The 57,671-nt window shown below is 74.2% G+C and carries 43 protein-coding genes, 1 tRNA gene and 1 pseudogene (2 of these 45 cut by a window edge); 19 read left to right on the forward strand and 26 right to left on the reverse strand.

The annotated features are described in order from the left end of the window. Positions 1 to 109: the 3' portion of a hypothetical protein gene (locus AC230_RS00485; RefSeq protein WP_198535361.1), read on the forward strand. 677 nt of this gene lie to the left of the window's left edge; 109 of the gene's 786 nt are visible here — the last part of the coding sequence; its start codon lies off the left edge, out of view; it ends in the stop codon at positions 107 to 109. A 184-nt stretch (positions 110 to 293) separates the two neighbouring features. Beyond that, positions 294 to 1,751, forward strand: a complete 1,458-nt coding sequence (locus tag AC230_RS00490; protein ID WP_049713909.1) for a DUF2079 domain-containing protein — start codon at positions 294 to 296, stop codon at positions 1,749 to 1,751. Positions 1,752 to 1,869: 118 nt separating this feature from the next. Here the strand turns inward: AC230_RS00490 and mfd are convergent, their stop codons facing one another. Then, complete coding sequence (gene mfd / locus AC230_RS00495) at positions 1,870 to 5,403, reverse strand: transcription-repair coupling factor (RefSeq protein WP_049713910.1); 3,534 nt, start codon at positions 5,401 to 5,403, stop codon at positions 1,870 to 1,872. Positions 5,404 to 6,037: 634 nt separating this feature from the next. Between mfd and AC230_RS00500 the strand changes: the two genes are divergently transcribed. Further along, positions 6,038 to 7,843, forward strand: coding sequence for a lytic transglycosylase domain-containing protein (locus AC230_RS00500; RefSeq protein WP_049713911.1), 1,806 nt, complete (start codon positions 6,038 to 6,040; stop codon positions 7,841 to 7,843). Between the two features lie 50 nt (positions 7,844 to 7,893). Here the strand turns inward: AC230_RS00500 and AC230_RS00505 are convergent, their stop codons facing one another. The 3 genes from AC230_RS00505 to AC230_RS00515 all read right to left on the reverse strand — a co-directional run bounded on the left by AC230_RS00505 (position 7,894) and on the right by AC230_RS00515 (position 12,637). Beyond that, positions 7,894 to 8,796, reverse strand: a complete 903-nt coding sequence (locus tag AC230_RS00505; protein ID WP_049713912.1) for a coiled-coil domain-containing protein — start codon at positions 8,794 to 8,796, stop codon at positions 7,894 to 7,896. A 137-nt stretch (positions 8,797 to 8,933) separates the two neighbouring features. Then, positions 8,934 to 11,630 (reverse strand): SUKH-4 family immunity protein, encoded by a 2,697-nt coding sequence (locus AC230_RS00510; RefSeq protein WP_049713978.1) that lies wholly within the window; start codon positions 11,628 to 11,630, stop codon positions 8,934 to 8,936. A 5-nt stretch (positions 11,631 to 11,635) separates the two neighbouring features. Further along, the gene (locus AC230_RS00515) at positions 11,636 to 12,637 is read right to left on the reverse strand and encodes an SMI1/KNR4 family protein (protein WP_049713913.1); all 1,002 of its coding nucleotides are present in this window, start codon (positions 12,635 to 12,637) and stop codon (positions 11,636 to 11,638) included. Positions 12,638 to 13,027: 390 nt separating this feature from the next. On the opposite strand from AC230_RS00515, the gene AC230_RS00520 reads away from it, so the two are divergent. Together AC230_RS00520 and AC230_RS00525 are read left to right on the forward strand one after the other, a co-directional pair. After that, positions 13,028 to 13,573 carry a YwqJ-related putative deaminase gene (locus AC230_RS00520; RefSeq protein ID WP_049713914.1) on the forward strand — a complete coding sequence of 182 codons (546 nt, stop codon included), beginning with the start codon at positions 13,028 to 13,030 and terminating at the stop codon, positions 13,571 to 13,573. Positions 13,574 to 13,578: 5 nt separating this feature from the next. Then, complete coding sequence (locus tag AC230_RS00525; RefSeq protein ID WP_049713915.1) at positions 13,579 to 14,100, forward strand: SUKH-3 domain-containing protein; 522 nt, start codon at positions 13,579 to 13,581, stop codon at positions 14,098 to 14,100. A 74-nt stretch (positions 14,101 to 14,174) separates the two neighbouring features. On the opposite strand, the gene AC230_RS00530 is transcribed toward AC230_RS00525, so the two are convergent. Then, positions 14,175 to 15,569: a sensor histidine kinase gene (locus tag AC230_RS00530; RefSeq protein ID WP_078870842.1), complete on the reverse strand. Its 1,395-nt coding sequence runs from the start codon at positions 15,567 to 15,569 to the stop codon at positions 14,175 to 14,177. A 183-nt stretch (positions 15,570 to 15,752) separates the two neighbouring features. Here AC230_RS00530 and AC230_RS00535 point away from each other — a divergent pair. The 5 genes from AC230_RS00535 (at position 15,753) to pth (ending at position 19,922) form a co-directional block, all read left to right on the forward strand. Next, positions 15,753 to 15,823 (forward strand) — tRNA-Gln (locus tag AC230_RS00535). Positions 15,824 to 15,939: 116 nt separating this feature from the next. Next, positions 15,940 to 17,397 carry a bifunctional UDP-N-acetylglucosamine diphosphorylase/glucosamine-1-phosphate N-acetyltransferase GlmU gene (gene glmU, locus AC230_RS00540; RefSeq protein ID WP_078870843.1) on the forward strand — a complete coding sequence of 486 codons (1,458 nt, stop codon included), beginning with the start codon at positions 15,940 to 15,942 and terminating at the stop codon, positions 17,395 to 17,397. Positions 17,398 to 17,470: 73 nt separating this feature from the next. Then, positions 17,471 to 18,448 carry a ribose-phosphate diphosphokinase gene (locus AC230_RS00545; RefSeq protein ID WP_049713918.1) on the forward strand — a complete coding sequence of 326 codons (978 nt, stop codon included), beginning with the start codon at positions 17,471 to 17,473 and terminating at the stop codon, positions 18,446 to 18,448. Positions 18,449 to 18,637: 189 nt separating this feature from the next. Next, positions 18,638 to 19,216 (forward strand): 50S ribosomal protein L25/general stress protein Ctc, encoded by a 579-nt coding sequence (locus AC230_RS00550; RefSeq protein WP_049713919.1) that lies wholly within the window; start codon positions 18,638 to 18,640, stop codon positions 19,214 to 19,216. Positions 19,217 to 19,304: 88 nt separating this feature from the next. Next, a complete protein-coding gene (pth, locus tag AC230_RS00555; protein WP_049713920.1) occupies positions 19,305 to 19,922 on the forward strand; it encodes an aminoacyl-tRNA hydrolase in 618 nt (205 codons plus the stop codon). 74 nt (positions 19,923 to 19,996) lie between these two features. Here the strand turns inward: pth and ppc are convergent, their stop codons facing one another. Further along, positions 19,997 to 22,738: a phosphoenolpyruvate carboxylase gene (ppc, locus tag AC230_RS00560; RefSeq protein WP_049713921.1), complete on the reverse strand. Its 2,742-nt coding sequence runs from the start codon at positions 22,736 to 22,738 to the stop codon at positions 19,997 to 19,999. A gap of 193 nt (positions 22,739 to 22,931) precedes the next feature. Between ppc and AC230_RS00565 the strand changes: the two genes are divergently transcribed. Further along, positions 22,932 to 23,927, forward strand: a complete 996-nt coding sequence (locus AC230_RS00565) for an acyl-CoA desaturase (protein WP_198535363.1) — start codon at positions 22,932 to 22,934, stop codon at positions 23,925 to 23,927. Beyond that, complete coding sequence (locus tag AC230_RS00570; protein WP_049713923.1) at positions 23,927 to 24,616, forward strand: TetR/AcrR family transcriptional regulator; 690 nt, start codon at positions 23,927 to 23,929, stop codon at positions 24,614 to 24,616. Before AC230_RS00565 ends, AC230_RS00570 begins: the two co-directional genes overlap by 1 nt. Positions 24,617 to 24,768: 152 nt before the next feature. Here the strand turns inward: AC230_RS00570 and AC230_RS00575 are convergent, their stop codons facing one another. After that, positions 24,769 to 25,581 carry a trans-aconitate 2-methyltransferase gene (locus AC230_RS00575; protein ID WP_049713979.1) on the reverse strand — a complete coding sequence of 271 codons (813 nt, stop codon included), beginning with the start codon at positions 25,579 to 25,581 and terminating at the stop codon, positions 24,769 to 24,771. Between the two features lie 100 nt (positions 25,582 to 25,681). On the opposite strand from AC230_RS00575, the gene AC230_RS00580 reads away from it, so the two are divergent. Next, positions 25,682 to 26,179 carry a MarR family winged helix-turn-helix transcriptional regulator gene (locus AC230_RS00580; RefSeq protein WP_049713924.1) on the forward strand — a complete coding sequence of 166 codons (498 nt, stop codon included), beginning with the start codon at positions 25,682 to 25,684 and terminating at the stop codon, positions 26,177 to 26,179. Here the strand turns inward: AC230_RS00580 and AC230_RS00585 are convergent. The 4 genes from AC230_RS00585 to galT all read right to left on the reverse strand — a co-directional run bounded on the left by AC230_RS00585 (position 26,138) and on the right by galT (position 30,427). Then, positions 26,138 to 26,935 (reverse strand): response regulator transcription factor, encoded by a 798-nt coding sequence (locus AC230_RS00585; RefSeq protein ID WP_049713925.1) that lies wholly within the window; start codon positions 26,933 to 26,935, stop codon positions 26,138 to 26,140. The genes AC230_RS00580 and AC230_RS00585 overlap by 42 nt on opposite strands. Before the next feature lie 329 nt (positions 26,936 to 27,264). Further along, a complete protein-coding gene (gene galK / locus AC230_RS00590) occupies positions 27,265 to 28,398 on the reverse strand; it encodes a galactokinase (RefSeq protein ID WP_241833014.1) in 1,134 nt (377 codons plus the stop codon). A 14-nt stretch (positions 28,399 to 28,412) separates the two neighbouring features. Beyond that, a complete protein-coding gene (gene galE, locus AC230_RS00595; RefSeq protein ID WP_049713927.1) occupies positions 28,413 to 29,390 on the reverse strand; it encodes a UDP-glucose 4-epimerase GalE in 978 nt (325 codons plus the stop codon). Next, positions 29,387 to 30,427, reverse strand: a complete 1,041-nt coding sequence (gene galT, locus AC230_RS00600) for a galactose-1-phosphate uridylyltransferase (protein ID WP_049713928.1) — start codon at positions 30,425 to 30,427, stop codon at positions 29,387 to 29,389. The genes galE and galT overlap by 4 nt, the downstream gene beginning before the upstream one ends. A gap of 114 nt (positions 30,428 to 30,541) precedes the next feature. Between galT and AC230_RS00605 the strand changes: the two genes are divergently transcribed. Then, a complete protein-coding gene (locus tag AC230_RS00605) occupies positions 30,542 to 32,209 on the forward strand; it encodes a sodium:solute symporter family protein (protein ID WP_049713929.1) in 1,668 nt (555 codons plus the stop codon). A 59-nt stretch (positions 32,210 to 32,268) separates the two neighbouring features. Continuing rightward, complete coding sequence (locus AC230_RS00610; RefSeq protein ID WP_049713930.1) at positions 32,269 to 32,508, forward strand: hypothetical protein; 240 nt, start codon at positions 32,269 to 32,271, stop codon at positions 32,506 to 32,508. Here the strand turns inward: AC230_RS00610 and AC230_RS00615 are convergent. The 10 genes from AC230_RS00615 to rsmI form a co-directional block, all read right to left on the reverse strand. After that, the gene (locus tag AC230_RS00615) at positions 32,468 to 33,181 is read right to left on the reverse strand and encodes a response regulator transcription factor (RefSeq protein WP_049713931.1); all 714 of its coding nucleotides are present in this window, start codon (positions 33,179 to 33,181) and stop codon (positions 32,468 to 32,470) included. The genes AC230_RS00610 and AC230_RS00615 overlap by 41 nt on opposite strands. Before the next feature lie 301 nt (positions 33,182 to 33,482). Next, the gene (locus tag AC230_RS00620; RefSeq protein ID WP_049713932.1) at positions 33,483 to 35,120 is read right to left on the reverse strand and encodes an outer membrane protein assembly factor BamB family protein; all 1,638 of its coding nucleotides are present in this window, start codon (positions 35,118 to 35,120) and stop codon (positions 33,483 to 33,485) included. 572 nt (positions 35,121 to 35,692) lie between these two features. Continuing rightward, positions 35,693 to 37,492, reverse strand: coding sequence for an ABC-F family ATP-binding cassette domain-containing protein (locus AC230_RS00625; RefSeq protein ID WP_049713933.1), 1,800 nt, complete (start codon positions 37,490 to 37,492; stop codon positions 35,693 to 35,695). A gap of 47 nt (positions 37,493 to 37,539) precedes the next feature. Then, on the reverse strand, positions 37,540 to 40,065 hold the full coding sequence (locus tag AC230_RS00630) for an ABC transporter permease (RefSeq protein WP_049713934.1): 2,526 nt from the start codon (positions 40,063 to 40,065) through the stop codon (positions 37,540 to 37,542). Positions 40,066 to 40,171: 106 nt separating this feature from the next. Next, the gene (locus AC230_RS00635; RefSeq protein ID WP_241833015.1) at positions 40,172 to 41,113 is read right to left on the reverse strand and encodes a 4-(cytidine 5'-diphospho)-2-C-methyl-D-erythritol kinase; all 942 of its coding nucleotides are present in this window, start codon (positions 41,111 to 41,113) and stop codon (positions 40,172 to 40,174) included. 27 nt (positions 41,114 to 41,140) lie between these two features. After that, positions 41,141 to 42,013: a 16S rRNA (adenine(1518)-N(6)/adenine(1519)-N(6))-dimethyltransferase RsmA gene (rsmA, locus tag AC230_RS00640; protein ID WP_049713935.1), complete on the reverse strand. Its 873-nt coding sequence runs from the start codon at positions 42,011 to 42,013 to the stop codon at positions 41,141 to 41,143. After that, positions 42,010 to 43,512, reverse strand: coding sequence for a resuscitation-promoting factor (locus AC230_RS00645; RefSeq protein WP_049713936.1), 1,503 nt, complete (start codon positions 43,510 to 43,512; stop codon positions 42,010 to 42,012). Before AC230_RS00645 ends, rsmA begins: the two co-directional genes overlap by 4 nt. Positions 43,513 to 43,608: 96 nt before the next feature. Continuing rightward, positions 43,609 to 44,529 (reverse strand): TatD family hydrolase, encoded by a 921-nt coding sequence (locus AC230_RS00650; protein WP_049713937.1) that lies wholly within the window; start codon positions 44,527 to 44,529, stop codon positions 43,609 to 43,611. A 43-nt stretch (positions 44,530 to 44,572) separates the two neighbouring features. Continuing rightward, positions 44,573 to 45,052: a hypothetical protein gene (locus AC230_RS00655; protein ID WP_198535365.1), complete on the reverse strand. Its 480-nt coding sequence runs from the start codon at positions 45,050 to 45,052 to the stop codon at positions 44,573 to 44,575. Between the two features lie 253 nt (positions 45,053 to 45,305). Further along, positions 45,306 to 46,175, reverse strand: coding sequence for a 16S rRNA (cytidine(1402)-2'-O)-methyltransferase (gene rsmI, locus AC230_RS00660; RefSeq protein ID WP_049713938.1), 870 nt, complete (start codon positions 46,173 to 46,175; stop codon positions 45,306 to 45,308). Between the two features lie 104 nt (positions 46,176 to 46,279). On the opposite strand from rsmI, the gene AC230_RS00665 reads away from it, so the two are divergent. The 3 genes from AC230_RS00665 to AC230_RS00675 all read left to right on the forward strand — a co-directional run bounded on the left by AC230_RS00665 (position 46,280) and on the right by AC230_RS00675 (position 50,712). Continuing rightward, complete coding sequence (locus AC230_RS00665; RefSeq protein WP_049713939.1) at positions 46,280 to 48,043, forward strand: dolichyl-phosphate-mannose--protein mannosyltransferase; 1,764 nt, start codon at positions 46,280 to 46,282, stop codon at positions 48,041 to 48,043. Positions 48,044 to 48,180: 137 nt separating this feature from the next. Then, positions 48,181 to 49,791: a penicillin-binding transpeptidase domain-containing protein gene (locus AC230_RS00670; RefSeq protein WP_049713982.1), complete on the forward strand. Its 1,611-nt coding sequence runs from the start codon at positions 48,181 to 48,183 to the stop codon at positions 49,789 to 49,791. A 57-nt stretch (positions 49,792 to 49,848) separates the two neighbouring features. After that, entirely contained in the window at positions 49,849 to 50,712 is an 864-nt protein-coding gene (locus tag AC230_RS00675) for an EamA family transporter (protein ID WP_049713940.1), read from the forward strand. A gap of 4 nt (positions 50,713 to 50,716) precedes the next feature. On the opposite strand, the pseudogene AC230_RS00680 reads toward AC230_RS00675, so the two are convergent. The 5 genes and pseudogenes from AC230_RS00680 to AC230_RS00700 all read right to left on the reverse strand — a co-directional run bounded on the left by AC230_RS00680 (position 50,717) and on the right by AC230_RS00700 (position 57,133). Continuing rightward, positions 50,717 to 51,505, reverse strand: a pseudogene (locus tag AC230_RS00680) (SDR family NAD(P)-dependent oxidoreductase). Between the two features lie 35 nt (positions 51,506 to 51,540). Beyond that, positions 51,541 to 52,716 (reverse strand): serine hydrolase domain-containing protein, encoded by a 1,176-nt coding sequence (locus tag AC230_RS00685; RefSeq protein WP_241833023.1) that lies wholly within the window; start codon positions 52,714 to 52,716, stop codon positions 51,541 to 51,543. A 116-nt stretch (positions 52,717 to 52,832) separates the two neighbouring features. Continuing rightward, positions 52,833 to 54,029, reverse strand: a complete 1,197-nt coding sequence (locus tag AC230_RS00690; RefSeq protein ID WP_049713942.1) for a MarP family serine protease — start codon at positions 54,027 to 54,029, stop codon at positions 52,833 to 52,835. Between the two features lie 182 nt (positions 54,030 to 54,211). Continuing rightward, the gene (locus AC230_RS00695; RefSeq protein WP_049713943.1) at positions 54,212 to 56,410 is read right to left on the reverse strand and encodes an MMPL family transporter; all 2,199 of its coding nucleotides are present in this window, start codon (positions 56,408 to 56,410) and stop codon (positions 54,212 to 54,214) included. Positions 56,411 to 56,524: 114 nt separating this feature from the next. Beyond that, positions 56,525 to 57,133 carry a TetR/AcrR family transcriptional regulator gene (locus AC230_RS00700; RefSeq protein WP_049713944.1) on the reverse strand — a complete coding sequence of 203 codons (609 nt, stop codon included), beginning with the start codon at positions 57,131 to 57,133 and terminating at the stop codon, positions 56,525 to 56,527. A 135-nt stretch (positions 57,134 to 57,268) separates the two neighbouring features. Here AC230_RS00700 and AC230_RS00705 point away from each other — a divergent pair, with 135 nt between their 5' ends. Beyond that, a protein-coding gene (locus AC230_RS00705; RefSeq protein WP_049713945.1) for a S41 family peptidase crosses the window boundary here: on the forward strand, positions 57,269 to 57,671 show its start. Its footprint extends 2,867 nt past the window's final position; only the first 403 of its 3,270 coding nucleotides appear in the window; its start codon is at positions 57,269 to 57,271; the stop codon falls past the right edge of the window.

Consider the following 57,671-nt stretch of genomic DNA (forward strand, 5'->3'; position numbering starts at 1 on the left):
CTCGATCGAGGCCAACGAGAACGTCGCCGGGAACGGCCTGGTGACGATCGCCCCGCAGGACGCCTACTTCAAGACCAGCGGCTGCACCGCCTGGAAGAAGACGGGCTGAGCCGGCCCGTCCCAAGGCGCACTCCCAGGCCCGTTCCCAGGCCGGCTCCCACGGCCCCGCGGGCAACGGCGTCACGCCCCTCCGGTGGTTCCGCGTATCTTTTCGACAGTCGCCCACAGGCCGGAAGAAGCCCACAGGCCAGAAGCAACAGACCGGAAGAAACAGCCGGAGGAAAGGACCACTCATGGACTCGGCCGCAGCCGCCGTGTCGGCGCCGGGCCCGAGCACAGCCGACGCACCGGCGGGGAGCCGTACCTGGCGGCAGGCCCTGCGGGCGCCGAGGCTCGATCCCTACTGGCTGGCCGGGACGCTGTTCGTCCTCTATACCGCCCTGTCGGTCACCCGCCATGTGCGGATGCTGACGATCTCCTGGGACCTGGGCATCTTCGAGCAGGCCGTCCGGACCTACGCCCACCTCCAGACACCGGTCGCCGACCTCAAGGGCCCCGGCGCCAACATCCTCGGCGACCACTTCAGCCCCGTCACCGCCCTCCTCGCCCCCTTCTACCGGCTCTTCCCCACCCCGGTCACGCTCCTCGTCGCCCAGGCCGCGCTGTTCGCGCTGTCCGCCGTGCCCGTCACCCGGCTCGCCGCCGGGAAGCTGGGCCGGGCCCGGGGCCTGGCCATAGGCATCGCCTACGGCTTCTCCTGGGGCGTGCAGCGCGCCGTGGACTTCGACTTCCACGAGATAGCCTTCGCGATGCCGCTGCTGGCCTTCTCCCTGGAGGCCGTCGTCGGCCGGCGCTGGCGGGCCGCGGCCCTGTGGGCCCTGCCCCTCGTCCTCGTCAAGGAGGACCTGGGGGTCACGGTCGCCGCGATCGGCGTGGCGATCCTGGTCTCCCTGCGCCGCACCGGCCGCGACCCCCGCGCGGTACGCCTGGCCTGCGGGCTCGTCGTCCTCGGCCTCCTCGCCACCGTGCTGGCCCTGACCGTGGCCATCCCGGCCTTCAACACCACCGGTTCCTACGACTACTGGAAGAAGCTCGACGGCCAGGGCCCCGCACCGGTCATCCCGCCGCTTACGGCGCTGCGCACGCTGCTGTGGATCCTGCTGCCGACCACCGGCCTGCTGGCCCTGCGCTCCCCGGTGCTGATCGCCGCCGTGCCGACCGTCGCCTGGCGCTTCGTCTCCCACGACGACCACTACTGGGGAACGGACTGGCACTACAACGCCGTTCTGATGCCGGTCGTCTTCGTGGCGCTGACCGACGCGCTCGCCCGCACCCGGCACAGCCCTCGCGGCTGGCTGCGGCGGTACGCCCACCAGCTCCCTGCCGCCGTCGCCGGGGCGGCGCTCGCGCTCAGCGCCTCCCTGCCGCTGTACGCCCTGACCGAGCCGGCCACCTATCGAATACCGGAGAACGTCCGGGCCACGGAGCGGCTCCTGGGGCGCATACCCGACGGCGCCACCGTCGAGGCGTCGGACGTGGCGGCCATAAGCCGGCTCACCGGCCGCTGCCGGGTCTTCTGGATCGGCGACACCCGGGGCATACGGCCCGACTACCTGGTCGAACGCGCCGGCGACGGCAAGGCCGCCACCGATCTCGTGGCGGAGGCCGAGCGGATGCACCCGGGCACGCGCTACACGGTGCTCGGCACGGAGGGCATCACCGTGGTGCTCAAGCGGATCGCCCCCGCCTGAGCCCCCGGCACCACGGCGCGGACCCCGGCACGGCGCTGCGGCGCGGGCCACGTCGGTGGCGCCGCGCCCGGCCGGAGCCGGGCACGGCGTCACCGATGTGGTCGCCGGCCGCCGGGCGTCAGCCGCCGAGGATCGTGGTGAGGAACTCGCCCGTCCAGGCGAGCAGTTCACGGCCGACCAGCGGCTTGCCGCCGATGGGGCGGGTCGCGGGGCGGGGCACCAGGATCTGCTGCGTGGCCGGTTTCAGGACCGTCCGCGGGTAGAGCCGCTTGAGCCGCAGCTCCTGCGACTCGCGCAGCTCCACCGGCCCGAAGCGGACGTTGGAGCCCTGGAGGGTGATGTCGGTGACCCCGCAGGCGCGGGCGAGCATGCGCAGCCCGGCGACGAGGAGCAGGTTCTCGACCGGCTCGGGGAGCTTGCCGTAGCGGTCGGTCAGCTCCTCGCGGACGGCCTTGATGTCCTCCTCGCTGTTGGCGGAGGCGATGGCGCGGTACGCCTGGAGGCGCAGCCGCTCGCCCGGCGCGTAGTCGTGCGGGACGTGCGCGTCCACCGGGAGTTCGATCTTGACCTCGAGCGGCGGGGGCTCCTCCGCTCCCCCGGCCTCCAGGGAGGCCCGGTAGTCGGCCACGGCCTCGCCGACCATGCGGATGTAGAGGTCGAAGCCGACGCCCGCGATGTGCCCGGACTGCTCACCGCCCAGGAGGTTGCCCGCGCCGCGGATCTCCAGGTCCTTCATCGCCACGTACATACCGGCGCCCATCTCGGTGTGCTGGGCGATGGTGGCCAGGCGCTCGTGCGCGGTCTCGGTGAGCGGCTTCTCCGGCGGGTAGAGGAAGTAGGCGTAGCCGCGCTCGCGGCTGCGGCCGACCCGGCCGCGCAGCTGGTGCAGCTGTGACAGCCCGAAGTTGTCGCCGCGTTCGACGATGAGGGTGTTGGCGTTGGAGATGTCGATGCCCGACTCGACGATCGTCGTCGAGACCAGCACGTCGAACTTCTTCTCCCAGAAGTCGACGACGACCTGCTCCAGGGCGGACTCCGACATCTGGCCGTGCGCGGTGGCGATCCGGGCCTCGGGCACGATCTCGCGCAGCCGGGCCGCCGCCCGGTCGATGGACTCGACCCGGTTGTGGATGTAGAAGACCTGGCCCTCGCGGAGCAGTTCGCGGCGGATGGCGGCGCCGATCTGCTTCTGGTCGTACGGCCCGACGAAGGTCAGCACCGGGTGCCGCTCCTCCGGCGGGGTGGTGATCGTGGACATCTCGCGGATGCCCGTGACCGCCATCTCCAGCGTCCGCGGGATCGGGGTGGCCGACATGGTGAGCACGTCAACGTTGGCCCGCAGCTTCTTCAGCTGCTCCTTGTGCTCGACGCCGAAGCGCTGCTCCTCGTCGACGATGACCAGGCCCAGGTCCTTGAACTTGGTCTCGGAGGAGAAGAGCCGGTGGGTGCCGATGACGACGTCGACCGAGCCCTCGCGCAGGCCCTCCAGCACGGCCTTGGCCTCGGTGTCGGTCTGGAAGCGCGAGAGCGCCTTGACCACGACGGGGAACTGCGCGTACCGCTCGGAGAAGGTGCCGAAGTGCTGCTGCACCAGCAGTGTGGTGGGCACCAGCACGGCGACCTGCTTGCCGTCCTGCACCGCCTTGAAGGCGGCGCGGACCGCGATCTCCGTCTTGCCGTAGCCGACGTCGCCGCAGATCAGGCGGTCCATGGGGACGGACTTCTCCATGTCCTCCTTGACCTCGGCGATGGTGGTGAGCTGGTCGGGCGTCTCGGCGTACGGGAAGGCGTCCTCCAGCTCGCGCTGCCAGGGCGTGTCCGGGGCGAAGGCGTGCCCCGGGGCGGCCATCCGTGCCGAGTAGAGCTTGATCAGGTCGGCGGCGATCTCCTTGACGGCCTTCTTGGCGCGCGCCTTGGTCTTCGTCCAGTCCGCCCCGCCGAGCCGGTGCAGCGTCGGCGCCTCGCCGCCCACGTACTTGGTGACCTGTTCGAGCTGGTCGGTGGGGATGTAGAGGCGGTCGCCGGGCTGGCCGCGCTTGGCCGGCGCGTACTCGACGAGCAGGTATTCGCGGGTGGCGCCCTGGACGGTGCGCTGGACCATCTCGATGTAGCGGCCCACGCCGTGCTGTTCGTGCACGATGTAGTCGCCGGCCTGGAGGGTCAGCGGGTCGATGGACTTGCGGCGGCGGGCCGGCATCCGGCCCATGTCGCGGCTCGCGGACTTCTGGCCGGAGAGGTCCGTCTCCGTGAGCACGGCGATCTTCAGGCCCGGGTCGACGAAACCGTTGTCCAGGCTCGCGCAGGAGACGTGCACGAGGGACGGGGAGAAGTCCTCCAGTCCGGCGTCGAGCCGGGCGGGGATGCCCTCGCCGCCGAGCACCTCGACCGTGCGGGCGGCCGGTCCGTGCCCCTCGGTGAGGAAGAGCGTCCGCCAGCCGTCCGCCAGCCAGCCCTTGGTGTCGGCCAGGGCGCGGGCGGTGTCGCCGCGGTAGCTCTCGGGGGCGTGCATGCCGAGCTTGAGGGTGTCCGAGTCGCCCTCCTCCTCGGCGGCGAAGGGGCTCACCGACCACCACATCATGCCCAGCTCACGGGCGCGGTCGCGGACGTCGGCGATGCTCCACAGCGAGGCGGCGTCCACGTCGACGGGCGCCTCGCCGCCGCCCGCGCTGGCCGCCCACGACGCCTGGAGGAACTCCTGCGAGGTCGCCACCAGGTCGGCCGCGCGGGTGCGCACCCGCTCCGGGTCGCACACCACGGCCATGCTGCCGGCCGGCAGGACGTCGAGCAGCAGCTCCATGTCGTCCACGAGGACGGGCGCGAGGGATTCCATGCCCTCGACGGCGATGCCCTCGGCGATCTTGCCCAGCAGTTCGCCGAGCTCCGGGTGGTCCTCGGCGAGGGCCGCCGCGCGCCGGCGGACCTCGTCGGTCAGCAGCAGCTCACGGCAGGGCGGGGCCCACAGACCGTGCTCGGCGACCTCCAGGGAGCGCTGGTCGGCGACCTTGAAGTAACGGATCTCCTCGACGTCGTCCCCCCAGAACTCCACGCGCAGCGGGTGCTCCTCGGTGGGCGGGAAGACGTCGAGGATGCCGCCGCGCACGGCGAACTCGCCGCGCTTCTCGACCAGCTCCACGCGGGCGTACGCGGCGGCGGCCAGCGCCTCGGTGACATCGCCGAGGTCGGCGCTCTGCCCGGTGCGCAGGCTGACCGGCTCCAGGTCGCCGAGCCCCTTGACCTGCGGCTGGAGGACCGACCGGATGGGGGCGACGACGACGCCGACCGGCCCGGCCGCCGGGTCGTCCTGGCTCGGGTGGGCCAGGCGGCGCAGCACGGCGAGGCGGCGGCCGACGGTGTCCGAGCGCGGGGACAGCCGCTCGTGGGGCAGGGTCTCCCAGGACGGGTACTCCACGACGCCGTCCGGCGGCAGCAGGTCGCGCAGGGCCGCGGCCAGGTCCTCGGCCTCGCGGCCGGTGGCGGTGACGGCGAGCACGGGCCGGCCGGCGTCGCGGGCGAGGGCCGCGACGGTGAAGGGGCGGGCGGCGGGCGGACCGACCAGGTCGATGTGCGGCCGGTTGCCGTCGGTCGCGGCCTTCACCGCTTCGGCGAGCGCCGGATCGCGGACGACGGCGTCGAGCAGACCGTGCAGGCTCATGGGGTTTCCCGTCCAGGGTGGGCGCAAGTGGACAACGCGAAGGGCCCGACGCGAGGGGTGTGCGGTACGGGCCGGGTGTTCCCAGCGTACGACGGTCCGCGGGGGTGTGCCGGGGCGTTGCGGGCGGGCGGCGACCGCCCCGCCCCTCCTCGGAGGGGCACCCCCTCTCGCTCTTCGTTTCCCCGGGTGCTCCGCCCTGCTGCCCCGGGGGCGCCTCCGCCGACGCGGGCCCGGGGATCCCGGACGCGCACCCCCGTGGCACGTCCGGGTCCTCCGCCGGCCGGGTACCGGCCCGCCGCGCTTTCCAGCCTGCTCGTCGCGCGCGGCCGGCGCGATGGGGTACGGCGGTCTCTCCGGGGTGGGGACGGCACCACCCCGCGGCCTGCGGCTGTCCCCAACGGGCCGTCAGGAGCCGTCCGCTCGTGGGACGTGCGATGCGCCCGGAAACAGGGGGAAAGGAGGGAAATGGCCGAACCGCTCTCCCCTGTGGGGGAACGCGCGGCGAAGAAAGCGTGAAGCGCGTCCCGGGGCAAGACAATTGGGGCTTGAGGGAATTAGTGTTCGGGGTTATGGCCGAGGGGGGCGTCCGACGACCTCCTGCGCACGGCCGCCGGTCTCCCGAGGAAGCAGCCCAGTGAAGATACTTCGTACGCGCGCTGCCAGCGTCTCCCGACAGGGACTGTGCACGGCTCTGCTCGTCGCCAGCCTGACGGCCGCGGTCGGCGCCAGCCCCCCGCACCCCACAGCCAGCTCCGAGGACCCCGCGCCGGGCCCGGGCAACCCGCAGACGCTGCCGCACGGTTCGCCCAACCTGGCCCTGCCCGACCTCGTCCCGCCGCCCGGCACCGGCAAGCCCGGCCCCGGCGGCCCCGGGAGCAAGGAGGAGGTCAAGGGCATCCCCGCCACGGCCCTGGCCGCCTACAAGAACGCGGAGAGATACGCGAAGGAGCGGTGGCCGGACTGCCACGTGCCCTGGGAACTCATCGCCGCCATCGGCAAGGTGGAGTCCGACCACGGCGCCATGGGCGGCGGCCTGCGCCCCGACGGCTCCACGGAGAAGGCCATCATCGGCCCCCCGCTGACGGGCGAGAAGTTCGCACTCGTCCGGGACACGGACGGTGGCCGCTGGGACGGCGACACCCAGTACGACCACGCCGTCGGGCCCATGCAGTTCATCCCGTCCACCTGGGCCTCCTACAGCGCGGACGGCCGCAACGCCGGCCAGAACGACCCCAACAACATCTTCGACGCGGCGGCCGGCACGGCGCGCTACCTGTGCGCGGGCGGCCTCGACCTGAGCAAGCAGGCCGACCTGGAGAAGGCGGTCCTGCGCTACAACTCCTCGCGCCAGTACCTCAACACGGTGGTGGCGTGGATGACGGCGTACCGCAACGGGGAGGGCGGTGCGATCCCCGATCCGTCGGGCGGGCCGTCCACCGGGACGACGCCGTATCCGGGGACGACGCCGCGGCCGACCGTGCCGGTGCCCACCGGGCCGGGGACGGTTCCGCCCAGGACGACGCCGTCCACGACGACGCCTGAGCGGCCGGACGGCACGCGGAAGCCGGACGACCGGGGACGGCCGAAGGATCCGGACAAGTCCCGGGACCGGGATGGTGACAAGGGCCAGGGAGAGCACAAGAAGCCGAAGCCGCCGGCACCGCGGGCGGTACGGCTCGACCGCATGGACGGTGCCGAGCTGACCGCCCACGTGGGCGAGACCTTCGAGCACAAGGCTCGTGTACGGGCCCTCACGGCCGACGGGAAGGGCGTCCCGGGCACCCGCGTCCGCTTCAAGATCGTCGGCGCCGACAAGGCGCTCTTCAAGGACGGAACCGACACCTTCGTCGCCTCGGCGGGCAAGGACGGGATCGCCACGTCGCCCGCGATCCGGGCAGGCGACAAGACGGGCGAGTTCTACATCCTCGCCACCCTCGAAGGCCGTGACGCCAAGGCGGTCGAGTTCGACGCCACGGTCACGCCTGCGCCCGCGCCGAAGGCCGCGCGCTTCACGGCGATGGGCGGCGACCTGCGCTACAAGCCGGGCGAGTCCGTCCCCCGCCGGGCCATCGCCAAGGCGTACGACGCCAAGGGCAGGCCCGTCGACGGGGTCAAGGTCACCGTCACGGTGAAGAAGGACGGGCACCCGGCCGACAACGGCCCGTCCCTCAAGGACAAGGACAAGCTCGTACGCACCGTCACGGTCACGACCCGCGAGGGCGGGCTCGTCTTCATCGACGGGCTGGCGGCCGGCAATCAGGAGGGTGCCTTCACCCTGGAGCTGTCCACCGACGACAAGGAACCCGTCACCCTCTCCTTGGAGGTGACCGTGAAGTCGGGGGCCACGGACAAACCGACCGACAAGCCCACCACCCCGGGCAAGCCCGCCGACAAGAAGCCCGCCCCCGGACCCACGTCCACGCCCAAGTCCACCCGCTGATCCCGGCGTACCGTCCCGTCCGCCCCTGCGGCGGGCGGGACGGGCGGGGGTCAGTCGCCCAGGGCCGGGTCCTCGGCGACCGGCTTGCCCGTCAACGCGGCGAGGCTGTGGCGCACATGGGCCATGTGCGATCGCAACTCCTCGCGGCGCTCCTCGTGTTCGCGGAGCACCCGCTCCGTCTCGCGGACGATCCGCTCCTCGCGCACCCGGGCCTGGGCGATCAGCGAGGCCGCCTGGGCCTCGGCGTCCTCCTGGCCGTGCCGCGCCGCCTCCTCGGCGTCCGCGTACCGGCGCTGCGCCTCGCTCAGCGTGGAGCGGGCGTACTCCTCCATCGCCGCCACCCGGGCGTCCAGCGCCGCCTCGCGCTCGGCGGCCTCGCGGCCCGCCGCGTCCCAGCGCTCGGCCTGCTCCTTCTCCTGGTCGGCGAGCATCGCCGCGGTCCGCTCGCGCATCTCCTGGAGCATGCGCAGCGCGTCGGCGCGCCGCTGTTTGGCCTCCTGCCGGGCCGTCGCCCGCAGGTCGTCCGCCACCGACTGGGCCGCGAGCTGCGCCTGCCGGGCCCACTCCTCCGCCTCGGCGCGGACCTCCACCTGGTACTCGTGCGCCGCGTCGCGCACCTTGCGGGCGTGGGCGCCCGCCGCGTCGTGCATCTCGGCGGCCTCGGCCTCGGCCCGCTCGCGCAGCCCGAGCGCCTCCGCCTCCGCCGTCGTCACCAGCCCCTGGGCGCGCGGCCCCAGCGTCTCGTAGGTCTGCGGGGGAAGCTGCGCCACCACCTGGTTCAGGCGCTGGACCTCGTCCTCCATCTCCCGGGCGAGGACCGTGAGCCGCGCGGCACGCTCCCACGCCGAGTCGCGCTGCCGCGCGAACTCGGCGAGGGCCCGGTCCACCTGGTCAGGCCGGTAGCCGCGGCCTCGTACGACAGTGAAACCGTCAGGAGACACCGATGCACTCATGCTTGTAGCCCCTTATTCCGGAAACCCGGTATGCGACGCGGTCAGGCGCACATCATTCCCGTACGGGGGAAGTGCCCGAAACGCGACACTCCGCCCGCCTCTGCTGTCAAGGATGCGCCAACCGGCAGCGCGGGGCGCTAGAAGAGACCGTCCCACATCTGCTCCAGCAGCACCGCCCACCAGTTCTCGGGCGAGGCCAGGGCCGCCGGGTCGAGCGCCGCGAGCTGGTCCTGGAAGTCCACGGTCCAGCGCCCGGCCTGCTCCGGAGTCAGACCGTAGCGCCAGCGCCACATGCGGCCGAGCAACGCCAAAGAGCGTACAAACTGAGGAAGGCTCGTGTTGACGAACTGCGGTGCAGCGGGCCGCCCGTCCGGGCCCGCCTCCAGCGGCACGGCCACGATGTGCGCCGTGCCGTACTGGACGCACAGCTGACGGCCGTAGTCGGTGCCCATCACCAGGTACGAACCGGCGTCCGGGGCCGGCTGCACCCCGCGCTCCACCGCCAGCTCCGCCAGCGTCGGCACCGGGCGGCCGGGCTGGGCCTGCGCCCAGAAGAACGGACCGAGGTCCACCGGCAGCCCCGCCCACATCAGCGTCTGCGCCACCACGTCCGGCACGCCCTGGCGGGCGACCGCGCGCTGGTCGAAGCGGAAGACGCCCTGCGGACCGAAGGATTCCGCGAGTTCGCGGCCGACGGCGTCCGGGGCGAGCGGCGGGGCCGGGCGCACCTGGTGCGGCTGCGGCGGCGGCACGCGGTTCGGCGCGGGCCGGGCCGGGCCGCCCGCGACCTGGTGCAACTCGCCCTGGTGCGCCACCAGGTGCCGCACGCCCTGCTGGCGGGTGGCGTGGTCGCGGCCGTACGGGGCGGTGTGGCTCACACGCACCTGCGGCCACGTCTCGCGCACCATCCGCGCGCAGTAACCGCCCGGCACATCACAGGACTCCAGCTCCGTGTGCAGCTCCAGGACCTGCTGCGGCGGCACGTTGAGCGAGCGCAGCTCGTGCAGGATCTGCCACTCCGGGTGCGGGGCGCCGAGGGCGCTGCGGCGGATGATCTGCTGCTCCGACCCGTCCTGGGCGCGGTAGCGCAGGACGGCCATGTAGCCGGGGCCGACGGTCGGCACACCGGCCGGCGGCTGCGGATAGCCGTAGCCACCGGGGGCGCCGGGGGCACCGGTCGCACCGGGGCTCGCGAGCACGGTGGCCGCGGCGTGCACGCCGGCGCCGGGCGTCTCGGAGGCGCCCGGAGCGGCGGGCGGTTGGCCGCCCGGGGCGCCCGGAACACCCGGTGCGCCGGGGGCTTGCGAGGGGTGCGGCGCGGGGGCGCCGGGTGCGCCGACGGCGCCCGCCGGGGCCGGGGCGCCGGGGGTGGCGGGCGGTTGCACGCCCGGGCGGCCGGGGGCGCCGGGCGGCGCGGGCACGGCGGGAGCGCCGGGGCCGGCGGGGGTGTCCGGGTTCGCGAGCACGGTGGCGGCGTGGTGGACCCCGCCGCCGGGGGTACCGGAGGGCGCGCCCGGAGCCTGCGGGCCCGCCGGGACGCCGGCGGGGGGCGTGCCGGGCGCGGCCGGTGCGGGGGGCGGGCCCTGGACGGGCGGGCGCCCCAGCGCGTCCGGCGTCGCCAGGACCGTCGCCGCGTACCCGGGCGGAGTGCCGTCTCCGGCCGAAGTCCCGGACGCGGCAGGGTCGTTCGGGCCCGGCGCGGCCGGCTCCGCCGGGGGCGCGGAGGCCCCCGGGCCGGGCGGGGGCACGGTCGGCATCGGAGGGGCCGCCGGCGGCGCGGCGGGCCGCCCCGGCTCGTCGATCGCCGGCGCGATTGCCGTTCGCGGCAGCGAACTGCCGCCGGGCATCAGCTCGGTACGGGCCTCGGCCGAGGTCCGGGGCGGAGGAGTGTCGTCCTCGTCCGACCCGGACAGCGCGGGCGCGAGCATGGTGGCGGGCAGGCCGACGGGCCCGTCCTCCTCGCCGTCCCCCGCGGAGACGTCCGCCCCCGGCCAGGTGGCCCCGTCCGCCCCCGCCCCTACGGGCTCGGCGGACGCAGCAGGCACAGCAGGCGCGGAGGGCTCGTCGGGCACAGCGGATGCGGCAGGCGCGGTGGGCGCGGCAGGCGCGGTGGGCGCTGCGGGCCCGTCCGCATCCGCTCGGGCGGAACCCGCCGTCACCCCGGCATCGCCCGTGAACGCCCCGGCACCGGCGGCCGATCCCCAACTCCCCGACGGATCAGGCGAGTCGGCGGGACGCGACGGCGCGGCGGGAACCGCGGTGCCCGCGGAAGGCGACGGCGCCTCAGGCGTCGCCGGATCGGCCGGCGGAGCCGGTGCCGCAGAGGCCGGCGTGCCGGCGGACGAGGGCTCCTCCGGCGAGCCCGCCGCCCCCGAAGCCGGGGAGGGGGAGGAGAAGGAAGAAGAGGAAGAGGAGGAGGGGGAAGAGGACGGGCCGTCCTTCCTCCGGTCGGGTATCCCCATCGCGTCCGCCGCCTCCTGGAGCCACTCCGGGGGACTCAGCAGGAAGGACGTCGCCTCCAGGTCCAGGCGGCGCGGCGGGGTGTCGGCCGCCGCTGCCGGTGCGGGTTCCTCCACGACGCCGTACTCCTCCTCGTACCGCCGGATCACCTCTCCCACCGGCAGCCCGGGCCAGAGGGTGGTCTCCCCGCTGTCCCGGGCGATCACCATCCGGGTGTGCGCGCCGTCCGCCGCCGCGACGCCGTCGCGGTCCTCGGCCCAGGCGACGAAGCCCAGGTCGAACTCCCGCACCCGCACCTCGCGGTGCAGATACGCCGGTACGTCACCGTTGACCCAGCGCTCCGCGCGCTCCTGGGCCTGCGCGAAGGTCACCACCGCGCTCATCCCTCCACCGGGACGGCGTACGCGAATCCGCCGTCGACCATCAGGTTCGCCACCGTCTCCAGCTCGGGCGGGCCGCCCGCCAGCCGGGTCAGGAACGCGTCGAAGTCCTCGCCGCAGGGCAGCATCAGCCGCTCGACGCGCTCCTGCACCGTCCAGCCGTCGCGGTCGCGGTAGTCGTCGTACGGGCAGAACCACACCGAACCCGTCGCCTCGCCGCGGACCTTGACCGCGAGGACGCCGCCCTGGGCGAAGGCCACGCCCAGGTAGTCCTTGGTGAAGTGGTCGCGGAGGCACTTGTTGACGTAGACGAGGTCGTTGACGGCCGGTTCCTCGCGGACCGTGAAGAACGGCTGGTCGAGCAGCAGGCCGAGCTCGGCGTCGAGCGCCGCCCCGACGGGCGCGCAGCCGCCGGCGGCCTTGAGGAACGCCCGGTAGGCGCCGGGCAGCCGGTAGCCCAGGTCCTCCTCGACGCCGCGGACCTGTTCCTCCGTCACCGCCAGGTCGCGCTGGGGCAGCGCGAAGTGCACGGGCCGGGTCTCCTGGAGCGGCCGGGTGCCGCGCTTGTCCTGGTCCACGGCGGCCGTCGCCAGCCCGCCGTGGTGCCGCAGGAGCGCCTTGACCTCGGCGGGGATCAGTTCCAGCCGGCGGGTGAAGGGGACGTGGTGCCAGGTCCAGCCGTGCGGGGTGGCCACCGCGGGCAGGCTGGCCCAGAGTTCGTGGCCCTCGGCGTGCAGCGCGGCGTTGGCCGAGACGTAGTCGGTCAGCCGCAGCTCGTCCACGCCGAAGCCCTCCGGCGGTTCGGCGATCTCGGCGGCCGCGCGGGCGTAGGGCGAGAAGTCGGGGTAGCCGTCCTCGTCCACCCGGACGCCCTTGGGGTGCCGGCTGTGCCGCACCGGGTCCGGAAAGTGCACGACCTGCCCGGCGTAGGCCGCGTTCGGCGGTGCGGCCTTCCCCCGGCCCCGGAGGCCGGAAGGCTCCCCCGTCCCGGCTGTCGTCATGGCGGATGCCCCCTGCTGGCTGGCTTGCTGCGGTCTCTCCCGGCGTTCCCGGGCCCCGGCGGGACGGGGGCGGCCCCCTCGGGGCCGCCGGGACGTCTCCGCCCGCGGCGCTTCGGCCGGGAACGGCTCGTGACGGACAGCCTATGCGCTGGCGCAAGACGGGCTCCCCGCCCACGGGGGACGCCCGCTCCCGCCCCGGCGCCAAAACCGTCCCCTTCCGGCAAACCGCCGCACACCAGCCGCATCCCCCTCGTGCCACGCCTGGCGCACCTCTCACCTATCCCGGCACACCTTGCACACGCAACACCGCCCTGCCTTCCACTCCCACCACCGCGTTTGGCAGGCTGATCCCCGCAACAGGGGGATTGCAGGGAGGGAAGAAGAACCACCATGCACACGACGCAGGACCATCAACCCCTGACCGGGGACGCCGTCGGCGACGCCCCCGGCGACCCCCGGCTCACCTGGAGCACGACCGAGGACGCCGAACGTCCGCCGGCCCTGCTCCACCGCCGCGACGGCATCCTGCCCGCCGTCGCCGCCGCGCTCTCCGTCCGCGGCACCACGCTGACCTGCACCGCGGCCAAGTCCGAACAGCCGCCCGCCCTGCACCCCCTGGTCCAGGACTTCCTGTCCACGCTCACCAGCGACAAGCGCGAGCGCTTCACCGGCCGCTGCCCCGAGGCCGTCCTCCTGACCCGCTTCCTCACCCAGCACGAGGCGGGCCGCAGCAAACGCGCCTCCCGCAAACCCCTCACCCACGGCGAGGCCCGGCGCGCCCTGAAGCAGTCGAAGATCACCGCCCGGCACATCCGCGAGGACGGCGACCCGCGCCACGGCGCCTACGCCGCCCCCTGCCGCTCCTGCACCGCGCTCCTCGCCCACTTCGGCGTCCGCGCCATCGACCCCACTCCCACGGAACGAGGCAGGCCCTGACCTCCATGCGCGCATTCGACCGCACCGCCGCCACCCGTTTCCCCGTCGCCGTCGACGCGGCCCTGCGCGAGGCCGGCTGGCAGCCGGGCCGGTGGGACATCAAGGCCGCCGAGCGATGGGCCGACGCGCTGCGCGCCCATGTGTCGCCCGCGGGTCACCGGCACACCGTCTTCCCCGCGGCCGTCGAGGCGTGGGCGGAGTTCGGCGGCCTGCGCGTCGCCGCCTCCGGGCCCGGGAAGCACATCGCCCCCACGCCGTTCCACATCGACCCGCTGCACGGGCTGCACCTCGCGCGGACCGTCGCGGACCTCGGCCGCGCCCTGGGTACCGAGGTCTGTCCGCTGGGCCAGGAGCTCGACGGCCAGGCGCTGCTGACCATCGACGCCCACGGCCGCGTCTACAGCCTCGACCACACCGGCGACTGGTACCTCGGCTCCGACATCGACCACGCCATAGGGGCCCTCGTCACCGGCGCCCGCCCGGCCCGGCTCTCGGCCGACGGCGCACCCCGGCGGACCGGCGGCTGACGGCCACGGCCGGGACGGGCGAAGCCGGAGGGGCGGACACCGGGGACGACCACCGGGGCGCGGCGCGACTGCGCCTACGCCGCGTCCGCGTGCCCCCGCGCCGCGTCCGGGATCACCGCGGACACCCGGAAGCCGCCCTTCTCCGTCGGCCCGGACACGAAGACGCCGCCGAGCGCGGTCACCCGCTCCCGCATCCCGACCAGCCCGTTGCCCCCGCTGGGCAGGCCCGCGTCCGTACCGCCCGCGGGCGGTCCGTTCTCCACCTGGAGCGCCACCTCGCGCTCCCGGTGCGCCAGCCGCACCCGGGCCGAGGCGCCGGGGGCGTGCTTGTGGACGTTGGTCAGCGCCTCCTGCACCACGCGGTACGCCGTGCTCTCCACGCGCGGCGCGTACGACCGGCCCTCCCCCTCGACCAGCAGCTCCACCGCCATCCCGGCCTCCCGGGACTGGCCCACCAGGGCCGCCAGCTCCGCCAGGCACGGCCCGTCGGCCGCCTCCGCCGCCGGGGCCGCCGCCCGCCCCGCCGACCTGCGGACCCGCTCCGAGGCGGCCGCCGCCACGGCGGCCAGCCGCTCCGGCTCCCGCGCCGCCGGCGGCGTCCCGGGGTCGCCGTCCGGGGTCTTGCGCAGGACGCCGAGCATCTCCCGCAGCTCGGTGAGCGCCTGCCGGCCCATGTCGCCGACGAGCGCCGCGTTCCGCGAGGCCTTCTCCGGATCCTTGAGGGCCACCGCCTGGAGGGCGGCGGCGTGCACGACCATCAGCGAGACGCGGTGCGCCACCACGTCGTGCATCTCGCGCGCGATGCGGGTGCGCTCCTCGCTGCGGGCCCACTCGGCGCGCTCCTCGGCGCGCTCGGCCAGCAGCGACAGCTCCCGCTCCAGGCCGTCGGCCCGCTCCCGCAGGCTCTCGACCAGCCGTCGTCTCGCCCCCACGTACAGCCCGAGCAGCAGCGGCGGCGCGGTCAGGCCGAGCGCCATCACGGCCGAGAAGAGCAGCTCCAGGCCCAGGCCCGGCCGGTAGGCGGAGCCCGCCATGTCCTGGTGGAACCGGGCCGCGGTCACGATCAGCGTCCCGGCCAGCGAGGCGGACGCGAGCACGACGATGATCCGCCGCGGCACCTCCGAGGCGGCCAGGGTGTAGAGGCCCACGAGCGACAGCAGGAACCCCATCTCGGCCGGGGTCACCGCGATCGACATCAGGACGACGGCGACCGGCCAGCGCCGCCGCACCAGCAGCAGGCCGCCGACCGGCAGCCCCAGCAGCCCGCCCAGGGCGCCCGGCAGCCCGACCTCGTGAGCGAAGGCGACCCCTTCCAGCAGGCACTCGAAGGCCGACACCGCGGCCAGGACGACGTCCAGCACCAGGCTCCTGCGCCTGGCCCACCACCACGGCCCCGCCGGCGCTCCCCGAGCGCCGGCCGCGGCCACCTCCCGCCCGCCCGGCCCCGTGATTGCCCCCGTTGTGGTCATACCAACCAGACTACGGGGGGCCGCCAACGCTTTTCGAAGAACTGACAGCGACCCGCAAGAGGCAGCGGCAGAAGCGAAGTTCGCCGCGACCGCCGGACACCGTCGCGCCGGGCCCCGGGCGTACGGCATAGTGGTGTCTGCGCGCGCCGCCGATCAAGCGATCGGGGCACGCCGGGCGAACCATCCCGGGTCGTCTAATGGCAGGACAAATGATTTTGGTTCATTGAATGAGGGTTCGATTCCTTCCCCGGGAGCCGGCTCCACAGGGTCCTGACCGCGCAGGTCAGGACCCTTCGGCGTTCCGGCCCTCGTACGCACCGGTATCCTGCGGGTGTCACCCCCTCGAACCTCGAAGCCGAAGGGCCCACCCGTGAGCGCCAACCGCCCGGCAGCCGTCGTCGTTCTCGCAGCGGGTGAGGGCACCCGCATGAAGTCGGCGACCCCCAAGGTCCTGCACTCGATCTGTGGCCGCTCCCTCGTCGGGCACGTCGTCGCCGCCGCCCGCGAACTGGCGCCGGAGCAGCTCGTCGTGATCGTCGGGCACGCCCGCGAGCAGGTCGCCGCGCACCTCGCCGAGATCGACCCGGCCGTCCGCACGGCCGTCCAGCACGAGCAGAACGGCACCGGCCACGCCGTGCGCATGGGCCTGGAGGAGCTGGCCCGCGAGGGCGTCCGCCCCGAGGGCACCGTGATCGTCGTCTGCGGCGACACCCCGCTGCTCACCGGCGCGACGCTGGCCCGCCTCGCGGACGTCCACGCCGCCGACGGCAACGCGGTCACCGTGCTGTCGGCCGAGGTGCCCGACTCCACCGGCTACGGGCGGATCGTGCGCGACCCCGCCACCGGCGCGGTGACCGAGATCGTCGAGCACAAGGACGCGACGGACGCCCAGCGGGCGATCCGCGAGATCAACTCCGGGGTGTTCGCCTTCGACGGCGCGCTCCTGGCGGACGCGCTGGGCAAGGTCCGCACGGACAACAGCCAGGGCGAGGAGTACCTGACGGACGTCCTCGGCATCCTGCGCGCGGCCGGGCACCGGGTCGGCGCGGCGGTCGCCCCCGACCACCGCGAGATCCTGGGCATCAACAACCGCGTCCAGCTCGCCGAGGCCCGCCGGCTGCTCAACGGGCGGCTGCTCGACGAGGCGATGATGAGCGGCGTGACGATCGTGGACCCGGCGACGACCTGGGTGGACGTCACGGTGACCTTCGAGCCGGACGCGCTGGTGCACCCCGGCACCCAGCTGCTGGGCGACACCCACATCGCCGGCGGCGCCGAGGTCGGCCCCAACTGCCGCCTGACGGACACCTCGGTGGGCCCGGGCGCCCGGGTGGACACCACCGTGGCGGACTCCGCGCGGATCGGCGCCCGCGCGAACGTCGGCCCCTTCGCCTATCTGCGGCCGGGGACGAAGCTCGGCCCGGCGTCGAAGGCCGGCGCCTACGTCGAGATGAAGAACGCCGAGATCGGCGAGGGCACCAAGGTGCCGCACCTGTCGTACGTGGGCGACGCGACCATCGGCGACCACACCAACATCGGCGCCGCGAGCGTCTTCGTGAACTACGACGGTGTGAACAAGCACCACACCACGATCGGCTCGCACTGCCGCACCGGATCGGACAACATGTTTGTGGCTCCGGTCACGATCGGGGACGGCGCCTACACCGCCGCCGGCTCGGTCATCACCAAGGATGTGCCCCCGGGTTCGCTGGCCGTCGCACGAGGACAGCAGCGGAATATCGAGGGCTGGGTGGCGCGAAAGCGCCCGGGGAGCGCCGCCGCGCAGGCCGCTTCCGCCGCTCTCCAGGAGCACGACGGGGAGCAGTGACCGTGACACGGTCCCGCCGATCGGGGCGTACCGTGATAAGCGCACACAAAGCGACATCCAAGGAGATTGTGCTGTGACCGGGTTCAAGACGACCGGCGAGAAGAAGCTCATGCTCTTCTCCGGCCGCGCCCACCCCGAGCTTGCCGAGGAGGTCGCGCACCAGCTGGGCGTCGGCCTGGTCCCGACCAAGGCGTTCGACTTCGCGAACGGTGAGATCTACGTCCGCTTCCAGGAGTCCGCGCGGGGTGCCGACTGCTTCCTGATGCAGAGCCACACGGCTCCCATCAATAAGTGGATCATGGAGCAGCTGATCATGATCGATGCTCTCAAGCGGGCCTCGGCCCGGAGCATCACCGTGATCGTGCCGTTCTACGGCTACGCCCGGCAGGACAAGAAGCACCGCGGCCGCGAGCCGATCTCGGCCCGTCTGATCGCCGACCTGCTGAAGACCTCCGGCGCCGACCGGATCCTCACGGTCGACCTGCACACCGACCAGATCCAGGGCTTCTTCGACGGCCCGGTGGACCACCTGTTCGCGCTGCCGATCCTGGCGGACTACGTGGGCGCCAAGGTCGACCGGGACAAGCTCACCGTCGTCTCCCCCGACGCCGGCCGCGTGCGCGTCGCCGACCGCTGGTGCGACCGGCTGGGCGCCCCCCTGGCGATCGTGCACAAGCGGCGTGACAAGGATGTCGCCAACCAGGTCACGGTGCACGAGGTCGTCGGTGACGTGAAGGATCGTGTCTGCGTACTGGTGGACGACATGATCGACACCGGTGGCACCATCTGCGCCGCCGCGGACGCCCTGTTCGCGCACGGCGCCGCGGACGTCATCGTCACCGCCACCCACGGCGTGCTCTCCGGCCCGGCCGCGGACCGCTTGAAGAACTCCAAGGTCAGCGAGTTCGTCTTCACCAACACGCTGCCGACCCCCAACGAGCTGGAGCTCGACAAGATCACGGTGCTGTCGATCGCGCCGACGATCGCCCGCGCCGTGCGCGAGGTCTTCGAGGACGGCTCGGTCACCAGCCTCTTCGACGAGCAGGCGTGACGGCCGCCTAGGCCGCGCGGAGATCGATTTCTGGTAAGGCCTCCCCGCCGGGTAAACTCACGCGAGTTGCTCGGCGAGGGAGGCCGTTCCGTTTTCGCGGTACGGCGGTCCGTTATCGACGCGCTCTTCGTAGCAGGCCGTTCGTGGGCCGGGTGACCCTGTCCGCTCACGACCTCCGAGGAGTGCACCATGGCCGAGATCAAGCTCGCCGCCACCGTCCGCACCGAGTTCGGCAAGGGCTCCGCCCGCCGCATCCGCCGTGCCCACCAGGTTCCGGCCGTCGTCTACGGCCACGGCTCCGAGCCGGTCCACGTGTCCCTCCCGGGCCACGACCTGATGATGGCGCTCAAGACCCCGAACGCCCTGCTCTCCCTGGACATCGAGGGCCGCTCCGAGCTGGTCATCCCCAAGCAGGTCCAGCGTGACGCGCTCAAGGGCTTCCTGGAGCACGTCGACCTCCTCGTCGTCAAGCGCGGCGAGAAGGTCACCGTCGAGGTCCCGGTCCACACCGAGGGCGACCTGGCCCCGGGCGGCAACCTGCTCGAGCACACCCTGACCGCCCTGCCGGTCCAGGCCGAGGCCACCCACATCCCGGAGGCCGTCTCCGTCTCCATCGCGGGCCTGGAGGCCGGCGCCTCCGTCCTCGCCAAGGACGTCGTCCTGCCGGCCGGTGTCGAGCTGGCCGTCGACGCCGACACCGTCGTCCTGCACGTCGTCGCCGGCCAGGCCGCCCCGGCCGACGAGGCCGCCGAGGGTGCCGAGGCCTGAGCCTCGCTCTTCCTCGCTTTTCTTCCGGCCGCCGCCCCGCTCCCTCACCGGAGCGGGGCGGCGGTTGGCGTATGAAGGAGACATGCGGATGACGGACGGCAGCAGCAGCGCCGGGAACGCCGGCACGGGCCCCTGGCTGGTCGTGGGCCTGGGCAACCCCGGCACCGAGTACGCGGGCAACCGCCACAACGTGGGCTTCATGGTCGCCGACCTGCTCGCGGAGCGGATGGGCGGCACATTCAAGGCGCACAAGGCGGGACGGGCGCAGGTCGTCGAGGGACGGCTGGGCGCGCCCGGGCCGGCGAGCCGCCGGGTGGTGATCGCCAAGCCGATGTCGTTCATGAACCTGTCCGGGGGCCCGGTGGCGGCCCTGCGGGACTTCTACAAGGTGCCCGTGGAGCGGGTCGTCGTGGTCCACGACGAGCTCGACATCGACTACGGGCAGCTGCGGCTGAAGGTCGGCGGCGGCGACAACGGCCACAACGGGCTGAAGTCGATCACGAAGTCCTTCGGGCCGGGGTACTGCCGGGTGCGCTTCGGCATCGGGCGGCCGCCGGGGCGGATGCAGGTCGCCGACTTCGTCCTGAAGGACTTCTCGGCCGCCGAGCGCAAGGAGCTTGCGTACGAGGTGGACCGGGCGGCGGATGCGGTGGAGTGTTTGATCGTGGACGGGCTGGAGCGGGCGCAGAGTACGTACAACTCGTAGGGGGCTAGGGAGGGTTGCCCCGGGCCCCTCCCCCGGAGGGGGCCGGGCCCGGGGCACACCCCACCCCACAGCGCTCAGCCCGTGTTGCGGAGGCCCGCCGCCACCCCGTTCACCGTCAGCAGCAGCGCACGCGCGAGGAGCGGATCCGGCGTCTCGCCGCGCGCCGCCGCCTGCCGCTGGCGGTGGAGCAGGGTGACCTGGAGGTAGGAGATCGGGTCCAGGTACGCGTCCCGGATGTGGAAGGTCTGGCGCAACACGGGGCTCGCGTCGAGCAGTTCACGCTCCCCCGTGATGCGGAGCACCTCCCGCACGGTCAACTCGTGCTCCGCCTCGATCGCCGTGAAGACGTGCTTCAGCTCGTCGGGCACGAGCGTGTCGACATAGTGCCGCGCGATGCGCAGGTCCGTCTTCGCCAGCGTCATCTCCACGTTGGAGAGGAAGTTGCCGAAGAAGTGCCAGTGCGCGTGCATCTCCGCGAGGACGTCCTCGAGTCCGGCCTCGCGGGCGGCCTTCAGCCCGGAGCCGACGCCGTACCAGCCGGGGACGATCTGCCGGGACTGGGTCCAGCCGAACACCCAGGGGATGGCCCGGAGTCCGTCGAGGCCGGCGCCCGAGTCGGGGCGGCGCGACGGCCGCGAGCCGAGGTGCAGTTCGGCGAGCTGGTCGACGGGCGTCGAGGCGAAGAAGTACGCGGGCAGGTCCGGGTCCTCGACCAGCCGCCGGTACGCGGCGTGCGCCGCGTCGGAGACGGTGTCCATGGCCGCGTCCCAGCGGGCGAGCGCCTCGTCGGACTGCCGGGGGGCCGTGTGCAGGGCGGACGCCTGGAGCGTGGCCGCGACGGTCAGTTCGAGGTTCTCCCGGGCGAGCGCCGGGATGAGGTACTTGTCGGAGATGACCTCGCCCTGCTCGGTCACCTTGATCTCGCCGTCGAGCGTGCCCCACGGCTGGGCGAGGATCGCGTCGTGGGTGGGGCCGCCGCCCCGGCCGACCGTGCCGCCGCGGCCGTGGAAGAGCCGCAGCCGCACCCCGTAGCGGTGCGCGACGTCGCGCAGCCGGCGCTGCGCCCGGTGGATCTCCCACTGCGAGGTGGTGATGCCGCCGAACTTGGAGGAGTCGGAGTAGCCGAGCATGACCTCCTGGACGTCCCCGCGCAGCGCGACCAGCCGCCGGTAGGAGGGGTCGGCGAGCATCGCGTCGAGGATGACGTCGGCCGCGCGCAGCTCGTCGGTGGTCTCCAGCAGCGGGACGATGCCGATCTTCGCCCAGCCGGCGTGCAGGTCGAGCAGCCCGGCCTCGCGGGCGAGGACGGCGGCGGCGAAGACGTCGTCGGCGCCCTGGCACATGGAGATGATGTAGGACTCGACGACCTCGGGGCCGAAGCGCTCCAGCGCCTCGCGGATGGTGTGGAAGACGCCGAGCGTCTTCGCGCCGGCCGCGTCCAGCGGCGCCGGGCTGGGCGCCAGCGGCCGGCGCGAGCGCAGCTCCTTGGCGAGGAGCTTGGCGCGGTACTCGCGCGGCATGTCGGCGTACCGCCAGGACTCCTCGCCGAGCCGGTCGAAGAGCTGGCCGAGGGCGTGGTGGTGCGCGTCGGCGTGCTCGCGGACGTCCATGGTCGCCAGGTGGAGGCCGAACGCGGCGAGGGTCCGCAGCGCGCGCTCCAGGCGGCCGTCGGCGATGAGCCCGCCGCGGTGCGCCCGCAGCGAGTCCTGGATCAGCTGGAGGTCGGCGAGCAGGTCGGCGGTGCCGAGGTAGTCGCGGCCCTCCTGGTGCGGGGTGTCGCGGGCCAGCCGCTCCCGGGTGTTGAGGAGCTTCTGGCGGATGCAGGTGGCCTTGAGCCGGTACGGCTCCTCGGCGTTGAGCCGCTTGTAGCGCGGGCTGATCTCGGGGAGCAGCTCCAGGTCGCGCTGGAGCGAGGTGAGCAGCTCCTCGGTGGCGCCGCTGTTGCGGATCGAGTTGGAGAGGGCGGCGCGCAACTCGTCGACGAGCTCGACGGCGTCGGTGATGCCGTGCTCGTGCTGGAGGATCAGGACGTCCCGGGTGACCTGCGGGGTCACATTGGGGTTGCCGTCGCGGTCGCCGCCGATCCAGGTGCCGAAGCTCAGCGGGCGGGTGGTGACGGGCAGGTGGACGCCGACCCGGCCGAGCTCGGCCGCGAGGTCCTCCAGGACGTCGCCGACGGCGCCGGTGTGCAGCTCGTCCAGGTAGTAGATGGCGTTGCGGGCCTCGTCGGTGGGCTCCGGGCGGGAGACGCGCAGCTCGTCCGTCTGCCAGAGCAGGTCGATGTTCTCGGCGAGGCGCAGGGCGAGGCGGCGCTTCTCGCCCTCGCCGGTGGCCGGCCGGTCCAGCAGCTCGGCGATGCGCAGGAGCTTGTTGAGGACGCTGCGGCGCGCGGCCTCCGTGGGGTGGGCGGTGAAAACCGGCCGTACGCCGAGGTGTTCGACGGTCTGCCGCAGGTGCTCGGGGTCGGCGTCCTTCAGCTTGTCCGCGGTGCGGGCCAGGATCGAGCCCTCGGCCTCCCGCTTGGCGCCCAGCTCCCGGGCGCGGTGCACCTGTTCGGTGACGTTGGCGAGATGGAAGTAGGTGGAGAAGGCGCGCACCAGCTTGGCGGCCGTCTGCGGATCGGTCTCGCCGAGCAGCCGGGCCGCGGCCTCGCCGTCCGTGCGGGTCAGGGCGCGGACCCGCTCGACGAGGGCGAGGAGCTCCTCGCCCTCCTGGCGGACCAGGGTCTCGCCGAGGAGGTCGCCGAGCCGGCGGATGTCGGCACGCAGGGCGGCGCTGCGCCGTGCTTCGGGGCTGGTGGGGTCGGCACTGCTCACAGGTGCGGCTCCTTGCGGTGTTTCCGAGCACGTCTGGAGGGGTGGCGGACCGCGCTGTCCGACGCCCCAAGCATAGGTCGCCGCCCGACGCGCGGTGGCCGAGAGCCCTCTTGCCCCGCCCCGGGGCCCTGCCATACTTACGTTGCCGTAGGTTACGGAACCGTAGCCAGCTCCCCGACCCCCGAGGGAACCCATGACTGCAAGTCCCGACGTGCTCGAAGACGTGCCGAAGGCCCCACAGGGCCCGCTCCCTTCCGCCACGCTCGGCGGTGACAGCAAGCGCTCGATCGAACAGATCACCCTGCTGCTGTTCATCACCGTCCCCTTCGTCGCTCTCGTCGCCGCCGTGCCGCTCGCCTGGGGCTGGGGGGTGAGCTGGCTGGATCTCGGGCTGATGACGGCGATGTACTTCATCGGGTGCCACGGCATCACGATCGGCTTCCACCGCTACTTCACCCACGGCTCGTTCAAGGCGAAGCGGCCGCTGCGGATCGCCCTGGCGGTCATGGGGTCGCTGGCGGTCGAGGGGCCGCTGGTGCGCTGGGTGGCGGACCACCGCAAGCACCACAAGTTCTCCGACGCCGAGGGCGATCCGCACTCGCCGTGGCGGTACGGCGAGACGATCCCCGCGCTGATGAAGGGCCTGCTGTGGGCCCACGTCGGCTGGATGTTCGACGAGGAGCAGACGCCGCAGCACAAATACGCCCCGGACCTGATCAAGGACCCGGCCATCCGCGCGATCTCCCGCCAGTTCGTCCTGTGGACCACGGTCTCGTTGCTCATCCCGCCGCTGGTCGGCGGCCTGGCGACCTGGTCGTGGCAGGGGGCCGTCACGGCGTTCTTCTGGGGTTCACTGGTCCGGGTGGCGCTGCTGCACCATGTGACGTGGTCCATCAACTCGATCTGCCACGCGGTCGGCAAGCGGCCCTTCAAGTCGCGCGACCGCTCGGGCAACGTGTGGTGGCTGGCGATCCTGTCCTGCGGCGAGTCCTGGCACAACCTGCACCACGCCGACCCGACGTCGGCCCGGCACGGGGTGCTGCGCGGGCAGCTCGACTCCAGCGCCCGCATCATCCGCTGGTTCGAGCGGGCCGGGTGGGCGTACGACGTGCGCTGGCCCCGGGCCGACCGCATCGCGGCCAAGCGCAAGAAGGGGACGGACCGGGAGAGCGCCGCGCACGCGGCATGATGGACGGCGTGGCGATCGACAGCAAGACCTCCGGCAAGAAGGACCAGACCCCCGCGACCGGGACCCGGCGCACCCGCCGGGTGCGGATGACGGGTGCGGAGCGCCGGGAGCAATTGCTGGACGTCGGTCGGACGCTCTTCGCCGAGCGCGGCTTCGAGGGCACGTCGGTCGAGGAGATCGCGGCGAAGGCCGGGGTCTCCAAGCCGGTGGTGTACGAGCACTTCGGGGGCAAGGAAGGGCTCTACGCCGTCGTCGTGGACCGCGAGATGCGGCAGCTGCTGGACATGGTCACGGGGGCGTTGACCGCGGGGCACCCGCGGGAGCTCCTGGAGCAGGCCGCGTTCGCCCTGCTCGACTACATCGACTCGTATACGGACGGGTTCCGGATCCTCGTCCGCGATTCGCCGGTGGCGCAGTCGACGGGGACGTTCGCGTCGCTGATCAGTGACATCGCGACGCAGGTCGAGGACATTCTCGGGCTGGAGTTCAAGGCCCGGGGCTTCGAGCCGAAGCTGGCGCCGCTGTACGCGCAGGCGCTGGTGGGGATGGTCGCCCTCACCGGGCAGTGGTGGCTCGACGTCCGTCGCCCGAAGAAGGCGGAGGTCGCGGCGCATCTGGTGAATCTGGCGTGGCATGGGCTGGACGGTCTGGAGCCGAAGCCCCGGCTGGTGGGGCATCGGCGGTCCTGACGGCGGGGGCCGTCGGGGGTGCCTCGCCCCGGACCCGCCCTTTCACCGCTTCTGCGCGGCTTCGCCGCGGGGTGTCCTCACATGCCGGGCGGGCTGAATTCGGCCCGCCCGGCATGTGAGGACACCGCCCGGAGGGCGGTTCCCGGGCGTCTCTACTCCCTCACCGCCACCGCGAACACCCGGCGGAACGGGAAGACCGTCCCGTGCGGACCCGCCGGGTACGCCTCGCGGAGCAGGGAGGCGTACGAGGCGAGGAACTCCTCGCGCTCCCCGGGCGCGTCCGCCAGCGCCGTCAGGACGGGCCGCAGCCCCGTGCCCTTGACCCAGTCGAGGACGGGATCCTCGCCGGCCAGCAGATGGCAGTACGTGGTCTCCCAGGCGTCGACGGACAGACCGAGGGCGGTCAGGCGCTCCAGGTACTCCGCGGGCTCCAGGACGCGGTGCGGGCCGCGCAGGACGCCGGCCAGCCGGTCGCGCCAGCGCGGCGAGGCGCAGAGGTCACGCATCAGGGCGTGGGACGGGGCGTCGGCGTTGCCGGGGACCTGGAAGGCGAACACCCCGCCGGGGGAGAGCGCCGAGGTCCACGCGGGGAAGCGGTCCGCGTGGTCCGGCACCCACTGCAGCGCGGCGTTGGAGACGATCAGGTCGAGCGGGCCGATCGGGGCCCACTCGGCGGCGTCCGCGCCGGTGAAGGAGAGGCGGCCGCCGCCCGGCGTCCGGCCCGCGTGGGCCTGCGCCTCGCGCAGCATCTCGGGCGAGTTGTCCAGCCCGGTGATCAGCGCGTCCGGCCAGCGCCCGGCGAGGAGCGCCGTGACGTTCCCGGCGCCGCAGCCGAGGTCCACGATGCGGGCGGGGCCGGTGGCCGGCAGGCCGGGGACGCGGGCCAGCAGGTCGAGGAAGGGGCGGGTGCGGTGACCCTCGTGGCGCAGGTACTGCGCCGGGTCCCACGTGGGGGTGTGCGGCATGGCGGTGGTCCTCCCGAGGAGCGGGCGTGGGTCCAGCATCCCCCGCCATATATCTTGACGTCAAGAGACTTCATGTCGACAGACCCACTACACTGATCTCATGGAGGACGAGGTCGATCGGCTGGTCGCAGCGTGGCGCCGGGAGCGCCCTGACCTCGACGTGGAGCCGCTGGAGGTGCTGAGCCGGGTCAGCCGGCTCGCCCGGCACCTCGACCGCGCCCGTCGGCTGGCCTTCGCCGAGCACCAGTTGGAGCCCTGGGAGTTCGACGTCCTGACGTCGCTGCGCCGGGCCGGCGCGCCCTACCAGCTCTCCCCCGGGCAGCTCCTGACCCAGACCCTGGTCACCTCCGGCACCATGACGAACCGGATCGACCGGCTCGCCAAGAAGGGCCTGGTGCGGCGCGAGCCCGACCCCAACGACCGGCGGGGCGTGCTGGTACGGCTCACCGAGGAGGGACGGAACCGGGCGGACGAGGCGCTCGCCGGACTGCTCGCCCAGGAGCGGGCGATCCTCGCCGAGCTGTCCACCGCTCAGCGCCATGAACTGGCCGGTCTGCTACGCCAGTTGACCGCCCCGTTCGACAACGTCCCCGGCTAGGTCCACCGGGCCCACCCCCGCGCGGCGCGCGAGCGCCACCGCGGCGAGCGTCGAGTGCACCCCGAGCTTGCCCAGCACGTTCTGCATATGCGTGCGGACCGTGTGCGGGGAGAGATAGAGCCGCTCCGCGACGGCCTTGCGGCCCAGCCCCGCCACCATGCAGCGGAGCACCTCCCGCTCGCGCGGGGTCAGCGACTCCACGAGCCGCTCGCTCTCCGTGCGGTGCTTGCGCGCGGCCGTGAGCTCCCGCAGCACTCCGGTGAGGAGCGCCGGCGGCAGATGCGTCTCGTCCCGCAGCACCCCGCGGATCACCGCGAGCAGGCGCGACAGCGAACAGTCCTTGGCGACCCAGCCGCCGGCGCCGGCCTGCAGCGCGGCCGCCGCCCGCCGCGGGTCGTCGCGCTCGGCGAGGACCACCGTCCGCACCCCGGGATGGCCGGAGCGCACCCCGGCCACGAGCGAGATGCCGTCCACCGCACCGCCGCCGTCCGGCCCCGGGGCCGGGACCGGCCGGCCGGGCGGGCGCCGCTGCTCCGGGACCCGGGCCGCCTCCACGGCGACCGCGCCCAGATCGGCGTCGATCAGCAGGACGTCGAAGCGACGCCCCTCCACCGCCGCGCGCTCCAGCGCGCGCAGAGCCGCCGGCCCGCTGCCGGCCGCCGAGACGTCCACATCCTGCTCGGCCGCGAGGGCGGCCGCGAGGGACTCGGCGAAGATGCGGTGGTCGTCGACGACCAGTACCCGAATACGTGCCACAACCACCCCCAAATCCGGGGAGGCGCGCAGTGCGGGTACGGCGCCCGGTACGGAGCCGCCGTCCCGGCGCGCGGCCGCCGCCGCACTCCGACAACCACCCCGCCCCGGGCGTCGTACCTGCCTGTCTCGCCCCCTGATCGGCGTCGGCCCCCACCGACGCTCTGCTCAGCGTACGGCCGGGGTACGACATCGGAAGCCGATTCGCAAAACTGCTTGACCCGGATGTTTATCGTGAGCTTTCTGTTCAGTATTGGGGCGGCGAACGACGCGGAACGACGTGAAGTGGTGCACGAATGGCCCAACGTCCGTCCCGCCGCAGGTCAGTGGGGTCAGAGGTCGCGCCGCGCTCCGTCCCCCGGCTCCACGGGGAGGACGCGGGGCGGCCGGTGCCCCGCCGCCGCGAAGGCGGCCGCCACCTCGCGCCCCACGCGCCCCGCGGCCGCCTCCTCGGCCAGCACCACCGCCGATCCGCCGAAGCCGCCGCCGGTCATCCGGGCGCCGAGCGCCCCGGCCCGGAGCGCGGCCGCCACCGCCAGGTCCAGCTCGGCGCAGGAGACGGCGAAGTCGTCGCGGAGCGAGGCGTGTCCGGCCGTGAGCAGCCCGCCGACGGACCGCGGATCGCCGGCCTCCAGGCGGGCGACCGCCCGGCCGACGCGCTCCTCCTCCGTCACCACGTGCCGCACCAGCGGCCGCAGCGGCTCGTCCAACGCGCCCAGGGCGCCGTCCAGTTGCCCGGGATCGAGGTCGCACAGCAGCCGTACGCCGAGCGCCCGCGCACCCGCCTCGCAACCGGCGCGCCGCGCCGCGTACGCGCCGTCCCGCAGCGCGTGGGCGACCCCGGTGTCCACCACCAGCAGCCGCAGCCCGTGCGCCACGGGGTCGAACGGGACCTGGCGCAGGGCGAGATCGCGGGTGCGGAGGTGCAGGACGTGGCCCGTGGTGCAGCAGGCGGCCGCCGCCTGGTCCATGATCCCGCAGGGCACCCCGGCGAAGGCGTGCTCGGCCTCCCGCACCAGCCGGGCCAGCACGAGGCGGTCCGCCTCCCGCTCCACGGCCCCCGTCAGGGCCAGCGCCACGGCGACCTCCAGGGCCGCCGAGGACGACAGCCCCGCACCCAGCGGCACGTCCGTCTCCACGTGCACGTCCGCCCCGCCCGTCCCGTACCCGGCGCGGCGCAACGCCCAGGCGACGCCCGCCGGGTAGGCGGCCCAGCCGCGCACCGCGCCCGGCGCGAGCCCGGCGGCGGCCACTTCGACGGGTTCGCCGGGGAAGAGCGCGGAGTGCAGCCGCAGCAGTCCGTCGGCGCGGGGCGCGGCGGCGGCCCAGGTGCGCAGCGGCAGGGCGAGGGGCAGCACCGAGCCGCCGTTGTAGTCGGTGTGCTCGCCGAGGAGGTTGACGCGCCCGGGCGCGGACCAGACGCCGGCGCACGCCCTGCCGAAGACCGCGCGGAAGGCGTCCGCCACGCGGCCCGCGCGGCTCAGGGGAGCTCCCCGTCCGCCGTGCGCCGGGCGAACTCCCAGGCGTCCGCGATGATGTCGCCCAGGTCCGGGCGGCGCGGCCGCCAGCCGAGGACCTCGCGGGCGCGCTCGGCGGAGGCGACCAGCACCGCGGGGTCACCGGGCCGGCGGGGGCCGGCGCGCTGCGGGATCGGGCGGCCGGTGACCTCGCGCGCGGTCTCGACGACCTCGCGCACGGAGAAGCCGTTGCCGTTGCCGAGGTTGCACACCAGGTGCTCGCCGGGCCGGGCGGCGGCCAGGGCGAGGAGGTGGGCCTCGGCCAGGTCGGCGACGTGCAGGTAGTCGCGGACGCACGTGCCGTCGGGGGTCGGGTAGTCGTCGCCGTGGACGGCGATCTCCGGCCGCTCGCCGAGGGCGGTCCGCAGGACGAGCGGCACCAGGTGCGACTCCGGTTCGTGCCGCTCCCCCCAACGCCCGTACGCCCCCGCGACGTTGAAGTAGCGCAGCGAGACGCCGGCCAGCCCGTGGGCCGCGCACTCGGCGGCGATCATGTGGTCCACGGCGAGCTTGCTCGCGCCGTAGGGGTTGGTGGGGACGGTCGGGGAGTCCTCGGTGACGGGCACCACGGCCGGCTGGCCGTAGGTGGCGGCGGTGGAGGAGAAGACCAGGGTGCGCACGCCCGCGGCACGCATGGCGTCGAGCAGGTCGAGGGTGCCGCCGACGTTGTTGCGCCAGTACTTCTCGGGGCGGGCGACGGACTCGCCGACCTGGGAGCAGGCGGCGAAGTGCAGCACCGCGTCGTACGAGCCGTCCAGATGGCGCGCGGCCTCCTGGACGCGCCCCTCGATGAACCGCGCGCCCTCCGGGACGGCGTCGCGGTGCCCCGTGGAGAGGTCGTCGAGCACGGTCACCGTGTGCCCGGCGGCCAGCAGATGGGCCGCGACGACGCTGCCGACATAGCCGGCACCACCCGTGACCAGGCACTTGCTCGTGTTCATTGCCTTGCTGCCTCTCGCAGTCGCTCGGCCGCGGCCTCCGGCGGCACATCGTTGATGAACACGTTCATGCCGGATTCGGAACCGGCGAGGAACTTGAGCTTGCCGGCAGTGCGGCGGACGGTGAAGACCTCGAGGTGCAGGGCGAATTCCGTGCGCAGCGGGTGGCGGACGGGGGCCTGGTGCCAGCCGCTGACGTACGGGGTGGGCGGTGCGCCGGGCCCGAAGAGTCGGTCGAAGCGGCGCAGGATCTCCCGCTGGAGGCCCGGGAGTTCGGCCCGCGCGGGCCCGTCGAGGGCGGTGAGGTCGGGCACCCGGCGCCGGGGGTGGAGGTGGACCTCGTACGGCCAGCGGGCCGCGTACGGCACGAACGCCGTCCAGTGCTCCCCGGCCAGCACGATCCGCCGCCCGTCGGCCTCCTCGGCGGCCACGACGTCCTCGAAGAGACTGCGGCCGGTGCGCTCGCGGTGGGCGGCGGCGGAGGCGAGGACGCGCTCGGTGCGCGGGGTGACGAAGGGGTACGCGTAGATCTGGCCGTGCGGGTGGGTCAGGGTGACGCCGATCTCCGCGCCCCGGTTCTCGAAGCAGAAGACCTGCTCGACGCCGGGCAGGGCGGACAGCTCCGCCGTGCGGTCCGTCCACGCCGCGAGGACGAGGGCGGCCCGTTCGTCGTCCAGGGCGGCGAAGGAGCCGTCGTGCTCGGCGGTGAAGCAGACGACCTCGCAGCGGCCGGGCCCCGCGAGGGAGGGGAAGCGGTTCTCCAGGACGGCGACCTCGTAGTCCGCGGCCGGGATCTCGGTGGGCCGGCCGTCGCGCGTGGGGCACAACGGGCAGGCGCCGGGCGGCGGATGATAGGTGCGGTCCTGCCGGTGGGAGGCGATCACCACGGTGTCGCCCAGCAGCGGGTCGGCGCGCAGCTCGGTGCCGCGCGCGGCCGGGGGCAGCGGGCGCCGGTCCGGGGCGTCGCGGGCGGTGCCGTCCCGGGCGTCGTAGTAGAACAGCTCGCGGCCGTCCGCGAGCCGGGTCGCGGTCCTCTTCACACACGCCCTCCTCACCGACACCTTCCCACCCCACCGAGCACAAGGAACCATGGGAGGGCAACGCGGTCAACGGTGATCGGCCGACGGTGGGCCGACGGTGGACGGGGGGGCGCCATGCAGGCACTGGCCGAGGGTCTCCGGCTGCACGTCAACGGCCTGGACTACGCCATCCTGGGCCTGTACTTCGCCGTGGTGCTGGGCATCGGGTGGGCCGTCCGCCGTTCGGTGCGGACCAGCACGGACTTCTTCCTGTCGGGGCGCTCGCTGCCCGCCTGGGTCACCGGTCTGGCCTTCGTCGCCGCCAACCTGGGCGCCACCGAGATCCTCGGCATGGCGGCCAACGGCGCCCAGTACGGCGTCCCCACCGTCCACTGGTACTGGATCGGCGCGATTCCCGCGATGGTCTTCCTGGGGCTGGTGATGATGCCGTTCTACTACGGGTCCGAGGTGCGCTCGGTCCCGGAGTTCCTGCTGCGGCGGTTCGGGCCGTCCTCGCATCTGCTGTCGTCGGTCATCTTCGCGGTCGCCTCGGTCCTCATCGCCGGCGTCAACCTCTACGCCATGGCGATCGTGCTGCGGGCGCTGCTGGGCTGGCCGCAGTGGGTCGCCGTGGTGGTGGCCGGCTTCTTCGTCCTGGTCTACATCACGCTCGGCGGGCTGACCTCGGCCGTCTACAACGAGGTGCTCCAGTTCTTCGTGATCCTGGCGGCGATGGTCCCCCTGACGGTCGTCGGCCTGCGGCGGGCCGGCGGCTGGGGCGGGCTGCGGGACGCGGTGGCCGCCCGGCGGGGCGACGACTTCCTCACGGCCTGGGGCGGCACGGGCGTGGGCCACGCCAACCCGCTGGGCGCCAACTGGCTGACCATCACGCTCGGCCTCGGCTTCGTGCTGAGCTTCGGCTACTGGACGACCAACTTCGCCGAGGTCCAACGGGCACTCTCCGCGAAGGACTTGAGCGCCGCGCGGCGCACGCCGCTGATCGCCGCGTTCCCGAAAACGCTCATTCCCCTGGTGGTCGTGGTGCCGGGGCTGATCGCGCTCGTCGTCGAGCCGACGCTGGGCGCGGCGGGCAGCGGGCTCGACTACAACGACGCGATCCCCGTCCTCATGCGCGACCTGCTGCCCAACGGGGTGCTGGGCCTGGCCGTGACCGGGCTGCTCGCCGCCTTCATGGCCGGCATGGCGGCCAACGTCTCGTCGTTCAACACCGTGTTCACCAGCGACATCTGGGCCACCTACCTCCGCCGCGGGCGCGCCGACGCGCACTATCTGGCGACCGGGCGGGTGGTGACGGTGCTCGGGGTGCTGGCGGGGATGGGGACGGCGTTCGTGGCCTCGTCCTTCTCCAACATCATGAACTATCTGCAGACGCTGTTCTCGTTCTTCAACGTCCCGCTCTTCTGCGTCTTCGTCATCGGCATGTTCTGGCGGCGGGCCACGGCCGCGGGCGGCTTCTGGGGCCTGCTGTCCGGCACGGTGGCCGCGATGGTCCACTACTTCTGGCTCTACCGGCGGGGGATCGTGTCCATCCCGTCCGACCAGGGCGCCAACTTCGTCTCCGCGATCGTCGCGTTCGCGGTCGGCGCGGTGGTGACGGTGGCGGTCTCGCTGGGCACCGAGCCCAAACCGGCGGCCTCGCTCGCGGGGCTGGTCCACGGCGTCCGGCCGCCGGCGGCCGGGGTGCCGGCGGACGGCGACGGGGTCTGGTACCGCCGGCCGGCCCTGCTGGGGTGGGGCGCGGTGGTGCTGGCGGCGGCCTGCTACGTGCCGTTCTCCTTCTGACGCCCGCCTTCCTGACGCCTGCCCCGCACCCGCCCTTTCCCGTCTTCGAGGGGAGCACGATGGACGACCGCAAGCCGCCGCGGACCCTCTTCGACCTGCGCCTGGTCATCGGCGGACTCTTCACCGTCTACGGCGTCGTCGTCACCGTCGCCGGGATCACCGCCTCGGACGAGGACCTGGACAGGGCCGAGGGCATCAACATCAACCTCTGGGCCGGGCTGGGGATGCTCGCCCTCGGCGCCTTCTTCCTGGTCTGGCTCATGCTCCGCCCTGCCGCCCCACCACGCCGCGGGAAGTAGCCGGGACGCCGCCCGCGGCCCGGTCCAGCAGCCCCGTGCGGGCGGCCAGGGCCGCGGCCTCCAGCCGGGAGCCGACGCCGAGCTTCATCAGGACGCGCTGGACGTGCGTACGGGCCGTGCTCGGCGCTATGCCCATCCCGGCGGCGATCAGCCGGGTGTCCTCGCCCTCGGCCACCCGCACCAGCACCTCGACCTCGCGCGGGGTCAGCAGCTGGAGCAGCCGCGCCCCCTCGTCGTCCGGCTGGGCCGCCGGGTTGAGCAGCTCGGTGAACGCGCCCTGGAGCAGCTGGGGTTCGACGGCGGCCTCGCCCGCGCGGGCCTTGAGCATGGCCCGCTCGACGCCCTCGATGCGCTCGTTGTGCCGGACGTAGCCGGAGGCGCCGGCGGCGAAGGCGGCCGCGATGCCCAGCGGGCTCGGCACCGGCCCGAGCACCACGACGGCCACCTGCGGACGCTCCCGCTTGATCCGCACGACCGGCTCGAACGCGCCGGGCTCGGCCGGGGCGGCCGTGCCCAGCAGGCACACTTCGGGCGCGCGGCTCACCACCAGGTCGGCCGCCCCCGCGCTCGGCGCGGCCGCCGCCAGCACCCTGTGCCCGCGCAACTTCAGCGCCGAGGCGAGGGCCTCGGCCAGCAGTCGGTGGTCGTCGACCACCATGAGCCGCACGCCCATGCGCTGCCCCCCTGTCGCCCGCGTACGTCTCCGCGTCGCCGCGCTCTTACGTCGCTACGTCTCTTTGTCGCCCTCTTGCCCCCGGAAGCTACACGCTTGTTCGACGTTCCGCGCCCCCTACTCGTGAGAAGTCCCCCGGAATGCCGAAATCCCTGTCAATCACGTGTACTTCGCGTCTGAAACGGATCGTTCAGGCATGTACGCGCGATGGACAGGGATGCGGCGCCGAGCGCTCGCCAAATGATCAGCCGAGCGTCAACCGGTCGTCAACCACGGTCAGTCGGGCCGGGGAACGGACGGCTCAGCCCGTCCCCCAGATCATGGCGATGTACTCCTTGCCGTCCGCGAACGGGCTCGGCTTGTGGATGTAGTTGCGGCCCAGGTACAGCCGCCCCTGCGCCCAGATGGCCTGCTCGAACAGCGGCGAGATCTGGGCCTCGGTCTTCTGCGTGGCGAGCGGGTTCTTCAACAGCTCCTGCGCGGCGAAGGAGTTGGGGTCGATCCGGACGACCGTGCCGCCCGCGCGCCAGCTCGCCGTGAGGTAGGCGATCGCCGCGCCGTCCCCGTCCGTGCCGATCGGCACCATCGACGAGCTGACCCGGCCGTCGGTCTTGCCCTTCGACTTGCCGTTGGCGAGGTCGAACGCCACGACCTCGTTGACCCGGCCGACCTCACCGGACTTGCCGGTCTGGTGGTCGTCCGACGGAAGATAGAGCGTGTCCTTGGTGACGGCGAGCTTGTAGCAGCCCTCGACGGCGGTCGAGGGGCAGCGCGGGACGAACTTGCCGTTCTCCGTCGCGATCTTGCTGCGCAGCTTGCCGTCCTTGCCGCTGTCGTCGATCGCCATGAAGTCGGACACGCCGTTGCCCGTGTGGTCACCCGCGTTGACGCCGATGACCAGCGGGTCGGTTGACACCACGTGCACGTACTGGAGCCCGCTGGGCACCTTGAAGCTGGACTTGGGCATGCCCGTCGCCGGGTCCAGGGTCTGGACCTTCATCTGCGGGCGCTCGTAGTCGCCGCAGCGCTGCACCGCGACGAGCTTGCTGCCGCCGCCGTAGCCGTCGTCCCGGCAGGAGTCGTCCTCCTTGGGCTTCCACAGCTCCTTGCCCTCCAGCGACCAGGCGGCGCCGCCGCCCAGGCCGCCCGCCGCGACGGTGCCGCCGCCGACGGTGACCTCGGAGAAGGTGACGTCCTTGTCGCCGACCCGGACCGACTTCTGCCACAGCTTCTTGCCGTGGTCGAGGTCGAGGGCCACGACCTGGTTGCACGGGCCGCCGTACGGCTTGCTGTCGCTCGGCGGCGCCTGCGCGACCAGCACGGCGGTCTTGCCGTCGGCGGTCACGTGCTTGGGCGCCGAGCAGATGTCGCCGTCCAGCGGGATCTCCCACTGCTTGCCGCCGGTCAGGCCGTAGCCGACGACCTTGTCGAGGTCGCCCTTGGCGAAGACCTTGCCGGTGACCCACATGCCGCCGGCCGGGCGGCTGGTGTCCTTGATCGTGGCCAGCTCGGCGCCGAAGAGGAACTTGCCCTCCTTGGCCCGGGGCTTGTCCGCGCCCTTGGCGCCGCCCCCGCCCTTGGCACCGGACGAGGCCTTCGGCCCGTCCTTCTTGGGGTCGTCGTCGCCACCGCCCTGGAGGGCGTACCAGACGCCTCCGCTGAGCAGCAGCGCGAACGCGGTGACGGCGCCGACGATCACGGCCAGGCGCTTCCTGTTCTTCGCCGCGGGCGGCGGCGTCTGCTGGTACGCCCCGCCGAACTGCGGCGCCCCGAACTGCGGCCCGCCGGCGGCCGGATAGCCGTAGCCGCCGGGGGGCGGGGGTGCCTGGGGGTAGCCGTAGGCGGGGCCTACGGGGGCGCCGGGGGCGGGAGCGCCGGGGGGACCGAAGCCCGGACCGGCGGGCGCCGCAGGGCCGTTGGGGGCCGCGGGCGACGGCACGGGGGCTCCGGGACCGGCCGGGGCGGCCGGACGGGCGGGCGCCGCCGGGCCGTTGGCGCCCGCGGGTGCCGCGGGCGGTGCGGCGGGGACGGGCGGGGCCGACGGGGGCGCCGGCGGTGCCGCGGGGGCCTGCGGCGGCCGGGGCGGTGGCGGGGGCTGCTGCCCCTGCGGGCCCGCCGGCGGGGCGGGCGGGGCGGGCGGGGCGGACGGCATGGCGGGAGGAGCCCCGAAACCGGGGGGCTGGTCCTGGGGTGCGCCGAAGCCTTGGGGGGGCTGGGGCGGCTGTGACATCAGCTTTCCTCATTTACGCGCGGAACCCGCCGGCCCGGGCGGCCTCCCCCGCGATCCCGGCGGCGCCGGGCGCCGGCCGGCGCGCGGCGCCCTCCCGGGAAGGAGCGCATCGGGTGCGGATCCCGCCGGTGAGCGGCACGTGAGCGGGGGTTCTTTGTATCACCCGACGACAGGGCCGGACGGGTGGCGCACGCGCCGCCCGGGGAGCCGATACCGGGCTGTGACGAGACCGTTGTGAGGGGGTTGTGCCGCGTGGGACCGCGCGGCGGCCCCGGCGCGCGCTACACCTCCTCCGCCAGCTCCAGCCAGCGCAGCTCCAGTTCCTCCCGCTCCCCGGCCAGCTCCCGCAGCTCCGCGTCCAGCTCGGCCACGGCCGCGAAGTCCGTCGCCCGGGCGGCGATCCGCTCGTGGAGCTTCGCCTCCTGCTCGCTGACCTTGTCGAGCCGGCGCTCGATCTTCTGGAGCTCCTTCTTCGCGGCCCGCGCGTCCCCGGCGGACTTCGCGGGCCGGGCGGCGGGCACGGGCGCGGCCGGGGCCGCCGCGTTCAGCACGGCCTCGCGGCGCTCCAGGTACTCGTCCAGACCGCGCGGCAGCATCCGCAGGAAGCGGTCGCCGAGCAGGGCGAAGACCCGGTCGGTGGTGCGCTCCACGAAGTAGCGGTCGTGGCTGATGACGATCATCGAGCCGGGCCACCCGTCGAGCAGGTCCTCGAGCTGCGTCAGCGTCTCGATGTCGAGGTCGTTGGTCGGCTCGTCGAGGAAGAGGACGTTCGGCTCGTCCATCAGCAGGCGCAGCAGCTGGAGCCGCCGGCGCTCACCGCCGGAGAGGTCGCCGACCGGCGTCCACTGCTTCTCCTTCGTGAAGCCGAACTTCTCGCACAGCTGTCCCGCCGTCATCTCCCGGCCCTTGCCGAGGTCGACGCGGTCGCGCACCTGCTGGACGGCCTCCAGCACCCGCACGGCCGGGTCGAGTTCGGCGACCTCCTGCGAGAGGTACGCCAGCTTCACGGTCTTGCCGACGACGACCTTGCCGGCCGCGGGCTGCTTCTCGCCCTCCGTGCGGGCCGCCTCGGCGAGCGTGCGCAGCAGGGACGTCTTGCCGGCGCCGTTGACGCCGACGAGGCCGACGCGGTCGCCGGGGCCGAGCTGCCAGGTGAGGTGCTCGATGAGCACCTTGGGACCGGCCTGGACGGTGACGTCCTCGAGGTCGAAGACGGTCTTGCCCAGCCGGGAGCCGGCGAACCGCATCAGCTCGGCGCTGTCCCGCGGCGGCGGGACGTCCGCGATCAGCTCGTTGGCGGCCTCGATGCGGAAGCGCGGCTTGCTGGTGCGCGCGGGGGCGCCGCGGCGCAGCCAGGCGAGCTCCTTGCGGATGAGGTTCTGCCGCTTGGCCTCCTCGGAGGCGGCGATCCGCTCCCGCTCGGCGCGGGCGAAGACGTAGTCGCTGTAGCCGCCCTCGTACTCGTGGACGGTGCCGCGCTGGACGTCCCACATGCGGGTGCAGACCTGGTCGAGGAACCAGCGGTCGTGCGTGACGCAGACGAGCGCCGAGCGGCGCGCCCGCAGATGGCCGGCGAGCCAGGAGATGCCCTCGACGTCCAGGTGGTTGGTGGGCTCGTCCAGGACGATGAGGTCCTGCTCGGCGATCAGCAGCTTCGCGAGCGCGATGCGCCGGCGCTCGCCGCCGGAGAGCGGGCCGATCACGGTGTCGAGGCCCTGCGCGAAGCCGGGCAGGTCGAGCCCGCCGAACAGGCCGGTGAGCACGTCGCGGATCTTGGCGTTGCCCGCCCACTCGTGGTCGGCGAGGTCGCCGATCACCTCGTGGCGGACGGTGGCGGAGGGGTCCAGCGAGTCGTGCTGGGTGAGGACGCCGAGGCGCAGGTGGCCCGCGTGGGTGACGCGGCCCTTGTCGGCCTCCTCCAGCCTGGCGAGGACGCGGATGAGGGTGGTCTTGCCGTCGCCGTTGCGGCCGACCACGCCGATCCGGTCCCCCTCGTTGACGCCCAGGGAGACGCCGTCGAGCAGCGCACGCGTGCCGTACACCTTGTCGACGGCTTCCAGATTGACCAGGTTGGCTGCCATGGGGCCAGGACTCCTCGCATCGGATACCCCTCCAGGATCCCATGGGTTCACAGGTCCGCGGACGGGCCCCCGGCCGCCTCCACCGGGCGGGCGCGCAGCGCGGCCCACGTGGGCGGCAGCGTCGCGCCGAGCGTGACGGCGAGCGCGCCCGCGACGACGGCGAGGTAGACGGTGACGGGCCCGTACGGCAGGACGCGGTCCGAGGCGGAGAGGGCGAACGGGACGAGCGCGGCGGCCGCGGCCAGCGTGCCCAGGACGACGCCGACCACGGCGACGAGGGCCCCCTCGACGGTCATCATGCGCAGCAGCTGGCCCTTCGTGGCCCCGGCGAGCCGCTGGAGCGCGAACTCCCTCCGGCGGCCGCCCACGGCGACGGCGGTCGAGTTGACGACCGAGAGGGCGGTGAAGACGACGAGCATGCCGACGATGAGGTAGCTGGCCCAGGCCTGGGTGCGGGTGTCCGCGGCGCGCCCGGCCGCCACGGCGTCCCGGTCGAGGACCTCCAGCCCCGGGCGGCCCGCGGCGAAGCGGGTGAGCGCGGCCATGAGCCGGTCCCGGCCGGTGCCGTCGGCCGCGCGGACCAGGATCCGCGCGGGCAGGCCCGGGGTGGTGTGCGGGGCGAGCAGTTCGACGCTGGTCAGGGCGTGTTCGTACCCCTCGCGGGCGGCGACGAGGGCGACGACCCGGACGTCCGCGGCGGCGCCGTCGCCCAGGCGCAGCCGTACCGTGTCGCCCACGCCGCGGTGGATCCGGCGGGCGAGCGGCTCCGGCAGGGCGACGGCGTCGCCGCGCAGCGCGGCCAGGCTGCCGGCGGTGACCTCGTCGCCGGCGGTCCGTTCCGCGTCCTCCGCGCCGATGCCGACGAGGGGCAGTCCGCGCTTGCTCTCGGCGCCGTCGTGCGGGCTCTCGGTGAAGCCGGTGCTCGTGACGGACGGGCTCGCGGCGCCGGCCTCGGGCAGCCGGCGCACGGCCGCCGCGAGGGCCGGGTCGACGCCGGCCGGGGAGGTCAGGACGGCGTCGGCGCGCAGGCTCCCGGTGAACGCCTTCCCGGTGAGGGCCGCGGTGCTGGTCTGGAGGTAGATCATGCCGGTGGCGAGGGCGGTCACGAGCATCACGGGGGTGGCGACGGCGGCCGTACGGACGGCCCCGGCACGGCAGTTGAGGACCGCCAGGCCCCCGGACGGGCCCGTGAGCAGGCGGACGGGCCAGGACAGCAGCGCGGTCACCGCGCGGGCGCACCACGGCCCCAGCAGGGCGAGGCCGGCGGCCGCGCACATCACCGTGGGGCCCGCGGTGCTCGCCGCCACGGGGCCGCGCAGGACCAGCGCGGTGACCAGGCCCAGGGCGGTCGCCCCGGCGAGGAACAGCAGGCCGAGCAGCAGCCGGAGGGGCGTCCACCACCGTTCCTGGACGGCGGCTCCGGCCAGCGCCTCGACGGGGCGGGCCGTCGTGGTGGCGCGGGCGCCGAGGAGTCCGCCGCCGACCGCGGTCAGCAGGAGCGCCCCGTAGGCGGGCATCGCCGGGATCCAGCCCTGCCGGAACTCCAGGGTCTCGGCGGCCATTCCGCTGTCCACGAGGGCGTCGAACAGCCGGCGGCCCACGAGCGGCCCGGTGAACCAGGCCACGGCCCCGGCGAGGACGGCGACCAGCAGCGTCTCCCCGACGATCAGGCGGCGCAGCATCCCCTTGCCGGCGCCGACCGCCCGCAGCAGGGCGAGTTCGCGGCGGCGGCGCCGCGCGCACAGGCCGACGGTGCCGGCGACGACGAACACCGAGACGCCGACGGTCAGTCCGCCGAAGGCGCCGGAGAGGGCGATGATGTCGCCCGCGCCGCGGACGGCCTCCGGGTGCTCGACGGTGCCCCGGTCGTCGCCCGTCAGCACCGTCCGCCCCTCCAGGGCCTTGCGGATCCCCTCGCGGACGGTGTCGCGGTCCGCGCCCGGTTCCAGGACGACCGCGACGTCGGCGACCGTGCCCGGGCGGGGTGCGAGGCGCGCGGCGTCCGCGGTGGCGAGGAACAGGGTGGGCCGCGGGACGCGGCCGCCGCGGGCGATGCCGCTGAGGCGGTACGCGGCCGTGCGGCCGCCCTGCGCCGTGATCCGTACCGTCTCCCCGACGCGCTTGCCCGTGCGGGCGGCCAGGCCCTCGTCCAGGACCACCTCGCCCCGGGACGGGGCCCTCCCGTCGAGGCCGTACGGGGTGAGCGCGGCCGACTCCCAGCCGTGCGCCTCGGCCTTCCCCGTGCCGGGGAGGACGACGTCGAACGTGTGCTCGCCGACGGCGCGCCGGACGCCCGGCACGCGGGCGGCCTCCTCGGCCGCCCCGGCCGGCAGCCCCGCCCGCTCGGGCAGCACGGCCTCGTGCTTCTCGCCCGGCTGCCGGTACGTGCGCTCGCCCGTGACGACGATCTGCGCGCCCGCGAGGCGCTGCGGCGGCACGTTGTCGCGGATCGCGGTCTCCATGAGACCGCCGCACGCCATGACGAGGGTCGCCCCGAGGGCGAGGGCGAGGAAGGTGGCGAGGAATCCGCCGGTGCGGTGCCTCAGCGAACGCCGGGCGAGCTTGCCGATCATGCGATCGACGCTAGGGGTGGGGGCGGGGTTCGCCCATGGGAGCAGCGGGGGTGTTGGGGCTGGGGGTAGCCCTACCCTCCGCCGGCGGGGCGGGGAGAGAACCCCCCTAAGGACGCCGCGCCACCACCGTCGCCCCCTCCGCCGGCCCCGCCGCACCCCGCACCGCCCGGCACGTCCCGGAGGCGGCGAGGGCCGCGGCCACCCGCTCGCCGTCCTCCGGGGACTTGACGAGGAAGGCCGCCGTCGGGCCGGAGCCGGAGACGAGGGCGGCCAGTGCGCCCGCCTCGGTGCCGGCCGCGAGCGTCGAGGCCAGCGACGGCCGCAGCGAGAGGGCCGCCGGCTGGAGGTCGTTGGAGACGGCGGAGGCCAGCGCGGCCGCGTCGCCGGCGCGCAGGGCGGCGAGGAGGGCGGGGGAGGCGGCGGGCTGGGCGGGGCCCGGGTCCGTGCCGGAGGCCGCCCGCAGGCGGTCGCACTCGCCGTAGACGGCCGGCGTCGACAGCCCCCCGTCCGCGACGGCGAAGACCCAGTGGAAGGTGCCGCCCGTCTCCAGCGGGGTGAGCACCTCCCCGCGCCCCTCGCCGAGCGCGGCCCCGCCGGTCAGGCCGAAGGGCACGTCGCTGCCCAACGAGGCGCAGATGTCGAGGAGTTCGGCCCGCGACGCCCCCGTCCCCCACAGCGCGTCGCACGCCAGCAGCGCCCCCGCGCCGTCCGCGCTGCCCCCGGCCATGCCTCCGGCGACGGGGATGTCCTTGTCGATGTGGAGGTGGACGTCGGCCGTGCGCCCGTACCGGCCGGCGAGGGCGAGGGCGGCCCGTGCGGCCAGGTTCGAGGCGTCGAGCGGCACCTGGTCCGCGTCCGGCCCGGAGCAGGTGATCCGCAGCGAGTCCGCCGGTGTGACGGTGACGTGGTCGTAGAGGGAGACGGCGAGGAAGACGTTGGCCAGCGCGTGGAAGCCGTCGGCCCGCGGCCCGGCCACGGCGAGCTGGACGTTGACCTTGGCGGGGACGCGGACGGTGACGGACGACGGCGACGACAGCGGCGGGGTCACGGGGAGCAGCTCCTCGGAGGGTACGGATCAGCCGTGCTTGTGCTCGGCGATGGCCACGAACTCGTCCACGGTCAGCGACTCGCCACGGGCCCGCGGCGAGACCCCGGCCGCGACCAGCGCGGCCTCCGCCGCCGCCGCGGAGCCGGCCCAGCCGGCGAGCGCGGCGCGCAGCGTCTTGCGGCGCTGGGCGAACGCGGCGTCCACGACGGCGAAGACCTCCGCCTTGGTGGCCGTGGTCTTGATGGGCTCGGCGCGGCGCACGAGGGAGACGAGGCCGGAGTCGACGTTCGGGGCGGGCCAGAAGACGTTGCGGCCGATGGCGCCGGCCCGCTTCACGTCGGCGTACCAGGCGGCCTTGACCGAGGGGACGCCGTAGACCTTGGAACCGGGGGCGGCGGCCAGCCGGTCGGCCACCTCGGCCTGCACCATGACGAGGGTCCGCTCGATGGTGGGGAAGCGGTCGAGCATGTGCAGCAGCACGGGGACGGCCACGTTGTAGGGCAGGTTGGCGACCAGCGCGGTGGGCGCCGGGCCGGGCAGCTCGCGGACGTGCAGGGCGTCGCTGTGGACGAGGGAGAAGCGGTCGGCGCGGCCGGGCAGCCGGGCGGCGACGGTCGAGGGCAGCGCGGCCGCGAGGACGTCGTCGATCTCGACGGCGACGACGCGGTCGGCCGCCTCCAGCAGGGCGAGGGTCAGCGAGCCGAGCCCGGGGCCGACCTCGACGACGACGTCGTCGGGCCGCACCTCGGCCGTGCGGACGATGCGCCGCACGGTGTTGGCGTCGATCACGAAGTTCTGGCCGCGCTGCTTGGTCGGCCGCACCCCGAGGGCGGCGGCCAGTTCGCGGATGTCGGCGGGGCCGAGCAGGGCGCCGTTCTCGTCAGTGCTGGGGGAGCTCACCCGTGAAGTTTACGGCCGCACACGGGCCAGGGGCTCGCCCCCCGGCGTACGTAGAGCTTCTTCGCCCGGTGGGTCTGCTCCTCGGCGGTGGCGTCCTGTGGCCGGCCCGAACCGCCGAGGGACTGCCAGGTGTGGACGTCGAACTGGTAGAGGCCGCCGTACGTGCCGGACGGGTCGACCGCGTCGGGCCGCCCGCCCGCCTCGCACTGGGCGAGCGCGTGCCAGTTGAGGCCCTCGGCGCCCTGGACGGTGGTGGGCACCGCCTTGGTGCCGACCTTGACGATCTGGGTGCGCGGCTTGCGCACGATCTCCGAGGAGATCTTCCGGGGCTTCTGCCGCACGCCGTTGACGGAGCGCAGCGCGTAGGTGACCCGCTCCAGGCCGGGCTCGCCGCGCTGGGCGACGACCTCGGTGCCCTTGGTGAGCGTGGGGTCGTCGTGGCGCTCGGTGGCGTAGTCGATCGGGATCTCGCGGACCTCCTGGCCGCCGGTGATCCTCATGATCGAGATCGTCTGGCCGTCGCGCGGGAAGCTCTCGGGGTCCACGGAGGCGGTGTCCTGTCCGTGGAGGGCGATCCCCGCCTGCTGGATGGCCTCGCGGACGGTGGCGGCGTTGGTGCGCAGGGTGTGCTCGTGCCCGTCGGCGACGAAGGTGACGGTGCGCTCGGTGCGGACGTGCAGGTCCAGGCCGCGCCGGGAGATGGGCGCGGAGCGGGAGGCGGAGAGGTAGGCGCCCTCGGCGCGGACGCCGAGCTGGCGCAGGGCGCCGTCCACGGTCCGGGCGGTGGTCCACACCTGGCGGCGCTCGCCGTCGAGGGTGAGGGTGACCGGGCGGCCGTAGCGGACGACGACGCGGTCGCCGGCGGCGAGGTCGTGGTCGCGGCCGGGGGCGACGATGTCGTGCTCGCCGACGGCCATGCCCTCGTCCGCCAGCAGCTCCCCCACGTCGTCGGCGAAGGTGTGCAGGGTGCGGGGCCTGCCGTCGACGCTGAGCTGGACGGCCTTGTCGCTGGCGATGAAGGCGGAGGTGCCGCCGGCCAGGAAGGCGACGACCAGGGCCTGCGGCAGCAGGCGGCGCAGCGGGTCGGGGACGGCCCCGGCCCGTTTGCGGCGGGCGGCCCGGCGGCCGCCCGCCCGGCCGGGCGCGGCGGGCTCGCCGTAGAGGTCGTCGGGCGGCTCGTCGTCGTAGCCGCCGAAGGGGCTCGCGGGGAGGCGGTCCCCGGCGGGCTCCTCGAAGGAGGGCTCCGCGGGCAGCGCGAGGGCGGCGGGATCGTACGGGGGGTGGACGACGCCCGTCAGGACGTCACCGGCCGGGGCCTCCCCGGGGGCCGCCGGCGATCCCGAGGACTGCCGGGGCACGTACGCCTCGTGGGCCTCGGGGCCGCCGAGCACCCCGTAGGACTCGGCGCCGTACGCGTCGTGCGGTGCGTACGGGAGGTACGACGGCGGCTCCGCCGCACCGAGGCGCGCAGCGTGGGGGCTGCCCTGCGGATGGCTCACGACACTCCACTGGGTCCGGGCTGACGGGCCAGGACTGTAGCGAAGCTTCGGTGACTCTCCAAAGTCCGATAGTCACACTGTGTCGCGATCCAGGGGTCAGTAGCGGAACGCCCGTGCGGTATTCGCGGCGACCGCCGTGGCCAGGGCGTCCTCGTCCACGCCCTTCACCGCGGCCATCGCCCGCAAGGTGACCGGAATGAGGTACGGCGCGTTGGGCCGCCCCCGGTACGGCGCGGGGGTCAGGAAGGGCGCGTCGGTCTCGACCAGGATCCGGTCGAGCGGGGCGACGGCGAGCGCGTCGCGCAGCGGCTGGGCGTTCTTGAAGGTGACGTTGCCGGCGAAGGAGAGGTAGTAGCCGGCCTCCGCGCAGACCTTCGCCATCTCCGCGTCGCCGGAGAAGCAGTGGAAGACGACCGTCCCGGGCGCGCCCTCCTCGGCGAGCACCCGCAGGACGTCGTCGTGCGCGTCCCGGTCGTGGATGACCAGGGCCTTGCCGTGCCGCTTGGCGATCTCGACGTGCCGGCGGAAGGAGTACTCCTGGGCCGCCACGCCCTCCGGTCCGGTGCGGAAGAAGTCGAGGCCGGTCTCGCCGACGCCGCGGACCGCGTCCAGCGCGGCCAGGGCGTCGATCTCCGCCAGCGCCTCGTCGAGCGCGGCCATGCCGCCGGGTTCGCGGGCCCCCTGCCGGGACCGGCCCCCGGGGTCGCCGAGGACGATCCTCGGCGCCTCGTTGGGGTGCAGGGCCACCGCGGCCCAGACGTTCTCGTGCGCCGCGGCGGTCTCGGCCGCCCAGCGCGAGCCGGCCAGGTCGCACCCCACCTGGATCACCGTGGTGACGCCGACGGCGGCGGCCGCGGCGAGGGCCTCCTCGACGCTCGTGCCCTGCATGTCCAGATGGGTGTGCGAGTCGGCCACGGGCACGGTCAGCGGGGCCGGCGGCGGCGGAGGGACGTCCTTGAGGTCCTGCTTCTTCCGCTCGCCGTCCGCCGAACCGCTGTTCCGTGCTGTCGCCGCCATGGTCGGAATTCTAGGGACCGGCCCGGGGACGGGTCCGGCCGGCCTACTTCCGGTGGAAGGGGTGCAGGAGGTCCGAGAGGTGCCAGTGGTGATGGCGGGGCTCCGGCGCGGCGGGCGCCCCGCCCTCCCCGACGCGGATGCCCCCGCTCATGAACGGCCCGGTCGGCGAGGCCGGGGAGACGGACGTGCGCGAGGCGAGGTGGAGGGCGTCGGCCACCTGGGAGACCTGGCCCGAGCGCATGATGCGCACGACGTGCGCGCCGCAGTTCGCGCACGTGGGACGGGTCAGGGGGGAGGGCACGCGGACCCCGTCGGCGTAGTACGTCACGAAGGGCTTGCCCTCGGCGTCCACGTGGTGCTCTATCTCGTACGACTGTTCCCAGCTGTTCGCGCACCGCATGCACGCGAAGGCGTACGACTCGTGCACGGTCTCGTGCCCGCCCGGCCGCGGGGGCGCGGCGGGCGCCGTTCGGGTCGTGGTCGTGGGCTCGACGCCACTCGAGGTTCCTGCGGTCTCGCTCATGGCAGCTCCTCTTGTCCGCCGGACAATTCCTGTCCTGCTCGGACGCTGTTCCGGGATGGACGTCCCACCACCAGGGAACGCCCATTCCCGCGCCGGCGCAGCAGCCCAATCCCCGAATTGGGGCAAACTTAACCGCTCCATGCCCGAAGACCCCGGGAGCAAGGTCTGACCTTTGCTTTTGGCTCCAGCCCTTTACTGTACGGCGACCCGTGACACCCGGCATTTTTTGGCGTGTCCACTTCCACCGGGTGCGTTAACCGGCGGATTCGCCCCCGGTCGTTTTACCGGCCGTTTTCGCGGCGACCACCGCGTCGAAGACCACCCGCTTCGGAATGCCCGCCTCCGTGGCCACCGCGGCGATCGCCTCCTTGCGCCGCTCCCCGGCCTCCTCGCGCACCCGCACCCGGCGGACGAGCTCGTCCGCGTCGGTCTCGGCGGGGCCCGGGACGGCGCCCTGGACGACGATCGTGATCTCGCCCCGAACCTCCTCGCCCGCCCAGTCCGCCAGCTCCGCCAGCGTCCCGCGGCGGACCTCCTCGTAGGTCTTGGTCAGCTCCCGGCAGACGGCCGCCCGCCGGTCCGCGCCGAACGCCTCGGCCATGGCCCCCAGGGTCTCCGCCAGCCGGCGCGGCGACTCGAAGTAGACGAGGGTGCGGCGCTCGTCCGCCACCTCGCGCAGCCGCCCCAGCCGCTCCCCCGCCTTGCGCGGCGGGAAGCCCTCGAAGCAGAACCGGTCCACCGGCAGCCCGGACACCGCGAGCGCCGTGAGCACCGCGGACGGCCCCGGGACGGCGGTCACCCGCACCCCGCGCTCGACCGCGGCCGCGACCAGCCGGTAGCCGGGGTCGGAGACCGACGGCATCCCCGCGTCCGTGACCAGCAGCACCCGTGCCCCGCCCGCCAGCGCCTCGACCAGCTCGGGCGTGCGCGCCGCCTCGTTGCCCTCGAAGTACGAGACGACCCGGCCGGTGGTGTGCACCCCCAGCGCCTGGGTGAGCCGGCGCAGCCGCCGGGTGTCCTCCGCGGCGATCACCTCGGCGGCGGCCAGCTCGGCGGCCAGCCGCGGCGGCGCGTCGGCCACGTCGCCGATGGGGGTTCCTGCGAGTACGAGCGTTCCAGTCACCTCCCCATCCTCGCAGGCCCCCCGGCGCGCGCCCGCCCGCCGGTCCGCCGCCGCGCGCTCCCCGCTCCCCGCCCCGGCACAGGCCCGTTCCCTACGATGGCGCGGTGACCAGTGACACCGCGACGCACGACCGGCGTGAGAGCACGGCCGCCGGCCAGCCGCCCCCGTGGCAGCTCAGGCTGCGCCGCTTCGGGTACGTGGCCCCCCGGAGCGGGGGCGACGCGCGCGAACGGCTCGTACCGCCCTTCCCCGAGCCGGGCACCCGGATCTGGACGGTGCTGGGCGTGCGGCCGGGCCCCGCGCGGCTGCTGGCGCGCTCGCTGGGCTGGCTCGGTCCGCTGCTCGTGGCGCTGGTCGCGGGGCTGACCCGCTTCCACGACCTGCGCAGCCCCAACGCCGTGATATTCGACGAGACGTACTACGCCAAGGACGCCTGGGCGCTGTGGAAGTACGGCTACGAGGCCAAGTGGCCCGACGACGTCAACGGCCGGATCATCCAGGGCTACGACCAGGTCGCCGACGCGCCCACGTTCGTCGTGCACCCGCCGATGGGCAAGTGGGTCATCGGGCTCGGCGAGCAGCTCTTCGGGCTCACACCGTTCGGCTGGCGCTTCATGGTCGCGCTGCTGGGCACGCTGTCGGTGCTGATGCTCTGCCGCATCGGGCGGCGGCTGTTCCGCTCCACCCTCCTCGGCTGCGTCGCCGGCGGGCTGATGGCCGTGGACGGCATGCACTTCGTGATGAGCCGCACGTCGCTGCTCGACCTGGTGCTGATGTTCTTCGTGCTCGCGGCCTTCGGCTGCGTGCTCGTCGACCGCGACAGGGCAAGGGCCCGGCTGGCCGCCGCGCTGCCGGAGAACGACGAGGGCACCGCCCTGCCGGACGCCGGGGTCGGCGGCACGCTGCGGCTGGGATGGCGGCCGTGGCGGGTCGCCGCGGGCGTCTTCCTGGGGCTCGCCGCCGCCACCAAGTGGAACGGCGCGGTCTACCTCGCCGCGTTCGGCCTGCTGATCGTCCTCTGGGACGTCGGCTCGCGCCGGCTGGCGGGCGCCCGCCGGCCCTGGCGCGCGATGCTGCGCCGGGACGCGCCCTGGGCGTTCCTCGCCACCGTGCCGGTCGCCCTCGCCGTCTACCTGGCCTCCTGGAGCGGCTGGTTCGCCAACAGCGGCACCTACAGCCGGACCCGGGGCTGGCAGCACAGCGGCTACTACCGGCACTGGGCGGAGACGGAGGGCGGCTACTCCTCCGACGGCTTCCTCGCCGGGATCCTCAACCCGCTGCGCAGCCTGTGGCACTACGAGGTGGAGGTGTGGAAGTTCAACACGCACCTCTCCTCGCCGCACACCTACCAGTCCAACCCGTGGAGCTGGCTGGTCCAGGGCCGTCCCGTCTCCTACTTCTACGAGTCCCCGGCCGCGGGCCACGACGGCTGCCCCGCCGGCACCGCCGGCAAGTGCGCGCGCGAAGTCCTCGCCCTGGGCACGCCGTTGCTGTGGTGGACCGCCTGCTTCGCCCTCGCCTACCTGCTCTTCCGCTGGTTCTTCCGGCGCGACTGGCGGGCCGGCGCCATCCTCTGCGGCGTCGCGGCGGGCCTCCTGCCGTGGTTCAAGTGGCAGGACCGCACCATCTTCGACTTCTACACCGTGGTGTTCGTACCGTTCCTCTGCCTCGCGGTGGCCATGCTGATCGGCGCGATCGCCGGGCCGCACGGCACGTCGGAACGCCGGCGGGTGGCCGGCGTCGTCGGAGCCGGCACACTGATCCTGCTCATCGTCTGGAACTTCATCTACTTCTTCCCCCTCTACACCGGGCAGCCGATCCCCGTGGACGCGTGGCGGAACCGGATGTGGTTCGACACCTGGATCTGACGCGGGGCCTGTTGTCCATGTGACGTGAGCTACGACTCCCCGTCACCCAGGGTGCGTTGTCAGTGCCCTCCCGTAGTGTGCAAAGCGCAGGGAAAGAACCGCGGCGCACGGTGTGCCGCGGCGGGGAGGGGCTGACGATGCGCACGGGAGCGAGGATCACGGTCGGGCTGGTCGCCGCGGCACTGCTGGGCGGCGCCGGATTCGGGGCGTACCGGCTGGTGGAGGACGTGGGGGACGTCGGGCGGCAGGCGGCGCCCGGGCGGACGGGGCCGCCCTCGGCGGACGAAGTGGAGCGCACCGCGCGGGAGTTCCTCGCCGCCTGGGCGAAGGGCGACGCGGAGGGGGCCGCGATGCTCACCGACAACCCGCAGGCGGCGTCGGCCGCGCTCACCGGCTACCGCGAGGAGGCGGGCGTCGGGAAGGTGACCTTCCGGCAGGGGGCCGCGGCGGGGGCGCAGGTGCCCTTCACCGTCACCGCCGACGTCGCCTTCAAGAACCGGCACTCGACGTGGACGTACACGTCCTCGCTCGGCGTCGTGCGCGGCCGGACCAGCGGGCGCCCCGTCGTCGACTGGCGGCCCACCGTGCTGCACCCCGGGCTCGCGCACGGCGAGACGCTGCGGACGGGGCCGGGCAAGTCCGCGGAGATCAAGGCCGTCGACCGCTCCGGCCGGGAGCTCGATCCCCAGGAGTTCCCCTCGCTCACCGCCGTCCTGCCCGAACTGCGCAAGCGCTTCGGGGAGAAGACCGGCGGCCGGGAGGCCGTCGAGGTCCGCGCCGAGCCGGCCGACGGCACGGCCGGCCGCACGCTCCACGTCGTCGACAAGGGGCTGCCCGCCACCCTGCGCACCACGCTCGACGCCCGCGTCCAGCGGGCCGCGGAGGAGGCGGTGGCGCGCCGCGACGAGGCGTCGGTCGTGGCGGTGCGGCCCAGCACCGGGGAGATCCTGGCCGTCGCCGACACCGGCGCCCGCCGCGCCGGGTTCAACGCGGCGCTGCTGGGCCGTACGGCGCCCGGCTCCACGCTGAAGACGGTCACGGCGGCGATGCTGCTGGAGAAGGGTGCGGCGCACCCCTCCCAGCCGCTGCCCTGCCCCGAGTACGCCACCTACGGCAAGCAGTTCCACAACGTGGAGAACGGCGAGGACCCCGGCGCCACCTTCGCCCGGGACTTCGCCGCCTCCTGCAACACCGCCTTCGTCTCGCTGGCCGGCAAGGTGGCCGACGGGGACCTCGGCGCCGAGGCGCGCGAGGTCTTCGGCGTCGGCATGGACAACTGGCAGACGGGCGTGACCACTTTCGACGGCCGGATACCCGACGGCGCCGGCGCCGAGAAGGCGGCCGCGATGATAGGCCAGGGCCGGGTGCAGATGAATCCGCTCACCATGGCCTCGGTGACCGCCACCGTGAAGGACGGCACCTTCCGCCAGCCGCGCCTGGTGGACCCGGAGGCGGCCGGCCTCCGACTGGCCCGTGCCGCACGCCCGTTGCCCGCTCCGGTCGCGGCCGAGCTGCGCCGCATGATGCGCCTGACGGCCGTCGCCGGCACGGGGCGGACGGCGATGGCCGGGCTCGACGGGGACGTCGGCGCGAAGACCGGCTCGGCCGAGATCGACGGACAGGACCGGCCCAACGGCTGGTTCACCGCCTACCGCAACGACGTGGCGGCCGCGGCGGTCGTGCCCCGGGGCGGTCACGGCGGCGACTCGGCGGGGCCCGTGGTGGCGGCGGTGCTGCGGGCGGGGTGACGGGCGGGTGACGCGGACAACGGCGCGGGGCGGCCCGTCCCGCATACGGTCGTCACCATGACCCCACTGGTCGTCCTCGCCGTCCTCACCGCCGCCGTCACCCACGCCGGTTGGAACGCCATCGCCCACGGCATACGCGACCAGCTCACCGCCTTCACGCTGGTGGGCCTGGGCGGCGCGGCCTGCGGCGCCGCCCTGGTGCCGTTCGTCCCGGCGCCGGACGCGGCGGCCTGGCCCTTCCTCGGCGCCTCGGCGCTGCTGCACGTGCTCTACATGGCGTTGCTGATGCGGTCGTTCTCGCTGGGCGACTTCGGGCAGATGTATCCGATCGCCCGGGGCACGGCGCCACTGGCGGTGACCGTCCTGGCGGCCGTGTTCGCCGGGGAGCTGCCGGACGGGTGGCAGCTCACGGGGGTCGCCGTGGCGTCGGCCGGGCTGGTGGGCGTGGCGCTGTGGGGCGTACGGGGCAGGGGCGGCCGGGGCGGCCGGCCGGTGAACGGCGCGGCCGTCGCCGCGGCGGTGGGGACGGGGCTGGCCATCGCGAGCTACACCGTCGTGGACGGGCTCGGGGTGCGCCGCTCCGGCTCGTCCCTCGGCTTCACGGCCTGGCTGATGCTCCTGGAGGGCGCCCCGGTCCCGCTGTACGCGCTCGCCGTCCGGCGGCGCGCGCTGGTGGCGGCCGTCCGCCCGTTCGCCGTGCGGGGGCTGCTCGGCGGGGTGCTGTCCGCGCTCGCCTACGGCCTGGTGCTGTGGGCGCAGACGCGGGCCGAGCTGGCGCCGGTGGCGGCGCTGCGCGAATCGTCGATCATCGTGGGCGCGGCGCTCGGGTCGCTGCTGTTCAAGGAGCACTTCGGGGTGCCCCGGGTCGCGGCGGCGGCGCTCATGGTGGTGGGCATCGGCCTGATGCTGCACGCCGGTTGAGCACTCACTCCCCGCTGAGCGCCCCGCGCAGACCGAGGTTGGCGACGAGGATCCCGCCGTCCACGGGGAGCGTCACGCCGGTGATCCAGGCGGCGTCGCGCGAGGCGAGGAAGGCGACGGCCGCCGCGACGTCCTCGGGGCGGCCGACGCGGCCGAGCGGGTAGTGGGGCGCGGCCCTGCGCAACGCGCCCTCGCGGCCCGCCCAGTTGGGGGTGTCGACCGTGCCGGGCGCGACGAGGTTGACCCGGACCCCGCGGGGTGCGGCCTACCCCGCCAGCGTGCGCGTCAGGCTCGCGAGGCCGGCCTTGGCGGCGCTGTAGGCGTGGTTGCCGAAGTCCTGCTCGCCGTTGACGAAGCCGATGTTGACGACCGCCCCGCGGCCGCCGGCGGCGGCCAGGTGCGGCATCGCCGCGCGCGTGCAGCGGAAGGCCCCGCCGAGGGTGACGTCGAGGTCGCGCTCCCAGCGCTCGTCCGGGTAGTCCTCGAAGAGGTCCGGGTCGGGGCCGCAGGAGAGGGCGTTGTTGACGAGGACGTCGAGGCGGCCGAACGCCCCGGCGGCGTGGGCCACGGCCCGTTCGACGGCCCGCCGGTCGGCGACGTCGCAGGCGAGGGCCTCCGCGGTGCCGCCCTCGTCCCGGATGCCCCGCGCCGTTCGCGAGGCACGGTCGCCGTCGATGTCCGTCACGAGGACGTGGGCGCCCTCGCGGGCGAAGCGGGTGGCCGTCGCGGCGCCGATGCCGCGGCCGGCGCCGGTGACGAGGACGGACCAGCGGTGGAACCGGGGTTCTGCCATGGGCGGGCTCCTTGTGCGGGAGGGGCCGGGGGCTCCTACCCCGCCAGGGCCCGCGCCACCCCCCGCACCAGCGCCTGTGCCCGCGCGTCCGCCGTCACGTTCTTCTGCATGCCGTTCGTCACGTAGCCGAAGGAGACGCCGCTCTCCGGGTCCGCGAAGGCCAGGCAGCCGCCGCGGCCGGGGTGGCCGAAGGAGCCGGGGCCCAGCAGCGGCGACGCCGGGCCGTGCAGCATGTAGCCCAGTCCGAAGCGGGTGGTGGAGACCAGGACGCGGTCCGGGCCGGCGGACTCCTCGGTGCGGGCCAGGGTCAGCGTCGCGGGCGCGAACAGCCGGCGGCCGCCGCCCTCGACGTCCCCGATGAGCGCGGCGTAGAAGCGGGAGAGCGCCTCGGCGGTGGCGATGCCGGCCGAGGCGGGGAGTTCGGCCGCCCGGTAGGCGGGGTCGTTCTCGTCGGGGGCCGGGTCGATCGCGGCGAAGGCGCGGCGCGTGAGCGACGAGGGGTCGGCGTACGCGTCGGCGACGGCCCGCTTGGGCCGGATCCGCAGCCCGGGGGCGCCGGCCGGCGCCGGTGGCTCGACGTCGCCGATCCGTCCGGCGCGGTGCCGCTCGGCCGCGGGCAGCCCGATCCACAGGTCGAGGCCGAGCGGCCCGGATATCTCGTCGGCGGTCCACTCGCCGAGGGTCCGCCCGGTGATGCGCAGCACCAGCTCGCCGAGGAGCCAGCTGTAGGTCTGGGCGTGGTAGCCGTGGTCGGTGCCGGGCTCCCAGGCCGGTGCCTGGGCGGCGACGGCGCGCGGGCCGCTCACGCCGTCGACGGCCTGCGCCGGGGTGAGCGGGGTGTCGAGGACGGGCACCCCGGCCCGGTGCGCGAGGAGGTGCCGGACGAGGACGCGCTCCTTGCCCGCGGCCTTGAACTCGGGCCAGTAGGTGCCGACGGGCGCGTCGAGGTCGACCAGCCCGCGCTGGTGCAGGAGGAGGGGGACGGCCGCGGCGACGCCCTTGGTGGCGGAGCGCACGATCTGGGCGGTGCGGCCGGTCCAGGGGGCGGTGCCGTCGACGTCGGCGGTGCCGGCGTGGAGGTCCACGACCTTGCGGCCGTGGTGGTGGACGACGACGGCGGCGCCGCGTTCGCCCCGGCGGGCGAAGTTCTCGGCGAAGGCGTCCCGGACCGGTTCCCAGCCGGTCGCTGTCGTGCCATGGACGTCCGTCACGTTGGTCCGCTCCCACTGCGTTGGTCTGTGCACATGCCCCTCCATGGTGCACGTGCGCGGTCAACGCGCGTGGACCGGGTCCGCGGGGAGGGCGTCCCCGCGTCCCGGAGGGGCGCCTACAGGGCCGCGCGGCTGCCCGTGCTCACGCGGGCCGTGGCCGTCGCCCCCCGCTCGGCGTCCGCCGCGACCTGCTCCGCGGTGAGGACGTAGCCCGTCTCCGCGTTCGCCGTGGAGCGGGCGAAGACCACGCCGTAGACGCGGCCGGAGGGGGAGAGGAGGGGACCGCCGGAGTTGCCGGGGCGGACCAGGGAGCGCACGGAGTAGACGGAGCGCGTCGCGAGGCCGTCGCCGTAGATGTCCTGGCCCTTGGCGCGGACCTGGGTGGCGACGGTCGCGCCGCGCAGGTCGAGGCCGCCGTTCTCGGGGAAGCCGGCGACGACCGCCGCGTCGCCGCGCTTGGCGGACTTGTCGAAGGGGAGGACGGGCGCGTCGAGGCCGGGCACGTCCAGGACGGCGACGTCCGTCTCGGGGTCGAAGAGGACGACCTTGGCCGGGCGCGGCCAGCCGGTGCCGGCGACGCGCACGGTCGGGTCGCTGACGCCCGCGACCACGTGCGCGTTGGTCATCACGTGGCCGGGCGCGTAGACGAAGCCGCTGCCCTCCTGGCCGCGCCGCCCGCCGCCGACGTCGGCGACGCCCTCGATCTTGACGACGCTGGAGCGGGCCGCCCGCACGGCGGCCGGGGTGACGGCGTCGCCCGAGGGGCGGGCGACGCCGGTGGCGGGCTCGTGCTCGAAGGGGTTGAAGACCTGCGGGAAGCCCGCGCCGGTGAGCGCGTCCGTGGTCCGGCTGAACCATGTGGGGGCCTGCTCGGGCATCGCGTCCTGCACCGCGCCCAGCAGCCGCGAGTCGCGGATCTCCCGGGTGAGGAAGGCGGAGTTGGTGGAGACGACGACGGTGGCCGCGACCCAGGCGACGAGCAGGACGGTCAGCGAGTTGACGACCGCGCCGCCCACGCCGTCCACCCCGCGCACCGGCGCCCAGGTCAGCCGCCGGCGCAGCCCCCACGCGAGCCGGCCGGCCAGCGCGTGCCCGACGGCGGCGGGGACGAGGACGACGAGGACGGCCACGACCGCGGCGGACGTGCTCCCGGCCTCGAAGTGCCCGACCACGGAGGGCAGGGCCCACACGCCGAGCACCGCCCCGCCGAGGAAGCCGGCGAGCAGCACGGCGCTCGCCACGAGGCCGCGCCGGTAGCCGGTGACGGCGTAGGCGACGACGACCAGCAGCAGAAGCACATCGAGCAGGTTCACTTGGAGCCCTTTCCCTCACGCGCGCCCCCGACCGCGGCCACGGGCCGCATGCCCCGTGGACTAGGGGAAACGCGCGTTCCCGGGCGTGTGGTTCCCGGGCGTGGCCTTCGCCACGTTTCCGGTGGAATCGCGGTTTCCGGCTGGAATCGCGGTTTCGGCGGGAACGTGGCGAAGGCGACCGGTCAGACCCCCGCGGGCGCCGGGTCGCGGTCCTTGGTGCCCGCCTTCGGGGACGCGAGCCGCTCGCGCAGCCCCTCGCCCTCGACGTCCACGTTGGGCAGCGCCCGGTCGAGCCAACGGGGCAGCCACCAGGCCGCCCTGCCGAGCAGGGCGAGCACGGCCGGGACGAGGGCCATGCGGACGACGAACGCGTCGAAGAAGACCGCGACGGCCAGGCCGAAGCCGATCATCTTGATCATGGGCTCGGAGGAGCCGATGAACCCGGCGAAGACGCTGATCATGATGACGGCGGCCGCGGTGACGACCCGGGCGCCGTGCCGGAAGCCGGTCACGACCGCCTCGCCGGGCCGCTCGCCGTGGACGAACGCCTCGCGCATGCGGGTCACGAGGAAGACCTCGTAGTCCATCGCGAGGCCGAAGACGACACCGACCATGAAGATCGGCATCATGCTCATGATCGGGCCGGTCTCCTCGACGCCGAGGAGCGGGCCGAGCCAGCCCCACTGGAAGACCGCCACCACCGCGCCGAGCGCCGCGACGACGGAGAGCAGGAAGCCGAGCGCCGCCTTGAGCGGGACGAGCACGGAGCGGAAGACGACGATCAGCAGCAGGAAGGCGAGGCCGACGACGAGCGCGAGGTAGGGCAGCAGCGCGTCGTTCAGCTTCTGCGAGACGTCGATGTTCATCGCCGTCGTGCCGGTGACCAGCACCGTCGCGCCGGTCTTCGCCTTCAGGGAGCCGCCCTCGGCGCGGATCGCGTGGACGAGGTCCTCCGTCCGCTCGCTGCTCGGCTTCGACGCGGGGACGACGTTGAAGACGGCCGTGTCGCCGTTCTTGCTGGGCACCGGGGGCGTGACCGCGGCCACGTCCGCCATGCCGCCGACCTTCGCGGCGACGGTCCCGGCCGCCTTCTTCGGGTCCTTGGCGTCCTTGGCGTCCACGACGACCATCAGCGGGCCGTTGAAGCCGGGGCCGAAGCCCTCGGCGATCATGTCGTACGCCTTGCGCTGGGTGGTCTTCACCGGCTGCGAGCTGTCGTCCGGCAGCCCGAGCTGGAGGGACGCGGCGGGCGCGGCCAGCGCGCCGAGGCCGATCACCCCGGCCAGCAGCACCCACACCGGGCGGCGCAGGACGAAACGGGCCCAGCGGGTGCCCATGTTGGGCTTGTCGCCGGCCGGGACGCCCTTGCGGACCTTGCGGGCCAGCACCTTGCTCCCGGCGAAGCCGAGCAGCGCCGGGATGAGGGTGAGGGCGATGAGCACCGCGATGACGACGGTGCCGGCCGCGGCCAGGCCCATCTTGGTGAGCATCGGGATGTTGACGACGGCGAGGCCCGCCAGCGCGATGACGACGGTGAGGCCGGCGAAGACGACGGCCGACCCGGCGGTGCCGACCGCGCGGCCCGCGGCCTCCTCCCGCCCCCGGCCCTCGGCCAGTTCGGCGCGGTAGCGGGAGACGATGAAGAGGGCGTAGTCGATGCCGACGGCGAGGCCGATCATCATCGCGAGCGTCGAGGTGTTGCCCGACAGCCCCAGCGTGGAGGCGAGGGCGGTGATCGAGGAGATGCCCACGCCCACGCCGATGATCGCGGTGAGCAGCGGCAGCCCGGCCGCTATCAGCGAGCCGAAGGTGATGACCAGGACGAGCGCGGAGACGACGATGCCGATGATCTCGGTGCTGCCGGTCTCCGGCATCTTCTGCAGGGCGCTGCCGCCCATCTCGACGCTCAGCCCGGCGTCCCGCCCGTGCTCGCGCGCCGCGTCGAGCCGGTCGCGGGAGGCGTCCGTCAGCTCGTTGGACTTCACCTTGTAGGTGACGGTGGTGTAGGCCGTGGTGCCGTCCTTGCTGACCGTCTTGGCCGCGAACGGGCTGGGGGCCATGGCCACCTGGGGCCCGGCGAGCCCGGCGACGGTCTTCTCGACCGCGGTCCTGTTCCCCGGGTCGGTGATCTTCTGGCCGTCCGGCGCCCGGAAGACCACGCGCGCGGACGCGGCGTCGGCCTTCTTGCCGGGGTAGCGCTCGGCGAGCAGGTCGAAGGCGTGCTGCGCCTCGGTGCCCGGGATGGAGAAGTCGTCGTTGGTGGACTTGGAGGCGGTGGCTGCGCCGGCGCCGGCGAGGCCCAGCAGCAGCACCCATATCAGGGCGACGTACCAGCGGCGCCGGAAGGCGAGCCGGCCGGTCTTGTAGAGGAACGTGGCCACGAGGCGTTCTGCTCCCGTCGGTTGGGGGATCGAGCAACTGGCAGTGGGGAACCAGCCCGACGTCTGGAGCGGTGCGTCAGGTGGAACTGCTGGTGTGCGGTGGGGGGTTGCGGGTCAGAGGCCGAGCGCGGGGAGCAGCGCGGCCTCGACGAAGCGGGTGAGGTAGTCCGGGTCCGCGGGCCGGTCCTCGATCAGCGGCCGGACGACGAAGGCACCGAGCATCATGTGCGTCACGAACTCCACGGCCGGGGTGTCCGGGGCGAGTTCGCCCCGGTCCACGGCGCGTTGGAGCAGCCTTCGCATCTCGGCCGTCTCGGGTTCGATCAGCTCCTCGCGCAACGCCCGGTTGAGGTCGGGGTTGGTGTGGACGGCGTGGCCCAGCCCCCGCATGAGGGCCATGTCCTGCTCCATGCGGGCGGGGTCGGCGACGGCCGACAGCGCCAGCAGGTCGCCGCGCAGGGTCCCGGTGTCGATGTCCGCGACCTTGATCGGCTTGTGGTGCCGCAGGGCGCTCGCGACCAGCTGGGGCTTGCCCTTCCACTGGCGGTAGAGGGTGGCCTTGCTGGAGCGGGTGCGGGCCGCGACGGCGTCCATCGTCAGCCCCTCGTAACCGACCTCGCAGAGCAGGTCGATGACGGCCTCGTGGAGCTCGGCCGCGCGCTCGGGGGTGAGCCGGGTACGGCGGGGTGACGGGGGGCCCGTCGGGGACGTGTCCGCGGTCATGGAGATGCCAATCGAACGAAACGGTTTCGTACAGTTCGAGAGTAAGCGGACACGCGATCGAAACGGCTCCGTTTCGCTGTGGGATCCGTCACGGCCCGGGTTGCCGGGACATACCGCTCCCGAAACCATGAAACGGTGAGCGATGCCTATCTCCGGTACCCGCACGTGCACGGCGATCTGCTCTGCTTCGCCGCCGAGGACGACCTGTGGCTGTCCCCCCTGCCCGGCCCGGGCGGCGCGGGCGGCCGCGCCTGGCGGCTGACCGTCGACCGGACCCGGGTGGGCCACCCCCGCTTCTCCCCCGACGGCCGGGAGATCGCCTTCACGAGCTGGCGCAGCCTCGACCCCGAGGTGCACCTCGCCCCGGTCGGCGGCGGTCCCGCCCGCCGGCTGACCTACTGGGGCAGCGCCGACGCCCGGGTGTGCGGCTGGACGCCGGCCGACCACGAGGGCCGGAGCGACATCCTGGCCGTCTCCTCGCACGGCCAGCCCTTCTCCTACTTCTCCTGGGCCTACCGGCTGCCCACCGACGGCTCCC

Source organism: Streptomyces caatingaensis, from assembly GCF_001187435.1.
Lineage (GTDB): Bacteria > Actinomycetota > Actinomycetes > Streptomycetales > Streptomycetaceae > Streptomyces > Streptomyces caatingaensis.

Excerpts from the sequence above, each read along its gene's own strand:
- AC230_RS00490 (WP_049713909.1), top strand. The coding sequence starts at position 294 with ATGGACTCGGCCGCAGCCGCCGTGTCGGCGCCGGGCCCGAGCACAGCC.
- mfd (WP_049713910.1), bottom strand. The coding sequence starts at position 5,403 with ATGAGCCTGCACGGTCTGCTCGACGCCGTCGTCCGCGATCCGGCGCTC.
- AC230_RS00505 (WP_049713912.1), bottom strand. The coding sequence starts at position 8,796 with ATGAGTGCATCGGTGTCTCCTGACGGTTTCACTGTCGTACGAGGCCGC.
- AC230_RS00515 (WP_049713913.1), bottom strand. The coding sequence starts at position 12,637 with ATGACGACAGCCGGGACGGGGGAGCCTTCCGGCCTCCGGGGCCGGGGG.
- AC230_RS00520 (WP_049713914.1), top strand. The coding sequence starts at position 13,028 with ATGCACACGACGCAGGACCATCAACCCCTGACCGGGGACGCCGTCGGC.
- AC230_RS00525 (WP_049713915.1), top strand. The coding sequence starts at position 13,579 with ATGCGCGCATTCGACCGCACCGCCGCCACCCGTTTCCCCGTCGCCGTC.
- AC230_RS00530 (WP_078870842.1), bottom strand. The coding sequence starts at position 15,569 with ATGACCACAACGGGGGCAATCACGGGGCCGGGCGGGCGGGAGGTGGCC.
- AC230_RS00550 (WP_049713919.1), top strand. The coding sequence starts at position 18,638 with ATGGCCGAGATCAAGCTCGCCGCCACCGTCCGCACCGAGTTCGGCAAG.
- pth (WP_049713920.1), top strand. The coding sequence starts at position 19,305 with ATGACGGACGGCAGCAGCAGCGCCGGGAACGCCGGCACGGGCCCCTGG.
- AC230_RS00565 (WP_198535363.1), top strand. The coding sequence starts at position 22,932 with ATGACTGCAAGTCCCGACGTGCTCGAAGACGTGCCGAAGGCCCCACAG.
- AC230_RS00570 (WP_049713923.1), top strand. The coding sequence starts at position 23,927 with ATGGACGGCGTGGCGATCGACAGCAAGACCTCCGGCAAGAAGGACCAG.
- AC230_RS00575 (WP_049713979.1), bottom strand. The coding sequence starts at position 25,581 with ATGCCGCACACCCCCACGTGGGACCCGGCGCAGTACCTGCGCCACGAG.
- AC230_RS00580 (WP_049713924.1), top strand. The coding sequence starts at position 25,682 with ATGGAGGACGAGGTCGATCGGCTGGTCGCAGCGTGGCGCCGGGAGCGC.
- galE (WP_049713927.1), bottom strand. The coding sequence starts at position 29,390 with ATGAACACGAGCAAGTGCCTGGTCACGGGTGGTGCCGGCTATGTCGGC.
- AC230_RS00605 (WP_049713929.1), top strand. The coding sequence starts at position 30,542 with ATGCAGGCACTGGCCGAGGGTCTCCGGCTGCACGTCAACGGCCTGGAC.
- AC230_RS00610 (WP_049713930.1), top strand. The coding sequence starts at position 32,269 with ATGGACGACCGCAAGCCGCCGCGGACCCTCTTCGACCTGCGCCTGGTC.
- AC230_RS00615 (WP_049713931.1), bottom strand. The coding sequence starts at position 33,181 with ATGGGCGTGCGGCTCATGGTGGTCGACGACCACCGACTGCTGGCCGAG.
- AC230_RS00625 (WP_049713933.1), bottom strand. The coding sequence starts at position 37,492 with ATGGCAGCCAACCTGGTCAATCTGGAAGCCGTCGACAAGGTGTACGGC.
- AC230_RS00630 (WP_049713934.1), bottom strand. The coding sequence starts at position 40,065 with ATGATCGGCAAGCTCGCCCGGCGTTCGCTGAGGCACCGCACCGGCGGA.
- AC230_RS00650 (WP_049713937.1), bottom strand. The coding sequence starts at position 44,529 with ATGGCGGCGACAGCACGGAACAGCGGTTCGGCGGACGGCGAGCGGAAG.
- AC230_RS00655 (WP_198535365.1), bottom strand. The coding sequence starts at position 45,052 with ATGAGCGAGACCGCAGGAACCTCGAGTGGCGTCGAGCCCACGACCACG.
- AC230_RS00670 (WP_049713982.1), top strand. The coding sequence starts at position 48,181 with ATGCGCACGGGAGCGAGGATCACGGTCGGGCTGGTCGCCGCGGCACTG.
- AC230_RS00675 (WP_049713940.1), top strand. The coding sequence starts at position 49,849 with ATGACCCCACTGGTCGTCCTCGCCGTCCTCACCGCCGCCGTCACCCAC.
- AC230_RS00700 (WP_049713944.1), bottom strand. The coding sequence starts at position 57,133 with ATGACCGCGGACACGTCCCCGACGGGCCCCCCGTCACCCCGCCGTACC.